Annotated in this window: 45 protein-coding genes (1 of these 45 only partly in view); 15 read left to right on the top strand and 30 right to left on the bottom strand. The window is 39.1% G+C overall.

All coding sequences use genetic code 11. The features are described 5' to 3' along the window. Positions 1–251 precede the first annotated feature (251 nt). The 3 genes from V6R21_RS23420 to V6R21_RS23410 form a co-directional block, all read right to left on the bottom strand. Positions 252–3,311: a TrlF family AAA-like ATPase gene (locus V6R21_RS23420; RefSeq protein WP_334245962.1), complete on the bottom strand. Its 3,060-nt coding sequence runs from the start codon at positions 3,309–3,311 to the stop codon at positions 252–254. Then, positions 3,308–3,448 (bottom strand): hypothetical protein, encoded by a 141-nt coding sequence (locus V6R21_RS23415; protein WP_334245961.1) that lies wholly within the window; start codon positions 3,446–3,448, stop codon positions 3,308–3,310. The genes V6R21_RS23420 and V6R21_RS23415 overlap by 4 nt, the downstream gene beginning before the upstream one ends. Before the next feature lie 211 nt (positions 3,449–3,659). Further along, positions 3,660–4,172, bottom strand: a complete 513-nt coding sequence (locus tag V6R21_RS23410) for a hypothetical protein (protein WP_334245960.1) — start codon at positions 4,170–4,172, stop codon at positions 3,660–3,662. A gap of 369 nt (positions 4,173–4,541) precedes the next feature. Between V6R21_RS23410 and V6R21_RS23405 the strand changes: the two genes are divergently transcribed. Next, positions 4,542–5,309 (top strand): helix-turn-helix domain-containing protein, encoded by a 768-nt coding sequence (locus V6R21_RS23405; protein WP_334245959.1) that lies wholly within the window; start codon positions 4,542–4,544, stop codon positions 5,307–5,309. Positions 5,310–6,192: 883 nt separating this feature from the next. On the opposite strand, the gene V6R21_RS23400 is transcribed toward V6R21_RS23405, so the two are convergent. The 4 genes from V6R21_RS23400 to V6R21_RS23385 form a co-directional block, all read right to left on the bottom strand. Further along, a complete protein-coding gene (locus V6R21_RS23400; protein ID WP_334245958.1) occupies positions 6,193–6,909 on the bottom strand; it encodes a hypothetical protein in 717 nt (238 codons plus the stop codon). Between the two features lie 262 nt (positions 6,910–7,171). After that, positions 7,172–7,768: a hypothetical protein gene (locus tag V6R21_RS23395; RefSeq protein WP_334245957.1), complete on the bottom strand. Its 597-nt coding sequence runs from the start codon at positions 7,766–7,768 to the stop codon at positions 7,172–7,174. 4 nt (positions 7,769–7,772) lie between these two features. After that, the gene (locus tag V6R21_RS23390; protein WP_334245956.1) at positions 7,773–8,450 is read right to left on the bottom strand and encodes a GNAT family N-acetyltransferase; all 678 of its coding nucleotides are present in this window, start codon (positions 8,448–8,450) and stop codon (positions 7,773–7,775) included. Positions 8,451–8,644: 194 nt separating this feature from the next. Beyond that, positions 8,645–9,955 (bottom strand): hypothetical protein, encoded by a 1,311-nt coding sequence (locus tag V6R21_RS23385; RefSeq protein WP_334245955.1) that lies wholly within the window; start codon positions 9,953–9,955, stop codon positions 8,645–8,647. Between the two features lie 316 nt (positions 9,956–10,271). On the opposite strand from V6R21_RS23385, the gene V6R21_RS23380 reads away from it, so the two are divergent. Next, positions 10,272–10,991: a sterol desaturase family protein gene (locus V6R21_RS23380; RefSeq protein WP_334245954.1), complete on the top strand. Its 720-nt coding sequence runs from the start codon at positions 10,272–10,274 to the stop codon at positions 10,989–10,991. A 199-nt stretch (positions 10,992–11,190) separates the two neighbouring features. Here V6R21_RS23380 and V6R21_RS23375 read toward each other — a convergent pair whose 3' ends face one another. Next, the gene (locus tag V6R21_RS23375; RefSeq protein ID WP_334245953.1) at positions 11,191–11,559 is read right to left on the bottom strand and encodes a DUF2200 domain-containing protein; all 369 of its coding nucleotides are present in this window, start codon (positions 11,557–11,559) and stop codon (positions 11,191–11,193) included. Positions 11,560–11,845: 286 nt separating this feature from the next. On the opposite strand from V6R21_RS23375, the gene V6R21_RS23370 reads away from it, so the two are divergent. Further along, a complete protein-coding gene (locus V6R21_RS23370; RefSeq protein ID WP_334245952.1) occupies positions 11,846–12,943 on the top strand; it encodes a DUF695 domain-containing protein in 1,098 nt (365 codons plus the stop codon). A 356-nt stretch (positions 12,944–13,299) separates the two neighbouring features. Here V6R21_RS23370 and V6R21_RS23365 read toward each other — a convergent pair whose 3' ends face one another. The 9 genes from V6R21_RS23365 to V6R21_RS23325 all read right to left on the bottom strand — a co-directional run bounded on the left by V6R21_RS23365 (position 13,300) and on the right by V6R21_RS23325 (position 26,362). Further along, positions 13,300–14,406, bottom strand: coding sequence for an IS4 family transposase (locus V6R21_RS23365; protein ID WP_334240753.1), 1,107 nt, complete (start codon positions 14,404–14,406; stop codon positions 13,300–13,302). An 896-nt stretch (positions 14,407–15,302) separates the two neighbouring features. Then, positions 15,303–16,409, bottom strand: coding sequence for an IS4 family transposase (locus tag V6R21_RS23360; RefSeq protein ID WP_334245951.1), 1,107 nt, complete (start codon positions 16,407–16,409; stop codon positions 15,303–15,305). A gap of 399 nt (positions 16,410–16,808) precedes the next feature. Next, the gene (locus V6R21_RS23355) at positions 16,809–18,758 is read right to left on the bottom strand and encodes a hypothetical protein (protein ID WP_334245950.1); all 1,950 of its coding nucleotides are present in this window, start codon (positions 18,756–18,758) and stop codon (positions 16,809–16,811) included. After that, positions 18,745–20,571, bottom strand: a complete 1,827-nt coding sequence (locus tag V6R21_RS23350) for a transglutaminase-like domain-containing protein (protein WP_334245949.1) — start codon at positions 20,569–20,571, stop codon at positions 18,745–18,747. The genes V6R21_RS23355 and V6R21_RS23350 overlap by 14 nt, the downstream gene beginning before the upstream one ends. 442 nt (positions 20,572–21,013) lie before the next feature. After that, a complete protein-coding gene (gene acs, locus V6R21_RS23345) occupies positions 21,014–22,939 on the bottom strand; it encodes an acetate--CoA ligase (RefSeq protein WP_334247599.1) in 1,926 nt (641 codons plus the stop codon). Between the two features lie 111 nt (positions 22,940–23,050). Beyond that, positions 23,051–23,413: a response regulator transcription factor gene (locus V6R21_RS23340; protein WP_334245948.1), complete on the bottom strand. Its 363-nt coding sequence runs from the start codon at positions 23,411–23,413 to the stop codon at positions 23,051–23,053. Between the two features lie 136 nt (positions 23,414–23,549). After that, complete coding sequence (locus V6R21_RS23335) at positions 23,550–25,241, bottom strand: sodium:solute symporter family protein (RefSeq protein ID WP_334245947.1); 1,692 nt, start codon at positions 25,239–25,241, stop codon at positions 23,550–23,552. A 146-nt stretch (positions 25,242–25,387) separates the two neighbouring features. Further along, entirely contained in the window at positions 25,388–25,687 is a 300-nt protein-coding gene (locus tag V6R21_RS23330; RefSeq protein WP_334245946.1) for a DUF4212 domain-containing protein, read from the bottom strand. 249 nt (positions 25,688–25,936) lie between these two features. Next, entirely contained in the window at positions 25,937–26,362 is a 426-nt protein-coding gene (locus tag V6R21_RS23325) for an IS1/IS1595 family N-terminal zinc-binding domain-containing protein (RefSeq protein ID WP_334245945.1), read from the bottom strand. 358 nt (positions 26,363–26,720) lie between these two features. Here V6R21_RS23325 and V6R21_RS23320 point away from each other — a divergent pair, with 358 nt between their 5' ends. Continuing rightward, positions 26,721–28,349: an acyl-CoA carboxylase subunit beta gene (locus V6R21_RS23320; protein WP_334247598.1), complete on the top strand. Its 1,629-nt coding sequence runs from the start codon at positions 26,721–26,723 to the stop codon at positions 28,347–28,349. A 76-nt stretch (positions 28,350–28,425) separates the two neighbouring features. On the opposite strand, the gene V6R21_RS23315 is transcribed toward V6R21_RS23320, so the two are convergent. From V6R21_RS23315 to V6R21_RS23300, 4 genes are all read right to left on the bottom strand, one after another. Beyond that, positions 28,426–29,352, bottom strand: coding sequence for a ketopantoate reductase family protein (locus V6R21_RS23315; protein WP_334245944.1), 927 nt, complete (start codon positions 29,350–29,352; stop codon positions 28,426–28,428). 75 nt (positions 29,353–29,427) lie between these two features. After that, complete coding sequence (locus tag V6R21_RS23310; protein ID WP_334245943.1) at positions 29,428–30,009, bottom strand: Crp/Fnr family transcriptional regulator; 582 nt, start codon at positions 30,007–30,009, stop codon at positions 29,428–29,430. A gap of 96 nt (positions 30,010–30,105) precedes the next feature. Beyond that, positions 30,106–30,966, bottom strand: coding sequence for an alpha/beta hydrolase (locus V6R21_RS23305; protein ID WP_334245942.1), 861 nt, complete (start codon positions 30,964–30,966; stop codon positions 30,106–30,108). 63 nt (positions 30,967–31,029) lie between these two features. Continuing rightward, on the bottom strand, positions 31,030–31,626 hold the full coding sequence (locus tag V6R21_RS23300; protein ID WP_334245941.1) for a TetR/AcrR family transcriptional regulator: 597 nt from the start codon (positions 31,624–31,626) through the stop codon (positions 31,030–31,032). Positions 31,627–31,937: 311 nt separating this feature from the next. Between V6R21_RS23300 and V6R21_RS23295 the strand changes: the two genes are divergently transcribed. The 4 genes from V6R21_RS23295 to V6R21_RS23280 all read left to right on the top strand — a co-directional run bounded on the left by V6R21_RS23295 (position 31,938) and on the right by V6R21_RS23280 (position 37,269). Next, positions 31,938–32,618: a response regulator transcription factor gene (locus V6R21_RS23295; RefSeq protein WP_334245940.1), complete on the top strand. Its 681-nt coding sequence runs from the start codon at positions 31,938–31,940 to the stop codon at positions 32,616–32,618. A gap of 32 nt (positions 32,619–32,650) precedes the next feature. Beyond that, positions 32,651–33,922: a sensor histidine kinase gene (locus V6R21_RS23290; RefSeq protein ID WP_334245939.1), complete on the top strand. Its 1,272-nt coding sequence runs from the start codon at positions 32,651–32,653 to the stop codon at positions 33,920–33,922. Between the two features lie 189 nt (positions 33,923–34,111). Continuing rightward, positions 34,112–36,550, top strand: coding sequence for an outer membrane beta-barrel protein (locus V6R21_RS23285; protein ID WP_334245938.1), 2,439 nt, complete (start codon positions 34,112–34,114; stop codon positions 36,548–36,550). A gap of 263 nt (positions 36,551–36,813) precedes the next feature. Next, complete coding sequence (locus tag V6R21_RS23280; RefSeq protein ID WP_334245937.1) at positions 36,814–37,269, top strand: CBS domain-containing protein; 456 nt, start codon at positions 36,814–36,816, stop codon at positions 37,267–37,269. A gap of 93 nt (positions 37,270–37,362) precedes the next feature. Here V6R21_RS23280 and V6R21_RS23275 read toward each other — a convergent pair whose 3' ends face one another. The 4 genes from V6R21_RS23275 to V6R21_RS23260 all read right to left on the bottom strand — a co-directional run bounded on the left by V6R21_RS23275 (position 37,363) and on the right by V6R21_RS23260 (position 40,030). Next, positions 37,363–38,283, bottom strand: coding sequence for an aspartate carbamoyltransferase catalytic subunit (locus V6R21_RS23275; protein ID WP_334245936.1), 921 nt, complete (start codon positions 38,281–38,283; stop codon positions 37,363–37,365). A 59-nt stretch (positions 38,284–38,342) separates the two neighbouring features. Further along, complete coding sequence (gene pyrR / locus V6R21_RS23270) at positions 38,343–38,882, bottom strand: bifunctional pyr operon transcriptional regulator/uracil phosphoribosyltransferase PyrR (RefSeq protein ID WP_334245935.1); 540 nt, start codon at positions 38,880–38,882, stop codon at positions 38,343–38,345. 97 nt (positions 38,883–38,979) lie between these two features. Then, on the bottom strand, positions 38,980–39,474 hold the full coding sequence (locus tag V6R21_RS23265) for an NUDIX hydrolase (RefSeq protein ID WP_334245934.1): 495 nt from the start codon (positions 39,472–39,474) through the stop codon (positions 38,980–38,982). 1 nt (position 39,475) lies between these two features. After that, positions 39,476–40,030: a pyridoxamine 5'-phosphate oxidase family protein gene (locus V6R21_RS23260; RefSeq protein WP_334245933.1), complete on the bottom strand. Its 555-nt coding sequence runs from the start codon at positions 40,028–40,030 to the stop codon at positions 39,476–39,478. Positions 40,031–40,106: 76 nt separating this feature from the next. On the opposite strand from V6R21_RS23260, the gene V6R21_RS23255 reads away from it, so the two are divergent. After that, on the top strand, positions 40,107–40,559 hold the full coding sequence (locus tag V6R21_RS23255; protein WP_334245932.1) for a DinB family protein: 453 nt from the start codon (positions 40,107–40,109) through the stop codon (positions 40,557–40,559). 44 nt (positions 40,560–40,603) lie between these two features. Here the strand turns inward: V6R21_RS23255 and V6R21_RS23250 are convergent, their stop codons facing one another. Both V6R21_RS23250 and V6R21_RS23245 read right to left on the bottom strand, forming a co-directional pair. Next, entirely contained in the window at positions 40,604–40,900 is a 297-nt protein-coding gene (locus V6R21_RS23250; protein WP_334245931.1) for a NifU family protein, read from the bottom strand. 103 nt (positions 40,901–41,003) lie between these two features. Beyond that, positions 41,004–42,107: an Mrp/NBP35 family ATP-binding protein gene (locus V6R21_RS23245; RefSeq protein ID WP_334245930.1), complete on the bottom strand. Its 1,104-nt coding sequence runs from the start codon at positions 42,105–42,107 to the stop codon at positions 41,004–41,006. 417 nt (positions 42,108–42,524) lie between these two features. Here V6R21_RS23245 and V6R21_RS23240 point away from each other — a divergent pair, with 417 nt between their 5' ends. Then, the gene (locus tag V6R21_RS23240; RefSeq protein WP_334245929.1) at positions 42,525–43,127 is read left to right on the top strand and encodes a hypothetical protein; all 603 of its coding nucleotides are present in this window, start codon (positions 42,525–42,527) and stop codon (positions 43,125–43,127) included. Between the two features lie 864 nt (positions 43,128–43,991). After that, the gene (locus V6R21_RS23235) at positions 43,992–44,900 is read left to right on the top strand and encodes a zinc-dependent peptidase (RefSeq protein WP_334245928.1); all 909 of its coding nucleotides are present in this window, start codon (positions 43,992–43,994) and stop codon (positions 44,898–44,900) included. Positions 44,901–44,952: 52 nt separating this feature from the next. On the opposite strand, the gene V6R21_RS23230 is transcribed toward V6R21_RS23235, so the two are convergent. Further along, positions 44,953–50,976 carry a carboxypeptidase-like regulatory domain-containing protein gene (locus V6R21_RS23230; protein WP_334245927.1) on the bottom strand — a complete coding sequence of 2,008 codons (6,024 nt, stop codon included), beginning with the start codon at positions 50,974–50,976 and terminating at the stop codon, positions 44,953–44,955. A 106-nt stretch (positions 50,977–51,082) separates the two neighbouring features. Then, the gene (locus V6R21_RS23225; protein ID WP_334245926.1) at positions 51,083–52,216 is read right to left on the bottom strand and encodes an oxygenase MpaB family protein; all 1,134 of its coding nucleotides are present in this window, start codon (positions 52,214–52,216) and stop codon (positions 51,083–51,085) included. Positions 52,217–52,628: 412 nt separating this feature from the next. Between V6R21_RS23225 and V6R21_RS23220 the strand changes: the two genes are divergently transcribed. Beyond that, the gene (locus tag V6R21_RS23220; RefSeq protein ID WP_334245925.1) at positions 52,629–53,159 is read left to right on the top strand and encodes a hypothetical protein; all 531 of its coding nucleotides are present in this window, start codon (positions 52,629–52,631) and stop codon (positions 53,157–53,159) included. A 74-nt stretch (positions 53,160–53,233) separates the two neighbouring features. Here the strand turns inward: V6R21_RS23220 and V6R21_RS23215 are convergent, their stop codons facing one another. Further along, positions 53,234–55,630: a S9 family peptidase gene (locus V6R21_RS23215; protein ID WP_334245924.1), complete on the bottom strand. Its 2,397-nt coding sequence runs from the start codon at positions 55,628–55,630 to the stop codon at positions 53,234–53,236. Positions 55,631–55,914: 284 nt separating this feature from the next. Between V6R21_RS23215 and V6R21_RS23210 the strand changes: the two genes are divergently transcribed. From V6R21_RS23210 to V6R21_RS23200, 3 genes are all read left to right on the top strand, one after another. After that, positions 55,915–56,397 carry a hypothetical protein gene (locus tag V6R21_RS23210; protein ID WP_334245923.1) on the top strand — a complete coding sequence of 161 codons (483 nt, stop codon included), beginning with the start codon at positions 55,915–55,917 and terminating at the stop codon, positions 56,395–56,397. Positions 56,398–56,536: 139 nt separating this feature from the next. Then, the gene (locus V6R21_RS23205) at positions 56,537–57,022 is read left to right on the top strand and encodes a hypothetical protein (RefSeq protein WP_334245922.1); all 486 of its coding nucleotides are present in this window, start codon (positions 56,537–56,539) and stop codon (positions 57,020–57,022) included. A gap of 298 nt (positions 57,023–57,320) precedes the next feature. Next, a protein-coding gene (locus V6R21_RS23200) for a class I SAM-dependent methyltransferase (RefSeq protein WP_334245921.1) crosses the window boundary here: on the top strand, positions 57,321–57,671 show its 5' portion. 543 nt of this gene lie beyond the right edge of the window; the window shows 351 of its 894 coding nt (coding positions 1–351); the start codon lies at positions 57,321–57,323; its stop codon lies off the right edge, out of view.

Raw genomic sequence — 57,671 nt, 5'->3', positions numbered from 1 at the left:
AACGCAGGACTTTCCGAATGGCCTATAACGGGATTCAGCTATACGCAGGCAGGGATTTTAACTACTGAACTTCCTACGAAGCACGAAACCCCTGCTTGCGTATAGGTGATGTTAGGCAATCGTGCTTCTATTTCGTCTGCTCTTGCCTTAACATAGTATCTATGTTTTATTTTTTTTAACCCACAAATGCTCTGGTATATCTTCAATCCAGTCGACACTCGTTTCTTTATATGATACGTACTTTTTCAAAATCAAATTCCCATTTCTTGAGTGGTTCTTTCTATCACTTTGTAAGTATTTGTTCTTGTATTCAAAGCAGGATATGTACCCTCAAGAATGTTTATTACCGCACTATTAATTGTTGGATTTTCTAAAGAACCGCTAATAAAGCTAACTAAGTTCTCTTTTTCCTTGGTCATGTTTACATGAACAATCTGTTCCGCATTACAAGCAACTGCCAAATTTGGGTTATGCGTTACAATAATTATTTGCCGCTTTTCTTTGGCTTTTTTAATAAATTGAACAAGAATTTTGAAAACACTTTGATTATCTAGGTTCTCTTCGGGTTGGTCAATAACCAAAGGGATATCATTTTGGTCTAAGGTCAAATAGAATATTAGCAGCAAAGCACCTCTTTCTCCAGGTGAGAGTTCGGCTAAATTTTTATCTCCTAATTTCAGTTTATATTCAGGCTCTAAATAGTCTAAATTAAAAAGGTAGGTGTATAAGTCTAACACCGAGTAGCTTTTCTTCAACTGAGTTTCGATTTCTCTTTTTGCTTCCTTCTGATCTTCTCTTTGGTCAGTTTGGAGATTTAGGATTATGTCATCCAAAAAGCCAAGTATTCCTTCTAAAGAGTCTAATGCATGATTTTCAATTAAATGATTTAATTTTTCGATTCCTGTAGGATTACCAATGAAACTTCCTTTGCTCCCCAAACTCACATGGTCGAAAAACTTCTCAACCAAACCAATAATCTTTAAATCAACATCTAACTCAATTTTATACTCTGAAAGGAGTGTTCCGTAATTCTGAATAAAGGCAGTTATTGGGTCAAATAATTTTTTATACAATAAAATTATTTCTTCCTTTTTCTTGAATAACTCAATAGTTAAAGATTTTCGACTTTCTTTTGCTTTGTCCAAATCAATAATCAACTGATTTTCAATGTATGATATTTGACTTTGTAATGCTGTAATTGACCCTTCTTTATCATCACTACCTATGATAGTTTGTCGCCTCTCTTCCCAAGCTTTCTTGGTATCTAAAAATTTTTGGAATGCTCTTGATTGTTCATCAAGCTTTTCCTGAAGCTGTTGTAGCTCTATATTGAAGGCTTCCTTTTTATCTAAGAATCCTGTTTTTCCTTCATTTGTAATGGCTTGATTTAATGCAATAGATTGATCTTGCCTTTTTTTGAGCAAACTCTCAAGAGGTTCTTTATTTATGGTCAGCGAAATACTGTCCTTAAGAATTAATGAATGTTTATCAAATGTTGGTTGTATTTCAGACTTAAGATTGTCAAATTGTCTTTCAAATGAACCTATTGTTTGAATTACCTTTTCAATTTCTGCTATATCTATTTTTGCAGTCGCAAGAGATTTTTGAGTTTTATCAATTTCATCATTTAATGTAGGTAGTTGTTCTCTTATGGCAGAGATGCGATTTGTTTCTTCTTTATTTTTTTCAATCGCATTTTCATCTGTTGGTGCTTCAATAGGTGTCGGCTTTGAGGCATCATGTGCCTTTAGCTCATTGTCTTTCTCCTTTATTCTCTCCTCAATGGCTTTTCGATAACTTTCAGAGTTCTTTTTCTCCAGTTCAATTATTATTTTATTAACATTTTGAAGCTTCCCTTTGATTTCTTCAATATCATCATTAATAATTTCGGACTGGAACCCAATTAGTTCATCAAGATTATTTTTACCTAATTTATCTGAATCTGAAAGGTGAGAAAAAATCACATTTCTGAGTTCTCCTTCAAAATCCTTTAAATCTTCATTGCAAAGCTTTTCTATAAAACTTTGCGGTAAATATTTTACTTTTTCAACACTAGTCCCTTCAGGATTATTACTTAATAGGTTAGAATCAACAGAGCCGTCAACCCATTTTAAATTACCTTTAAAGCTTTCTGCCCTATTTGGTCTTGGTTTCCTGAATTTTTTCCTTTCCAAGAAAGAGAAATCTTCATAATTAGGCGTGTTGCCTAAAAGTCCTATTATATCAGCAATAGCACTCTTGCCTTGCCCTTTATTTCCAATTATTGCTACCATTGATGGGTTTAGCTCCAATTGAAAATTCTCGAACCATTTTTCAGTTAATCCGGAATTTTCCATTTTTTCAATGGAAAGTGAATCAATAAATTTTGTTGGACTTTTCTTTCTCCTATCCAATAATGTAGGAGTATCACCAATAAATATTCTGCTTTTATCATTGGCAACTTGCTTTAATCCTTCAAAGGTTAAGTCTGCTTTTAGCCACGTAAATGAATTACCAATTCGGTCTTTCTCTTTAGATTTTTCTGAAAAAGAATGTGCATCACTACAATCGAGCAAGTAATTTCTAACTTTTACTTCCTCTAGTTTGTCACAATGCTTCTGGTAGTGTTCAGGTTTTTCTAATGAAACAAATGAAAATGTTGCTTTGTTGATTGTGCTTTTCTTTTCTGCTGCTGAACCATCCCAACGCATTACATCCCATTCTGTCTTTCCTACGGCTGTTAAGCATTTCCCTTTAAAATATCCATTGACTTTATCTAAAACATCCTTGTAGTCAAAGTTGATATTCCAGAACCCAACTTTTAAATCTGAATGATTAATCGGCACATTTGCACTATCTTTTATTTTCCTTCCCAACTCTTCAAGGTATTCCTTTGTAGCTACTCCTTGAAATTCTATCCCTTCAATGTCAGGTGATATTTTTATAGAGTGCTGTATCGCATTTAAAAATTGAGCTTCAATTATATCAGGCGAAAGTTCATTTGAAAAAATAATATGAAGGTTGACTTTTTTCCAAGCCTCATCACCAAGAGAAGCAAACTTATTCACCCGTAACTCAATAATAGGCAAAATGAGGTTTATTTTTGGTAATCGACCTTGTTCTTTATATTCCTTTACTTTCTTATATCCATCAAGAAAAATATAGTCGTTTATTCCTAAAACCTTAAACTCTTCAGGTAGTGATTCAAGGTCAGTTATATACTTTTCCCAAGCATCATCAGTATCACCTCCATAATGCTGAATTATCGATTTTGGCGTATGGACGTGTAAGTCCCATTTATTCCATTCGGATCCTCTTTTAAAATTACTCATGAGTCCAATACCGTTTTTTCCGTTTCCAAAGTCTTTTCTTCCAAGGTCAATATATCGGCTTTGATGCTTGCCAAGTCGCCCCTTAGTAGGTCTACCACTCTCCAAATCAGGCCTGCTTTCTCTTTAAAATTCTTCATTTATTGTCTTTATCTTTTTGTCAATGTTGATAATTTGTTTCTGTCGAGCGTTGGCAAAATTCAAGCTCTTTTGGATTTTTGTTTGGGCTTTGCGTGTTGTCAAAAACCAAATGTGCTTGAATGTGCGGCTGGATTTTAGCATGTTGCCTAACGGTTAATATAAAAGGCATTTCAATGCATTTTTACATAGTGTTAGCATTTGTTTTTTTATTTAGTCAAGCCAAGGATAATCAACTATAAATCCATATTTCTCTAATTGTTGAAAATCATCTTCGGTCAAATCGTTTTCAAAATTAACTATTCCTCCATTTATCAGGTCAGTCAAAGTTTGTTTGGATTCAAGCATTCCTTTACCTGTAACTTTTTTCAACAATGAGGTCAAAGTGAGCGAGTCGAATTTTACATTCTTAATTAATGATAAAATAACTCTAGAAGTATCTTTTTCTAGATAAGGGTCTCCATATTTTTCAAATGATTCAATTGAATCTTCAACAAATCGCCCTGAACCTGTATGATATAATTTACCATCATTTTTGGAAACTATTGTGGGTCCGTGTACAATTGTTATATCCTCAAATTTTTTAGATTTAATGTATTTGTCCGATTGATAAGAAACAGCAAAACAAGACTTTGATTCTATAGTATATTGTGAGACTATAGAATAACCTTTAATATTTGCATTTAAATATGCTTGCACTAATTTTTCAGCTTCTTTTTTTGTCATTACTTATAAATGCTAACAATTGTATAAAAAGCATTGCGTTTATCCACCCAATTCAAGGGAGAAAAATGCCATGGCGTTTATTTCTTATGTGTCAATAACTCCATTAATCTACAGCATATATCAATATTGCACAAAACTTCTTTGCAGACATATTACCTTTATATAGGGGGATAGACTGGTAACACGATGCGTTCTTTTATATCTCTAAAGGCTAATACTTTCTTTTATCCATTTGATAAGATAATCAAAGCTGCTTGCCTAACCGTGGATTAAACGTTTAATAAACGAATAGTCTACGATTAACTCCTTCTTCTTATTCTCCTTATTTTTTTGTAAACTCATCTAAACGTCTCAATCCTCAACGAATAAATGCGTCTCCACAACGAACACCGCAGACAGATCAGTCTTATGCTGGAAGCTGGCAAGTCATTGGCAGCCATTGCCCGTGCGCTTGGGGTTCACCGTTCTACGGTAAGTCGTGAGGTGGCGCGCAATAGTGAGGCAGATGGTCGCTATCTTGCTTTTCAAGCGAACCGTAAAGCCCATTTGCGCAGGATGGAAGCAGGTATAAAGTCTTACAGAAACAGACAGCCACAGCCTATGCCCAAGGGTGGTATCAGTACTTATAAGCGTTCCTACCATTTGAGTTTACGGTTTGTAGGCGTTGCTGAGTGGACTTGGAGGGATCGGTTGGAGGTACGAAAGCCCCGCAAACGTGTTTGGTGGTGGCATGACATGCGTAGCTACCGTAGCCGCTATGACTACAACTATAAGGTAAGGAAAGCTTGGCTCAATTTGCATCGCAAACGTGACTGGTGGGATATGTACTGTGAGAACTCTGAGCGTTACCGGTTTGGGCGGCACAATTACTTTTCTTTTCCTACAGGAACGGGCAAGTCTATCAGGCAGAAGCCCTATCGTGAGCGCCCTTATATCAGAATGCCCAAATACTGGTGGTGGCTATATAAGAAAAAACCGCAGGAGTGTGCTATTGAGGTCCAGATAGCTATACCTAAAGCGCAAGCGCAAGACGAGGGCATCTTGCTGTATAGGGAAATACAGCAGCCTGAGCCAATAGCGGTTGATACTGCTGCTGTGGAGGTAAAGTGCCGCAGTGGTCCAGGTTGGGCTGCGTGATGCTTTAGCAAACTCAGTATCTATGTGCTTCGGCTCGGTTCAGCAGCCATATGTGTGGTCATTGAGCGTAGCCGAAATGCTCAGTAACTGTACATGTGGATATTGAGCACAGCCGAAATGCTCAGCTGTAATTTTTTGAACTGCCTTTTCCCCTTCCTTGAATGAAATCCCACAACCGTTTGGTAATTATATAATTTTTAGGTTGACCATATGGGGTCATCCCTACAGAAGTGTTGCGTTTACTTCTGAATGGGCGGGGTTCTCCGTAGTAAAATTTTTGCGGCAGAGCTTCTGCTTGATTTATTGGTGTTTAATGTGTGTGAGGGATTTATGCCTAGGACAGAAACCTTCATTTGACAGCATGCAGGACACTTGGTTTAGTAGCTCATTTTTATACCGCCCTTTCAGGGCTAATGGATCTTTTTATGACAACGGGTTAAAACCCGTCGCTAATATATTTTGTCCCTTCGGGACTTATGCTCTGAAAAGTAGGGGCGGAATATGTCGTGAAACTAATTCATAGTTTACGTTAAGTTACTATAACCTGACTCCCTGAGGTGCCGCACCTACGGTGCTTGCTTTACAAGAACAGAAGTACTACAAAGGTCTCGCTCCGATGGAGCTGTTCACTTTATTAGCTCCGTAGGTGCTAAACCTTTGTAGCCATCGGTTATCTTTTTAAAGCTCCGTTAGGAGCGACATCTTGAAGTATCCAACCAAAGCTTGGGGCTATCGGAAACAGTGTTTTGAGCAAGAGAAGATAATTCTAACTCCGAAGGAATTGAACCTATCGATTTATTCAATTAACAAGACTGATTTAAAACACAAAAGCTCAAATGCCTATAGAAAACCGTTATAGCCTATATAGGGTGGAGTAACCATTTTATTCTACTAAACTGTATTCTCCCTCTTTCAATGCTGGTAATCCAATTTCTGCTCTTGCTTTATTTGTTTCTTCAATATTAGCAATAGTTGGATTTCCCAATTGCATGGTTGTATGATTGAATTCCTGTCCAGTACCATAGAATTGAGGTTCTTTGAGTATTTTATGCTTGATGTTGTCATAAAACGTTGCATATAGTTGTCCACTCATTCGTTTTTCAACAACTTCAGTTTTTAATAATGTTGTCATTTCCTCAAGATACTCTTTAGGGGTAATCTCAATAGGAGGGTGCGTTAAAATTGGAAATAGATCTAGGTCTTTTCCTAACCTCTCTTTTGAAGGATATCCGTATTTTTTGATTATATCTTTTAGTGCTAAATAATTCTCATAATCCATTTGATGTTGTAATCTCGATAATGAATCATCTTGTTGTTGTGTGAGGTCTTTTGTGACTGATGAGAGAAAAATTATATAATCCTCTGATGTTGCAGTCTTACTTAAAGAATCATTTAATGCTGTAATAGAATCATTCAAGGTGCCAAGGAATGTGATCTTGCGGTACCTTTGGTCTTTTTCAAGCATTTCATTGATTTCTGCTGTTAGGAGGTTGATCTCACTTTTGTTAAGACTATTTGCTGCTTTTTCGTTAGTTTTTTTACTGTTGCAAGCGATCATCGTAACCATGATGATAGATAAAGTAAGTTTGATGAATTTCATTTGTATAGGGTTTGTGAATGTTTTTTTATTAGTGTTTTATTGTTTTATATCTCGAATTAACTGCAATTTTTTGAATGGGTTGTGTTTTTTAATTTATATTTTGTTTTTTATTTATTTGAAAACATTGGTGGTGATTTTTTATATAAAGTGCAATCATTAGGGAATGATTGTATGCTATGTCCCATTGTTATCTGCTGTTTTAATTCTATAACCTCCTATTCCAATTGAGGAAGATTTTTCCTTTTGTTGTGTGTGGTTATAATTAATTTTGTTCTGTCTTTTTATTTGTAAAGTTTGAATATACTAAAATAGAGATCCAAAGAAAGGTAGGGAATGAGCTCCAGTTAATACCTAGATTGAATTTTCCATTAAAAAACCAGTTGATCAAAATTCCTAAGCCAATAAGAAGTATAATATTCTTATTTCCTTTAAACCGTAGATAGTTGTAAGTACTGTAAAACCCAAGTGTGATTAGCATATACAGTGGTGTCAAGTTTGAAGTCTCGTTAATTGTGTCTAATTGATTATCCAAGATTTCAGAGATTGGAATGATGATTGAAAAAATTCCTATTGCATTCAGTAATTCAATCAGTCCGTATTGTGAAAGGTGAATTTTATTGTTCGATTTTTTAATTCCGAATGTTAATTCTCCCAGACTTATAAATTTCACTTGATTAGACATTGATTGATATACAGCAGAGATAGCCACTGATAAAAAAGTTAGTAAAAGCCCATATTTTATATCCAATCTTATACTCGTAAATTTTACTGCAGTTATAGTTAAGGTGAGGATGGATACTGAAATGAAATAAAAATCTAATATTCCACTCGCGATTTTTCGTCTTGTTATTGTAGACATTATTTTAACTTGTTGTAAAGTTCCAAAAACTGATTTGCCTTCTATATGTAAACCCTAACTTTTCATAAAGTTTAATAGCTCCAATATTGAATGCTGCAACATGTAAGTAGGGTGTTTTATTTCCGTTAAATATTTGATTGGTAGTCTGTTTGATTAATTGCTTTGCATAGCCTTTTCCAGTGTGTTCTGGGTGTGTAACAACAGCGCTTACTTCAGTAAAGCAATTCATTTTCATTCTTTCTCCAGTTGCTGCAACGAGCTGCTCATTTTTGTATATGCCAAAGTACCTGCCTAAGTCAACTGTCTTACGATTGAAATAACCGGGCTGCACTAAGTTGACTAAATCGAACAATTCTATTTTTTGTTTATCTGTCTTTAGTTCAACTATTTGCTCATTTAGCTCGATGTTGATGGGTTGTTTTAATATCATCTGATTGCAAACTAGATTCTTAACCAAAGTTAGTTTGCTACTGAATTGAGGGTTTTCTCCCACAATGTAGAAGTTGTCCGTAAAGGTCAATTGTTCTTCTAAGTCACTTATAGGATGTTCCAGTTTTGTAAACCCGCCAAATGGACAGTATTCTGGTTTGTAAAATTTAAAACCATTCAATTCTAGAGAGAAATTCTTATGTGTTTCGTTTAGAGAGTTCCAAACAGGATTGTCTAATTTTTCCTCTTCCATTTGTATGTTGTTCAGATAGGAATTTGAGATATAACGTACGATGTATTTACGTCTTTCAATCTACTGCATTCTAAAAATAGAGCAAAGGCTTTTGGTTATTTATAGGTCGTGTGAGGTGTGTTTATGAAAGGGTGGGTGACTTTATAAAAAAACAAGTCCAAGAGTTGATAAGCTACTCTTGGACTTGTTAGGGGTTATTCTACTAATGTTTTAGCCTGATTCCAGATGTCTTCCCCTTTTTCTTGGATGTCTTTCCCTGTTTCCTTGAGGTTTTCCATACTGGCGTACTTATTCAAGTTTTCAGTAAAGTTTTTGAAAAATGTAATGGTCCTAAATATCTCTTCTGTATGTGGAACATTTTGTTCTCTCATCACCTTTTCCCAATCAACTTTGGATAAAACAGAGAGCATATATTTTGTGACGATTTTACTTAAGAAATACTTGTCGTAAACGCCATTTAGTACTTTTCCCGATTCTCTGTTATTTAAGTACTCAATAGATTCATCTATTCGTTCGATTTCAGTGGAGGTAAGTAAACTACTGGTCTTTAGTTTTGCTAGCGAAGCAACAGCTTTTTCCGGTTCCTCTTTTTGCAGATACAGGTAGGTTTCAATTGCCCAAATAACTTCATTGTCCAAGCCAATTTCCTGGGCATCTTTCAGGAAAAATTCAAAGTCTTCCAACGCACGTTCTTTATCAATATCCCTTTCCATCATCAGTCTGTCAAAACCCCTGAAAAGGTGGTTAAGTGAGTGGAATCCAATATGCGTTTGTTGGTTGTTAAGACCTCCCCATTGAAACATAGCGCGCGTCAGTGGCAAGTCTTTATCTTGGTTTTCATTTAGCCAGTTGATATTGCTTGTAATCTCCTCTTCTGACATGTAGTACAATCCCTTTTCAAAAAATAGGAAGCCTCTGAAATACTGTAACAATGTTTTTACTTCAGAATCAGGAAGCAATTCAGGATTTGTTTTTGAACATTCATAAAGAGAAACTTCTTTTCCTAAGTCTCTACTTAATACAACAATTGCACTTAAAACGGAGTGTTCAATATTTTGAATATAAGCTTTCTCTTCTCCGGTGTAATGTACTTTTCTTTTATTGTTAGGACTTCCATAAGTTTTACTAAAAGCCTCAATTAATGTAGGGAAAGTATCTTCATCTGTATGCATGGTGAAGTCTTCCATTTTTTTGTAGTCCTGGTATAAGGAGACATAGTCCATTAGTGATAGACTCTCAGCATCTTTGGCATTATTAAACTGCACGATTTTACTGTAAATTCTATCAATGTCAGACTTGACTGATAGAAACTCTGCTGAGGTTGTATCTTCTGAAGCAGAAGCCCTTACCACAATCTTACCAAACTTATAAGTAGTAACTTTGTAGGAGTCTAAGCTTTCACGTAATTCCTGTTTGTCTTCTTCTAATAATTCTTCATAGGTCTTTTCACCAGAACAGCCCAAGATAAGTATAAGTGAAAAAGTCGCCAGTATTATGTTTTTCATTACCGTTTAGTTTTAAAAAATGGATGACAATTAAATAAAAATGTATAGTGGCTGGTGCCTCCGTGTTATTGCAGTAAAAAAAGTGCTTACCCTAGATATAGCCTGAGTTAATTGCTTTGCAAGTTACTATATCCTAAAAATTGTACAAAATGTCATTTTTGTAAAATGGGAGGGGAGTTACTTGATGTAGAATGTTAAGTGATTAGCAATGTGGTTTTTGTAGGTGTTGGATGAGTGGCTGGTAGTTTAAACCGTTGAAAATTTTTGAACGTATATAACAAAAGTTGTCAAATTATTTTAACTAAAAACTAAAGAAATGCTACCCATTATTTTTGCTGTTTTTGGCTTTTGCTTTGTGTTAGAGAGAGCCATTCCCGGTTGGAAATTACCAAATGTTCCAACATGGACCATACGTGTGCTAGCCGTAAATTTTGTTCAATTATGTATTGTGACTTTGGCAGGAATAACATGGGAAAAGTGGTTAAACCAAGCTTCTTTATTCCATTTGTCAGCCTTTGTAAACCCTTATTTAGGAGGGTTTATTGCATACTTTATAGCAACGTTTATTTTTTATTGGTGGCACAGGTGGCGTCATGAGCTAGATTTTTTGTGGACAGACTTTCATCAGATCCATCATAGTCCTCAGCGTATTGAAGTGATTACCTCATTTTATAAACACCCACTTGAGATGACTGTCAATTCTATAATAGGGAGTTTACTGGTGTATTCTTTATTGGGATTAAGTTTGGAAGCAGGAGCCATTTACACACTTTTTACAGCATTGGGAGAGTTTTTCTACCATACCAATGTGAAGACACCCCAATGGGTCGGGTATATTTTTCAAAGACCAGAAATGCATAGGGTACACCATGAATATAATAAGCACACAAATAATTATGGAGATATAGTCTGGTGGGATATGCTTTTTGGCACTTATGAAAATCCAAAGGAGTTTCAAACCTCTTGTGGCTTTGATAATGAAAAAGAGCAAAAGCTTTTTGATATGTTGAAATTCAATGATGTTCATAAGGAATGAAGCAGTTGAGCTTGCTTAAATACCGTGAATGATGAATTGTAATGCCATAAATCTTATTGATTGGTCTTAATAACCTGTTCTTAAACACTAAGCGCTCACATAGGAGTGTTCCTACGTGAGCGCTTGGCGGTGGTTATAAAACCATACATAGCCAATGAGACATCTCAAATTAAGTCTTATTATTTAGGTTTTAGCCAAATTACGCAACCCGTAAAATTTTCTCCATCTTACGCCCTTTGGCTAATTCATCCACCAGTTTGTCCAGATACCGAACCTGCTGTGTCAATGGGGTTTCAATTTCTTCTATACGGTAGCCGCAGATGACTCCTTTAATCAGGTGAGCATTTGCATTGAGGGAGGCATGCTGAAAAAAAGTTTCAAAGGTAACTTCTTCCTCAATCAGTTCTTGTAGCTTATTTTCATTGTACCCTGTCAGCCATTCTATTACCTGATGTAACTCTGCTATTGTTCTACCTTTTTTCTCAACCTTAGTAACATAGTGTGGATAGACCGATGCAAATTTCATCTTTGCTATACGTTCATCATGATTGCTTGTAGTGTTGCCCATCGTTTAAATTGTTTTTGCTTTAACCTGTTAATACCATTCTCAATCTAGCAGATTCTTTGTTTAGTGCAAAATACTGTTGAGTGAGTGATGGCTTCACTTGCTTCATGATGTTTGTGGCACATTGTACATAATTTTAAAAATATTGCTTACTTATAAAAAATAGGAATCGTTTTGATATTATATACTGATATGAAAAGTCTATTGATCTATTTTTTGACTTTATATAGGGCTACTGAAAAGGAGGATGATTTACTTTTTATTTAGATAAATTTTTTACTGTAATAATATGGGATTTTTTGACAGGATATTGAAGAGAAAACAGAAAGTACAGGTCAGTACATACGCTGAATTTTGGGAGTGGTTTACCGAAAATGAGGCAAGCTTTTTTGAGGTGGTAAAAAGTAGGAATGATATAGAGAAAAACTTTCTTGACCATATTTTTCCTTTACTGGGACAATTGAATGAAGGCTTCTATCTTCAGACAGGTATGTGTAATGATGATACTGCTGAGCTGGTGATTACGTCTGATGGTAACTTCAAAGTAATGCCTTATGTGGAAGAGCTAGTGGCTTGTGCACCCAAGCTTCCAAACTGGAGAATTACGGCTCATAAACCTATTGGGGGGCATACCATGTCCATCAATATGGCAGATCACAACTTCAATGACAAAACCTTTAGCTTTTGTATTAATGAACATGCGGCTTATCCTGATAAGATAGATATCTCACTGGTTTATCAACATTTCAATAAGGAGGAAGCACCGCTAATTTCCAATGGTGCTTATATCTATCTTGATAGCTATCTAGGAGAACTGAATTCCTTGACCATGATAGATGCCATTAATGTGATTGGACCGGATGATACCCAAAAGGAGTTGATTGATATCAAAAAACTGTCAGATTACCTGAATTGGAGAGAAAAGGAATTTGTGGAGAAGTACGACAGCATGCGCCATGATACAGAAAATGATCAATATGTGGCTTTGGAGCTGAAAACACCGAAAGGACTGCCTATTATAGCCGTAATGAATCAGACATTGTTGCAGTGGGATGCTAAAGCTTCTCACCCTTGGATGGCCGTTTTGGATATCAGGTATGATGGTTCCTCTCAAAATGGCATGCCTGATGAAGTTACTTATCAGGCAATGGATGAGTTTGAGGATATCTTGGTGGAAGAGCTAAAGGATCTGGATGGATACCTGTGTTTGGGTAGGGAAACTGGCGACAACCAAAGGACTATTTTCTTTGCTTGTAAAGACTTCCGTAAACCTGTAAAGGTAATTGACCAGTTAAAACTTCGATATGCTAATATGGAGATGGAAGTCGATGTGTTTAAGGATAAGTATTGGGAGTTTTTGAATAGGTATATCAATGTGTTTAATTGAGTTGAATCTCAAGAGTATATAGGAAATAGAAGCCCCAAAGAAATTTCTTTGGGGCTTCTATTTTTACTCAATTATCTATTGATTTCTTGTTACTACAATGGCATTCTGTATAAGAACATGGTTTGTGGGAAAAAGTATTGAATTTATGTTGGAGTAATTTGATCCTTTACCTATAAGTAGAACTTTCTGTGCAAGTTCTTACTCTGGTGATTTTAGGTTTCGAAGAAAAAATATAAGTCCAATAATGGAAATTAAAATTCCTAAGTAGGCTAGTTGTTTCCCATAAGAAATGTGATTCATTCTCATAAATGCAGCGCAGGTACCTATTCCACCCCCTCACTCTACGGTACACTTTTTTATAACCAACTAAAAACCAGTTTTTCAGATGGTGTTTTGGGACTAATTCCCCTCCAAAACTTCTTCCAAAGTCCTTTGATCTCATTACCTACTTGGCGGGATCTCGTACAGAAATGTTCCTGCAACAGATCTTTTCCCTTTCTGAAATAGCTGTTCTCCCTGTAACCGTGGTTCTTTACTTTTATGTTTTGTACTTTTTCATGGAAAGCCACGCCAAATAAGTGACAAACAGCAAAGGCCATACACACCACAGCAAAAAGTCTTTCAAGCCGATCCAATTTGGTCAGGTGAGTGGCTTCCAGGTTGAATCCCCGCCCTTTGAGCGACTGGAAGAACACCTCGATGCTCCACCGTTTTCTATAGCTTGACAGCAAGCCTCTTTTCATCAGGTTTGAGACTACGATCAGGTAGTCCTTTCGCCCGTTTTTATCCTTGGTCATCTGCATGGAAAGAGTCAGGTCCATTCCATAGATCGTCGCTCTTCGGTCAGTACAGCGAAAGCCTTCTTTGCTCCATACCTCTCCTGTTTTCTCCACACCATCGATGCTGATTTTGTGGTGTGATGGAATCCGAACGCAGAAGACAATCCCTTGCATGGTCATAAACCGAAGCCACTTTTTGCCGATAAACTCCCGGTCTGCAATCACTTTCCCGATCCGCTCGGGAGGTACAATCTGAAGCACTTCCTTCAGCAAATCAATACGCTCCTGCTGGTGGCTGTTTCCTTTTTTGTCCAGTAGCCGAAAAGCCAGTGGGAAACCCACGCCATGACTGTAGGCTGTCACGGCCAGAATATTCACTGCCTGCTTTCTGGACTGCCAGTTGGTTCGGTCAATGCAGAGGGTGATCTTTCCGGATGGCAGGCAGGAAAACAACCATGCCATCAGGGCCTGATAATTGAACACAGCTCCTGACATAAAGCGTTTGACTTGCTTGGTCCGAGAAGCTTTTTGCGCCTTGGATGGCAAGTTTTTGGCTATCTGATGAAATTGCACATTTTCATCTTCCACCAAGGCCGTAATTAGCTTGGCTAGTACCTGTTTGCTTGGTTTGCCTTTGACGATTTGGAAACCGCAGAGGATTTCAAGTATATTTGCAGTCAACATAAAGGTAAAGGTCTGGCTTGTGGTTTTGGCGAACGGCAAAGTTAGACCTTTGCTTTTTCTTGCCCCAATCAGCCCTTAAATAACCTGCAAATATCCTGTAATCCAGCATTACACCCTTAATTCACTTTGTTATTAAAACTGTACCGTAGAGTGCCAATAACCTATGATATCAGTAATGCACAAGGGGAATTTTCTTTAAAAATACCTTCTGCTTTACAAGCAATAACCATTAATGTCACCTCCATTGGTTTTGAAGAAAAAATAATCTCATTGCAACTAAATGGGCAATCAGTGGAAATTACTTTAGAAGAAAGTATCATAGAACTTAAAGAAGTGGTAGTTGAGGTTCGAGAAGTAACGGATACACTAGACTTGGATACCGAACATATGAATTTAAGTAAAGAAAGTACTTTACGTGAAATGCTTGATAAAACTGAAGGCGTAATAATCGGTGAAGAAGGCACTATTTCATATCAAGGGAAACAAATAAATAAAGTTTTAATAAACGGAAAAGAAGTTTTTATAAACCAAAATAAAGTGGCATTGGACAATTTGAATTATGAGATAATGAAAAATGTCCAGATTATCGATAATTATAAAGATAAGTTCACTTTAGACTTCAAGCGTATTCAGGACCCTGTGATCAACATAGAGACAAAAGAAGAGTTTAAGGGAGTTATTAAAACACAGGTAGATGCGGGGGTTGGGTATAATGAAAAATTTGCTGTAAAAGGGAAAGGTTTCTTTTTTTCTGAAACGCTAAATGCTTTTGCAACCACAAATACTAATAATGTGGGAGAAAAGGCATTAGGACAAAAAGATGTGTCTTCATCAGTTTTAAAATATGCTACAGGAGCATTGAAAAACACATTACGCCCACTCTACGGTACACTTTTTTATAACCAACTAAAAACCAGTTTTTCAGATGGTGTTTTGGAACTAATTCCCCTCCAAAACTTCTTCCAAAGTCCTTTGATCTCATTACCTACTTGGCGGGGTCTCGTACAGAAATGCTCCTGCAACAGATCTTTTCCCTTTCTGAAATAGCTGTTCTCCCTGTAACCGTGGTTCTTTACTTTTATGTTTTGTACTTTTTCATGGAAAGCCACGCCAAATAAGTGACAAACAGCAAAGGCCATACACACCACAGCAAAAAGTCTTTCAAGCCGATCCAATTTGGTCAGGTGAGTGGCTTCCAGGTTGAATCCCCGCCCTTTGAGCGACTGGAAGAACACCTCGATGCTCCACCGTTTTCTATAGCTTGACAGCAAGCCGCTTTTCATCAGGTTTGAGACTACGATCAGGTAGTCCTTTCGCCCGTTTTTATCCTTGGTCATCTGCATGGAAAGGGTCAGGTCCATTCCATAGATCGTCGCTCTTCGGTCAGTACAGCGAAAGCCTTCTTTGCTCCATACCTCTCCTGTTTTCTCCACACCATCGATGCTGATTTTGTGGTGTGATGGAATCCGAACGCAGAAGACAATCCCTTGCATGGTCATAAACCGAAGCCACTTTTTGCCGATAAACTCCCGGTCTGCAATCACTTTCCCGATCCGCTCGGGAGGTACAATCTGAAGCACTTCCTTCAGCAAATCAATACGCTCCTGCTGGTGGCTGTTTCCTTTTTTGTCCAGTAGCCGAAAAGCCAGTGGGAAACCCACGCCATGACTGTAGGCTGTCACGGCCAGAATATTCACTGCCTGCTTTCTGGACTGCCAGTTGGTTCGGTCAATGCAGAGGGTGATCTTTCCGGATGGCAGGCAGGAAAACAACCATGCCATCAGGGCCTGATAATTGAACACAGCTCCTGACATAAAGCGTTTGACTTGCTTGGTCCGAGAAGCTTTTTGCGCCTTGGATGGCAAGTTTTTGGCTATCTGATGAAATTGCACATTTTCATCTTCCACCAAGGCCGTAATTAGCTTGGCTAGTACCTGTTTGCTTGGTTTGCCTTTGACGATTTGGAAACCGCAGAGGATTTCAAGTATATTTGCAGTCAACATAAAGGTAAAGGTCTGGCTTGTGGTTTTGGCGAACGGCAAAGTTAGACCTTTGCTTTTTCTTGCCCCAATCAGCCCTTAAATAACCTGCAAATATCCTGTAATCCAGTATTACACCCTTAACTCACTTTGTTATTAAAACTGTACCGTAGAGTGCCACCCCCTAATAACATTAACTTTCCATGTTTAAATAAGTAGCTTTTCATTTTAATAAATCCCCATATTAACGAAGCGAAGGTTTAGGGTGTAAGTATAAAGTTGTTATAATGTTCTGTGGTATTAGTAAATGAAAGGCTTATATCACATTCCTAATTATAGAGTTTATTAGGTGATATAGTATATGAATATCACCAATAAGGCAGCCTTCTGAAATAGAGACTGCCTTTTGGTAAGTTGTTGGTTTTATTGTTCTAATGGTTGTAGGACAAGTGTAACCTTATTGAAATCAGCCGCAGAGTTGATTACTTTCCTGTAATCTTCATAATAGGCTTTGTCTAGTTCAAGTACTTCATAGTTTTCATGAATCAGAATGGCTAGAACACTATTTTCAAGTGTATACGATGCTTCAAATTTCATCACTTCTTTTTCATCAACAACCACTTTATTATTGATATTGAGTTGATCCAATCCTTTGATAGTATAACCTTCAGGAATATGTACCCTAATTTTATGGGTATACCTTTTGGTTTGATTAAGTACGACATCAGTTACTCTGTGTTTTTCATCATATAATTCCATTTGTCGTCCTATAATTTTCCCCACAGAAAGGAGTACATCTTCTCCAGCATTTTCAACCATAGATTGAGAGGTGTACTCGGAGTGAAAAATGAGGTATTTACTATTGTCATACGAATCTTCAAGCTCTCCATTCTCAACTTCGAAGGATTGGTATTGGATATCCTCAATAGCAGAAGCTAAGACTTGCATCTTGAAATCTTGCTTTTGCTCTTCGTCTGCAGTTGCAAAAATGAACCGGAATATATAGGCTAAATAGCCTTGACTCATATGCTTCTGCTTGATCGAAACTTCATCCATTTGCTTATTGAAATGAATGTCAGCATGTACTCCCTGATTATTTTCCTCAGCAGGCAAAAATGGAATTTCACCTACATAGGCGCTGATTAGTTTGATCTGATTGTCTAAATAATAACAATTAAAGAACAGTCCGTTGTTGCCAGCAATCGATTCAGGAGCTGCGCCAAATCTCATTCCTCTATTTAAAGGACAGATAAACTTTTGGTGTCTTGGGAAGTAAAAGATGATATCGTTAAGGTCCATGGGGTGAGCAAAGCTTTCATCTATTTGACCGAGTGCCCTGCCACTGGACAACACGACTGTAAATGGAAGGTCTAATGCCCTAAAACATTTGATATATGTTCTATAAATACCCATTTCAGTACCTGTGTGATTTTTCAGGACATAGGCAGGATCACTATATTCCTCAGAACTGCCCTTCTTCAGCGTAAAGGTCTCCTTGATTTCTTTTTCAATAGCTTTTAATTGTTCATCAGCTCGTTTGTCCATGATGTCCAGTGATTTGACGAATTTTTTGGCTGCAGACTCTCCTTTACCAAGCACAATATTTTTGAAGATGTTTTCAGCAAGGTGATCCCAAGTGATCAAATTCTTATTGACCGCATTGCTATTGATTTTATAGTCTACCCGCATCAACTTTGATTTGTAGGAAGAGTATCCCTCCTTGGGTAGGGCTGGGATATTCATTGCTGAAATGTGATGTGCTCCATTACTTACATAGCTCGAAGGAAAACCATTGTAGGATTTAGTCACAAACCCAAATCCAGTAGGAGGTACCAACTCAAACTTTGCATTGACTACAGGAATATCACTTTGGTATACTTCTCTGTTGTATGCAGAAAAGTTGCGTTTTAGTGTATAGATATATTCCAGTTCCCCACCTTTTTGCAATCCTTCAAGAGCAAAAATCTTAAAATCACCATACCCGTCAGCATTATCTAGTTTCTTGAGGTTAGAACGGTTAAAGTTCTGCGTTTGAGAAAGTGAATCGATGGTTCTTACCTGAAGGTCCAGTAATCTGCCTCCTTTGTGAATGGGAATGTAAACTTTGTTGAAGCGTTCGATACCCGCATCATCATTAACCCTGATGATTTTGTGAATGGTATAAAACTCGACAGCTTTTCCAGCTATTAGTTTTATTTCTGTAATACGTTTATCTAGGATAATAACTGCAGACTCATCCTGAAAGCTTTCATGTTGGATAGTATGTAGCTTTGGATTCTCTTTCCATTTTATTTTTTTGATGTCATTTGGGACTTGTGCAAAAACTAGCAGATGGCAAAGGACAAAAAATAAGGTCAACTTAAATGTCTTCATTCTTGAGTTTTGTTAGTGTGATTTTCTGTTTTTTAACTTTAAGTATTTCATTGAAAAATTTTTGGTAATCCTTGAACTGTACAGGATTCATTACGAGGTAATCAGATAAAATCTTTTTGGTGTAAATGATTTGTTTCTCTTTTTGCAGATAAGAGGTCTGGATACCAAACAGGTTGTTTTCAAAAGTAACTGCATCCGGTAAATAGGTTACCTGATATCCTTCAGGAATTGTGAATATACATTGAAGGGTATAGTCATGTTTGTAATCCTGTTGAATGGGATGAACCCTGTCATTGATATCGTCAATCTTGAATTCTTCCACTGAGGGGTCAATGTTGAGATTGACATAAAGTTTCTCGTCAAGATCGATTACTTCGTGTGAAAATTGTGCATCAAATGCAATCACAGTGGAGGTGTCTTTAGATGCTTGTTGGATAGTGGAATAGGCAGCACTTGCTTGTCCAAGTTGTACATAATCTCGGATAAAATTGGTTTCACGGTCCATTTTAGCATGAAGTCTATCAGCTAAGAAATCTTCATGTCTGTAGCCGTTTAGTACAACAACTGCTTTTCCTATCAATTCTTTATCATTGATGTTAAGAAGTAAAAGGTCAGTACGTTTGTTCTCTTCAGCTGCTGTAATAGGTACCGTTTCAATAGTATAAGTACTGTCACTCAACCGGATCAAGGTTTGCTTATCCTGTATCAGACGAGGAATACGATCAGGACTAAGGTCTGAGTTGGTGGGGTCAAGGTAGGTGAACCCATTGTCTGACTTGATGGAACAGATCATATGGTTATCAGAAATGGTACAAGGTAGTTCTGTATATTTGTAGGGTTTGCTGTTAGTGCCTACCCAAGTGATATACGCCTCTATACCAGCATGCTTAAGCATAGTAGTAAGCAGATTAGCCATGTCTTTACAGTCTCCATATTTTTTGTTAAACACATCTCCTGCTGCATGGGGGATAAAGCCTTGCATCCCATTTTCAAAAGCAATGTATTTGATATTGGACTGAACCCATTTGTACAACACCTTCACTTTTTCTTTCTCACTTTGACAATCCTTGGTTAATTCCATGACCTTGTCTTCCATTGCCTGTGAGTCTTTAAATGCAGGGATTTGTCGGATTAGACTATTGTACCATGTAAAAAGGTCATCTGTAGAACCAGATATGTTATATTGAATGCCGTTGCTGTTATAGGAGGCTATTCGGATAACAAGGTGTGGTTCGTAATAAGCTCTGGAAGGAGCTTTCTCATTATATATAAAACGTTTTAGGTTTTTTGCTTCCCAAGTATAGGTTGTGATACCATTCTTTTCTGAAGAATTGAATTGGACTTCAGCTTGATCAGTGTTGAATAGATTGTATTGGATCTTAACATCTGAAGGGAATGTAACTGTAAATCGGGCTTCTTTTACATCGTACAGGTCAGAAAAGTAAAAGGGGGGAATCATATGAGGGTCTACCAACTGTTTAGTATAGGTTAACTCCCCAAGACTTCCTTCAGTGATAGAAGGGTAGATAAATTCTTTCGTTTTTTGTCCTCCATAAAAAATACCTGGCCTTACGATATCTTTCGTTTCAAAAATCTTGACAGGTTTTGATTTTAACTTTCCCTTGCTGTTAGGAATATGGCTGACTGCGCTATAGGAAACCAATGGTTCAAGTGTAGAGAAATGAATAGACTCCCTAGTGACTCGAGGAAGGTTTTTGTAGAATTTATTAAGATTATGATTGGTTTCTGAAATTATCAGTTTTTCATTAATTAACTCAATTTTCAAGTTGCGTTCCATTTTTAGAACTTCCATGTCTTGACTCCAAGCTAAAAAATGGATTAAGGTTAATAGTAAACAAAAAGTATATCTCATTAGTGTGTTTGTTTTTGCTATGGATAAAAAGTGGTATATTTTAATATTAAAAAGTGATAACCCCAAATTGGTTACAGTTATTTGAAATAATATCCTATTGTGAGATACGTGTAAGGTGAATAGAATGTTTTTAATTAATAGGTGTGTTGAGTTGATGCAGGAATGTGTTTTGTTTTTTTTAGATGATGTAGGTGGCTTTTTTTAATTGGTTTTTAGGTTGTTAAATAAATGAGGGGATTTCTGTAGGAGTGAATTGTTATAATTTAATGACGGTATGTCTTTTTTAGAAAAGAATTATTTGAAATTTGATGAAAAACAAAACCCCGCAAGCATTACACTTACGGGGTTCTCTAATCTATTATCTTATATCTCAAGTCTAGCTTTACGCTTTTTCAGTCTCGTCCTTTACCACACCAATCTTGATAGAATCTACAATGCTTGGATCAAGCAGGGTAGAAGTATCGCCAAAGTTGCTGGTTTCGCCAGAAGCGATCTTGCGAAGGATACGGCGCATGATCTTGCCTGAACGGGTTTTTGGCAAGCCACGGACAATCTGAACCTTATCAGGACGGGCAATTTTACCAATCTTGTCAATTACGACATCCATTATTTCATCCTTGATCTCAGGAACGGTTGTAATCTCCAGCTTGTCAGCATCACAAACTACATAGGCATAGATACCTTGACCTTTGATATCATGTGGATAACCTACTACTGCAGACTCAATTACCGCTTCGTGCATATTAATGGCATTTTCCACTTCGGCAGTACCTAGTCTGTGTCCTGATACATTGATTACATCATCTACACGACCTAGGATACGGTAATAGCCATCTTCATCACGGCGGCAACCGTCACCTGTAAAGTAGTATCCCTTAAAGGTTGAGAAGTATGTGTTCTTACATCTTTCGTGGTCACCCCAAGTGGTACGAAGCATGGATGGCCAAGGGAATTTGATGCAAAGGTTTCCTTCAACTCCATTACCATGCAATTCATTGCCGTCATTGTCAAGCAGTACTGGCTGAATGCCCGGAAGTGGTAATGTTGCGTATGTTGGCTTGGTCGGTAGCACCCCTGCTATTGGAGAGATCATAATACCTCCTGTTTCAGTCTGCCACCATGTATCCACGATCGGGCAATGACCTTTTCCGATATGGTGATGGTACCATTCCCAAGCTTCACGGTTGATCGGTTCACCTACGGTACCCAATACTTTAAGGCTATCCAGTTTGTAAAGCTCTACATATTCTTGTCCTTGTGCCATCAGTGCACGGATGGCGGTAGGGGCAGTGTAGAAAATATTGACACGCAGTCTGTCTACAACTCTCCAGAAACGACCTGCATCAGGGTAAGTCGGCACTCCTTCGAACATTACAGAAGTAGCACCTTCTAGCAATGGCCCATAAACGATATAGGAGTGACCAGTAATCCATCCAATATCGGCAGTACACCAGTATACGTCATCTTCCTTGTACTGGAATACATTTCGGAATGTATAAGCCGTGTATACCATATAGCCACCTGTAGTGTGGACTACCCCTTTTGGCTTACCCGTAGACCCTGAGGTGTAAAGAATAAATAGCGGGTCTTCTGAATCCATAATTTCAGGAGCACACTCATTATCTACTCTCTCGAGTTCATCATGCCACCATAGGTCACGGTCTTCTACCATATTTACTTCATCTCCTGTTCTTTGCAAGACGATAGCTTTTCTGATAGAAGGCGTATTTTCCATTGCTTCATCCGCTACTTCTTTCAATGCAATTTTCTTGCTTCCTCTTGGACCGAAGTCAGCTGTAAGCAAGATTCTAGCATCAGCATCATTGATTCTGTCGGCTAGGGCATTAGCAGAGAAACCGCCAAATACAACAGAGTGAATTGCACCGATACGAGCACATGCCAGTACAGCAATGGCTAGTTCTGGTACCATTGGCATATACAAACATACACGTTCGCCTTTTTGTACCCCGTTACGCTTAAGTACATTGGCAAAGCGGCAAACTTCTTCATGCAGTTCCCTGTAAGTAAAAGTTCTGTCCGGCTCCTTAGGGTCATTAGGAACCCAGTGGATGGCAATCTTATCACTGCGGTTTAATAGGTGGCGGTCAAGGCAGTTTTCAGTAATGTTTAGCTTGCCATTCTTGAACCACTCCACGTTATAATCATGGAAATCGTGTTCCAGTACTTTATCCCATTTTTTTCTCCAGACAAAACGTTCTGCTTGTTCTGCCCAGAATTTTTCAGGTTCGGTTACGCTTTTTCGATAGTCAACAGCGTAGTCTTCAAGGTTGTTAATTCGGCTCATTATTGTGTGTTTAAAAATTCAGTAATTATAAGAAATCAGCTAGTGGTAACCTTTTGGTAGTAACCGGCACTCAGTCAGTATTGTAAAGCTGCTTTTGCCGGTGACCACCATCGGTCATCCATTATAAATTCTTTCCACTTCCTTGATCAGGAAGCGGGTAGAAAAAGGCTTGCTGATATAGGCTTTTGCACCCATTTCCAGCCCTTTCTGTATATCTGTTTCATTCGGGTTGCTACTCAAGAAGATAACATTCGTTTCTGCTAAAGCAGTTGACTTTTGGATATGATCGCAGATCATTTGTCCATCGATGCCCTGCATGGTCAGGTCCAGAATGACTATTTCCGGTCGCTCGTGGTCTAAAGCTTCTAAGGCTTCAGCCAAATCCCTTGCGATGAATACCTCATGTCCAGCCTTTCTCATCGAAAAGTCCAATGACATTAAGATATTGGGTTCATCGTCCATAATCAAAATTTTCATAATCATTCATGGGTAATAGTAGATTCAAAATACTGCAAAGCCCTTCTTGTAAGACTGTTTTGTATTGGTGAATCTTTATGGTAGTATATTTATTAGTACACACAATTGGTAGAAACACGAATCTTCGTATCTGTATTTAATGCATTTGGGCTGCTCCAGCTCCTCTTGGATAGCGGATGTCTTCCACCATATCCTGTACCTCGGATGGAGGAGCAGGGGTCATATGGCAAACCAGAATGGATGCCACTACATTGACCATCATGGCTACTGTTCCGAATCCTTCTGGCGAAATACCTAGCCACCAATCAGCAGCAGTAGTTTCTCCAAACAGGTTGAATTTAAATTTCAGCATATAGAAAAGCATGGTCAGTAGTCCAGCTACCATTCCTGCTATAGCCCCTTCACGGTTCATTCTTTTATAAAAAATACCCATAATGATCGCAGGAAAGAAAGATGCCGCAGCCAGTCCGAAAGCGAGAGCCACTACAGCTGCCACAAAGCCTGGAGGATTGATGCCGAAGTAACCAGCTACTGCCACTGCAAAAGCAGCAGAAATGCGGGCAGCAAACAGTTCTCCCTTTTCTGAGATATTAGGCATCAGTTGTTTCTTGAGCAGGTCATGTGAAACGGATGCTGAGATCACCAAAAGCAAACCTGCTGCGGTAGATAAAGCAGCAGCCAAACCACCGGCTGCAACCAAGGCAATTACCCAGTTGGGTAAGTTGGCTATCTCGGGGTTGGCAAGCACCATAATATCACGGTCTATGCTAAGCTCATTGAGGGAAGCTTCAGCCACATATTGGATCTTGCCATCCTGGTTTTTGTCCTCGAAGCCAATCAGTCCTGTTGTTTCCCATTTGGAAAACCACTCCGGCATGCTATCATAAGGCTTGTTGCTGACCGTTTCAATCAGGTTGGTACGGGCAAAAGCTGAAATTGCAGGTGCCGTTGTATAAAGGATGGCGATAAAGAGCAACGCATAACCTGCCGAAAGTCTGGCATCTTTTACTTTGGGTACGGTAAAGAATCGGACGATTACGTGTGGCAGTCCTGCTGTTCCGACCATCAATGCGGCAGTGATCGCAAATACATCAATCATGGACTTGGTGCCTGAAGTATACTCAGCAAAGCCTAGTTCGGTAGAGAGTCCATCCAGTTTGTCAAGCAGGTAAGTTTCAGAGCCTGTTATTGTACTACCAAAGCCCAACTGTGGAATTGCATTTCCTGTCAGTTGAATCGAGATAAAAATAGCAGGAACCATAAAGGCAAAGATCAGGATACAGTACTGTGCTACCTGTGTATAGGTAATGCCTTTCATACCTCCCAATACGGCATAGAAAAATACCAGTCCCATACCGATCATCACACCGGTATTAATGTTCACTTCAAGGAAGCGTGAGAATACCACACCCACCCCTCGCATTTGACCTGCTACATAGGTAAAAGATACTACCAATGCGCAGATGACAGCGACTGTCCGTGCAGCTTGAGAATAATAGCGATCCCCAATGAAATCCGGAACAGTAAACTTGCCGAATTTCCTTAGGTAAGGTGCCAGTAGCAGGGCAAGCAGTACGTAGCCACCTGTCCAGCCCATCAGGTAAACGGCGCCATCATATCCCATAAAGGAGATCAGTCCCGCCATGGATATAAAGGATGCGGCAGACATCCAGTCGGCAGCTGTAGCCATGCCGTTGGCAAGTGGAGAGACACCGCCACCTGCTACATAAAATTCTTTGGTGGAACCTGCTCTAGCCCAGAGAGCAATGCCCATATAAATCATAAAAGTGATTCCTACTATCAGGTAAGTCCAAGATTGTACGTCCATTTCAGTGTTGTATTGTTTGGGTTTGTGATGGACTGGAGATATAAGGTATTAGCAGTTGTAAGATGTCAGGCATTCAACATTGCTGTCGCTAAGGCCAGTAACATATCTTTCTCTTCAGTCTTAAATCTCAAGTCTTATGTTTAGTTTTACTTTTCATCTACATCATGTTCCTTATCCAGCCTGTTCATCCTCCAGACATAGGCAAAAATGAGGACCACGAATACATAGATTGACCCTTGCTGTGCAAACCAGAAACCTAGCTTGAAACCGCCTAGCTTAATGCTGTTCAAAGGCTCAACCAGTAAAATCCCAAAGCCATAAGACACTGTAAACCATATCAGCAATAGGAAGGCTAATATCTTCAGGTTGGTGCTCCAATATTTTTTCAAAGAACTTTTCTCCTCCTTTTGGTCGGAGTTTTTCACTTTTTGGGTGCTAGTATCCATATGTTTGTATTGGGTTTTTAGAAGAAAGTATCGATTTAAGTTAGTTTAATAGGTGATATAATGTTTTGAAGTTGTTATATCATTAATCGTTTATTCGAGTTAATCATTTAAATATTTAAAATTTAATTTGGTATAGATCTCTGTTAAATAGGTGTAGATTTCTTCTGATTTGGTGGAGATATAGGAATCTTTGGGAAAAGGACGTCTTAACGGAAAATGGGGAGGACTTTAAAAGAGAAAAGGTTCCACTTATTTGCGGAACCTTTCCCAACGGATCATCATGTATTTATCCCCGACTTCAGTGACGATCATGCCGGCACCTTTCAGGTTTGCAGGGTCTTTGTAGAAGGCGAGTAGCTCTTTATAGCTGAAAAGCTGATAGGTAGGACGGTATTCGGTATTTTCAGCCCTTTTGATATTGTATTGCTTGACCCAGTTCATGACAGAGACATGGCTCACACCTAATATTCTTTCAATCTCCCTATAACTAACCCCCTCAATATAGAGTTGAAGCGCCTTGGTTACATAGTAGTGGTCGATCTGCTTTCCCAGTTTTTCAACCGTAAAATGATAGCCGCATTCTTTACACTTGTAGCGTTGTCTATCCTTGACAATACCACTTTTGACAGCGTGTTCTGAAAAGCATTTAGGACATGTTTTCTGTTGTTTTGCCATTTAAGTGAGTAGTTGTTTTTGTAATGTGTGTTGTTTAATGAGTATCTCGTCAAAAAATGATGGTATGACGCTGAAAGCCAACTAGTGTATATCTAATTAGCAAAGAGATAGTAATTTAGCAGTTTTTGGTGTTGAAAATACCTTTATTTTGGAAAATACCTGAAAACAGTGAGACAGAATGTATTTGTAATTGAGAAGCACAAGATTGTATATTAAGGTGTTAGACATAAGGTGCTATACCTGAGATTTTAGATCAGCGTGATAAACCCAATCTTATTATCCAGTCTCGAATCTTCTATTTTATGTCTTGCTACTAATATCACAACTAACCAACACATATATGAACACTGACATGAGTATTGACTTGGAGTACAACAAAAATGAGGATGCTTTCAAGCAACTTTGCGCGAAACTCAAAACCCAATTGGAGAAAGTAAAGCTTGGAGGAGGGGAAAAGAAAATTGAGGCTACCCACAAGAAAGGTAAGATGACAGCCCGAGAGCGTATCGATTACCTGATTGATGATGGCTCGGACTTTTTGGAAGTAGGTGCCTTTGCCGGTGAAGGCATGTATAAGGAGTATGGTGGATGTCCATCAGGAGGTGTAGTCGTCGGAATTGGTTTTGTAAGCGGAAGGCAATGCGTAATTGTAGCCAATGATGCTACTGTAAAAGCAGGAGCTTGGTTCCCGATTACAGCCAAGAAGAACTTGAGAGCACAGGAAATTGCGATCGAAAACAAGCTGCCGATTATCTACTTGGTGGATAGTGCAGGTGTTTTCTTGCCGATGCAGGATGAGATATTCCCTGATAAGGAGCACTTTGGGAGAATATTCCGTAACAATGCAGTGATGTCTTCGGAAGGAATTATTCAGGTTTCTGCTATTATGGGAAGCTGTGTGGCTGGTGGCGCTTATTTACCGATTATGTCCGATGAAGCCATGATTGTGGAAGGTACAGGTTCTGTGTTTTTGGCAGGTTCTTACCTTGTCAAATCCGCCATTGGAGAAACTGTGGACAATGAGACATTGGGAGGTGCTACTACCCATTGTGAGATATCAGGAGTGACAGATTATAAGTTCAAGGATGATAAGGAGTGTTTGGACCATATCCGGAATATCTTTGATAAGATTGGGCATAACGAAAAGGCGGGCTTTGATCGTGCAACTCCTCAGGCTCCTGCTTTAAATCCTGAAGAAATTTACGGTCTGCTTCCTGAAGACAGAGTGAAACCGTATGATATGCTGGAGTTGATCAAGCGAATGGTGGATAATTCTGAAATAGAGTTGTACAAGGGAAATTACGGGCAGACAATTATTTGTGGTTATGCCCGTATTGATGGTTGGGCAGTGGGAATTGTAGCCAATCAGCGTACTGTGACGAAGTCAAAGAGAGGCGAAATGCAAATGGGTGGGGTGATTTACTCTGACTCTGCGGATAAGGCTGCCCGTTTTATTATGAACTGTAACCAGAAGAAAATTCCATTGGTATTTCTACAAGATGTATCCGGTTTCATGGTCGGCAGTAGAGCAGAGCATGGAGGTATTATCAAGGACGGCGCTAAGATGGTAAATGCCATGGCCAATTCGGTAGTGCCAAAGTTTACCGTGATTGTTGGGAATTCTTATGGTGCTGGAAACTATGCCATGTGTGGAAAAGCTTATGACCCAAGGTTGATATATGCTTGGCCTACTGCACGGATGGCGGTAATGAGTGGTAATTCAGCTGCAAAAACATTACTTCAGATCAAGGTAGCCTCTATGAAAGCCAAAGGAGAAGAGTTGACACCTGAACAAGAGCAGGAGCAACTGACTAGGATCAAGTCTCGTTATGATGAGCAGCTGTCCCCTTACTATGCTTCGGCTAGACTTTGGGTGGATGGTATCATTGATCCGCTAGAAACTAGAAAAATGATCTCAATGGGTATAGAAGCCGCCAACCATGCTCCAATACAGAAACGGTATAATGTAGGTGTGATTCAGGTTTAAGTTGTTGATGCTAAATTATTATTTCTGATAGATAAAAAAGGTCTCTGTAGAAGAGACCTTTTCATTTTTATAAAACCTACAATCCTGCTTTTATTTCTTTATAGATTTTTTGGGTAGCAGGAGTCGGTACATCTACTTCAGTACCGTATTTTATTATTGCACCGGCAAATAGCTCCAGTTCGTTAGCCCCTTTATTGGTATTGACATCTAACTGTAAGGATGTAGGCGTCTGTGGAGGAAAAGTAGCAGCCTTTTCAAACGTATTGACTACAATGTCAGCATTAAGTTCAATGTTTTTCCTGTCCGCAATTTGTTTGATTTCTTCCATGATGGCTGCAGCTTCCTTGTGTTGTTGAGGATCGTTGCAAACCTGTCCGATGGAGGAGTTGTATTTAGCGGTGACCATACCGAAGCTGGCTATAAAGATAAACTTGGTCCAGATTTCAGAGAGTGAATTGTCTTTGAAACTGAAATGGATACCACTGTCACTGATTATTGCTTTAACCCAATCAATATCTCTGGAGTAGTGCTGAGGGTCACGACCGAAGATCAGTTTTCCTGCTTTGCCCTTATGCTCTACAATTCCCTTTTCTTTTATATGGGAAGCGACATAAACACAAGAAGGTAAAATGGTATTGAGAGGTAGTACTTTTCTGATTCGGTCGTAGATATCTGCGCCATTCATCATTGGTAAGATAATGGTGTCATCAGTGATTACCGTAGCTAGTTGCTGACACACATTTTCCAGATCATATTCCTTTACGCAAACCAGTACCAAATCAGGTGTCTTGATTTCAGAGATGTTTTCGAGTACAGCATTTGGTTTTGTCACCTTTTCAGGGTGTTCAGGAGATAACAGGGTTAAGCCATGCTCACTAACTTTCTTAAACGTTTCACCTCTTGCGATAAAAGAAACTTGATGTTTGTTGCTGTTGGCTTGATTAATCTTGAAACCAAAATAACCGCCTACACCGCCAAGTCCTATTACTACGATATGTTTCATGTTTATTTGTCTTGTTTTAGTTTCTACAAATATCAAGTACGCAGTTTTAAGAAGGACTTGTCAAATGACAAGAAATCAGAATTGAGTCAATTCTCTCCTGATCCGGCTCAAGGAGGTGTCCGTGATTCCTAGATAAGAGGCGATAATCTTAAGTGGAACGTGCTGAAAGATCTGTGGCTTTTGCTTCAAAAGGTTTAAGTACCTTGTTTCTGCTTTCTGGCTGCTTATCTCAATCAGCCGATCATTCAGGTTGTAATAATTGATCACGAAAAGTAGCCTGCTGAATTCCCTGAACTCAGGGATATTATGGAAGTTGGCTTGTACATTCTCAAGTCCAGTAGCCCAGAAGGTACAATCAGTAATGGTTCGGTAAACTTCCTTTGTTGGCTGTTTTTTGAAGAATGACAGAAAGTCGTTTACAAAGCAGGGTGCCATGTAAATATTGGTGGTTACTTCCTCATTGTCTTCATTCAGGATATAGGAGCGCACAAACCCTTTTTCCAGAAAAAAGGTTTGTGTGCTTATGGTGTTCTCACCCAGCAAGACCGCATTCTTTTCTAATTCAAATGGCTCAAATGTTTTTGTGATTTGTGCGACCACTTCTTTTTCTATTGGAAACAGAGAGTGGAAATAATCATTCAACGCTGATTTATCCATTTTTTGCAGTTAGTCATTAGATCATATCACAAATAGTTTCGTATGTGAAAAGGACTGGGGAAATTCACAATACAAAATTATTTGTGACCAACATGGTTATGCTGTTACTTTTTCTGAACTGAAATGTTGGAAAGTATGTGAAATCACATGCTCATCCTTCAAGATTTTATTATGTCCCAATCCTGTCGTTGTTACGAGTTTAGCTTCAGGATAAACCTGTAACATAGCATTCGGGTTCTTGATGGACACCTGTTCATCATCATGATCATGGATCAGTAACAGTTCTGTATCTTTTAGTTTTTTTACCAGTCTGATGGCTTCAAGGTCATAAAAATCTTCTCCCAGATTGGTTCTGGCAAATTTAAGTAAATGTTCCTGACTTTTCTCTGAAGCATTCAGTCCTGCCCTGAATTCGGAAAGAATATAGGACGCGATGGTAGGGCTGCTGATCATCACCATTTTGTCAACTTTTACTCCTTTTGTAACTGCATGTAACGTAGCGACACCACCCAAAGAATGACCAATGATCATGCGGAAGCCATTATATTTTTTATTCATTTCCTGTACGAGATCAGAAAACTCCAGCAGATGACTGCTTTTGCCTTCAGAATAGCCGTGTGCAGGTGCGTCGAAAGAGACACATTTGTATCCTTGCTTGTTATAGTACTCAGTAAAGCGTCTGAACTGGCCCGCACGTCCCATCCATCCATGTACAAAAAGGATAGGCTCTCCTTCACCCCATTCATAAAGTTTGATTTTTCTTCCTTTGTACATCATTGAGCTGCTTTTGGCAGATTGAAGGAAGTTATTTTCCCTTTCGTAGATCGGGAACTTGAAGGCAGTGAAAAACAGTTTGGTAAACCATCTTTTTGCCAGAAATGGTGCTACTAATTCCAGTTTTGGAAATAGCCATCTGATTACTCTAAATGCAGCAGGAACTTTTTTCTTTTGTGTCATTGTCGTAAGGATTATTTTTGATTCAATCTTGATACCGATCGGTATCGATATGGTGAAAAAATTTTAGACCATCATTTCTGTCTTGATCATTTGGTCAATCTGGTCCATCATATTTTCTGTATAGGTACTGTCCTCATTGAGGAATGCCAGAAACACACTTCCCTGAATCATGGAAAAGATTTTCTGGGCATAGATGCGAGCGTCAATTGCTGGGTTTATTTCACCATTCGCAATACCATCTGAGATAAACTGCTCAAGGCTGTTCTCAATATTGTTGGTGACTTTTTTGGCCTTTTGGAAAAGCTCAGGGTTGGTGTAATGTGCATCCACGCTGATATTCAACAATGGACACCCACCCAATTCGAGTGCCTTATGGAAATACTTTCGGTAGTAATCTGTAAGGGTAAACAGCTTCTCAGGGATGGACGATTGCGCCTCCATAGCCGCTGAAAGTGGTGCGATAACCCTTCTGATATTCTGTTTGAAAGCTTGCACAGCCAAGTCTTCCTTGCTCTTGAAGTTCCGGTAGATAGCCCCTTTGGTTAGTCCAGTCGCCTTTTCCAGATCGGAAAGGCTCGTGGCTACATAACCTTTCTTGTTGAACAGTGGAGCCACTATTCGAAGGATATACTCACCGGTTGTCTCTTGCTGTGTCTTCATCTTTAATGTTTTGATAGACTAAATGTAATGATGATACCGATCGGTATCAAGTATTTTAACATTAAAATTGTTAATGAAGGGGCTTATTTGGATATACCAAATTTTTGGGTTTCAAAAAGGTATCTGTTCATGTTCTTACTTCTATCAGTTATAGAAGTAAATCAGTATGAATTTGTTTTACCCTTCACAATGATAAGATATTGTATTAATTTTTCAAGAAATGGAAATTAGAAGCCAAGTTGATGATGAGTAGTACTGGTATAACAATTCCATCGTAAAACCCTTATTTTTGTAAGCAAACAAACTAACTGATGAAAATACTGCTGGTAGAAGATAACCTGACCCTTGCGGAGGATTTGCTGGTTTTTGTAAAAGAAAATGGCTTTATGGCTGAGCACGTCGAATCATTGACGGATGCCAAGGAGCGTACAGCACTTTATACTTATGATCTGGTGATTGTAGATATTGGCTTGCCTGATGGAAGTGGTTTGGACTTGGTTACAATACTGAAGCAGAAAGACCCAAATACAGGTATCCTGATTGTATCAGCGAAGGATTCAATAGAGGACAAGGTAAATGGTCTGGAGATTGGCGCTGATGATTATATCACTAAACCATTCCATACAGCCGAGCTGAATGCTCGTATTCGTTCCATATTGAGACGTAAGAAATTTGAAGGCAGCAATATTATAGCGATCAATGAACTAAGAATAGATGTGATGGCTTCTCAGGTTTGGGTAGGAGACAAGACTCTTGACCTCACTAAGAAGGAATATGACCTGTTGTTGTATTTTGTCTATAACCGCGACCGTATGCTGACCAAGGAAAGCATTGCCGAACACCTTTGGGGAGATCATATCGATCAGGCAGATAACTTTGATTTTATCTACAACCATATCAAGAACCTGCGCAAGAAAATCGTTAAGGCAGGAGGGCAGGACTATATCCGCTCTGTATATGGGGTAGGCTATAAGTTCTCCTCCAAATCCTAAATCGCAAGTCTAACAACTCAAGTCTCTATATCATGAAAGAACGCTCATTTTCCCTTCTGACCAAGACCACTTCCATTTATCTGGTCTTTACGTTTTTGGCATTTTATTGTAGTGCGCTTTTTCTGACGCATGAGGCAGATGAGTACATCAATTATGAGATGGAAAGACGCTTTGGATGGACAGAGCAAAAGGTATTGGAAGGGTTACGTACAGACAAGGATTATATAAAGCGGGATTTCAATACCATTTGGATTTCGAAGGCAGGGAAAGAGGAGTCTCTAGAAGGGTACCCAACTTATGAAACACGGGAGGAATACCATACTGATGTGGGACGTATGGTTTTACATAGAGTCAAGACAGTGGTGTTGGAGGTAGATGGTCAGCACTATTTCTTGGTAATGAGTAAGGAAGTGGAGCATTTTCTTCGCTTCAAGGAAGATATCTTCGATTCGATGCTTCCTGCCTTTATGATTTTGGCTGCTATTGTTGTGCTATTCAATTATATCCTATCGGGGTACTTTTTCTATCCATTCCGACTGATTTTGGACTCGATGAAAAGCTATCAGCTGGGAAAGAAATATCCGAATAAGAAAATCCAGACCTCGACCAAAGAATTTCAGAAAATGCAGCAATTGTATTTTCAAATGGTAGACCGTATCGAGAAGGACTTCCATAACCTACAGGAGTACACTGAAAATATGGCACATGAGATTCAGACCCCTCTGGCAATCATCCGTAACAAAACAGAGTACCTGATGATGGAGGAAGAGGTAATGTCTAAACATCCTGCATCTGTAAAAGCAATTTATGATGAAGCCAATCACCTTTCTAAATTAGGTAGTACCCTGAACCTGTTGACCAAGATTGAGAACAGGGAGTTTTCCAACACAGTAAAGTTGCAGACAGCTCCAGTTATTTTAAAGCACATTGAGGCTGTAAGGGAATTGGCAGGGCTGAAGTCTATGGAGATAGAGGCAGACCTTTTTGAACAGCACTATTTGGAAATAGATCCTTACCTATTTGAGATTATCCTGAAGAATTTTTTCCGAAATGCGATCCGTTATGGTACATCAGAAGGACCTATTCGAGTAGCAACAACAGCAAATGAAATGGTTATCAGTAATTATGGTGAGCCATTGGATGTTGAACCAGAAAAGGTTTTTGAACGCTTTTTTAGAAAGGGGACAAGTCAGCAGTCAGTAGGATTGGGATTGGCTTTGGTGAAAAAAATCTGTACTGTTAATGGGCTGAAAGTAGCGTATGAATATACTGATCATCAGCACCATTTTACAATTGTTAAGTAATTAAAAATGCATTTTATTCGAGTAGACCAAATTGCTACAGATTTCCGATAGATTTGGACTTTAAATTTGTCTCTGTGACAGTAGCCTGAAAAAATCCTTATACAAGATTAACCTTAAAAAGGCTATCTGAATAACCGTGTGTCAATTAATTCAACCATAACAGAACCGTTGAAACAGAGATAATCGAAGATGAAAAGAAATCTATTTTTTGTGTTGGTCACCACTTTTATGCTACTGCATACAGCCGTTTCAATGGCTGTACCAAACGACCCCCCATTGAAAGGAACCATCAAAGGTGTTGTACAAGAAAATGGCAGTAATGTCCCTGTAGAGTATGCTACTATAGCGCTTTTCAGTACTACTGACAAGTCTTTGGCAGGCGGTACAGTCACTGACCCTGATGGTAAATTTACAATCAAGAATGTAAAGGAAGGAACCTATTATCTGGAAATTACCTTTATCGGCTATGAAAAAAAGACTGTCAACAACATTGAGGTTGGAAGTAGTAAAGGTGTTGATCTTGGTGTAGTTAAACTAGGACAGGATGCGGAAGTATTGGAGGGGGTAGAAGTAACTGCTTCAAGACCTGCAATGCGTTATGAAATCGATAAGAAAGTACTGGATGTAAGTAAGCAGCTGACAGCAGCATCCGGTACAGCAGTAGACATTCTTCAGAATGTACCTTCTATTCAGGTAGACGTAGACGGTACTGTAAAGCTAAGAGGAAGTTCAGGTTTTACTGTATTGATTGATGGCAGACCGACTGTGTTGGAGCCAAGTGATGTACTTCAGCAAATGCCTTCAAGTGCCATTGAAAATATTGAAATCATCACAAACCCATCAGTTAAGTATGATCCGGATGGTACAGGTGGTATTATCAATATCATCACCAAAAAGAATAAGCTGGAAGGTGTGTCAGGTATCTTCAACTTGAATGGTGGTATGTTTGGTAGATACGGTGGCGACTTCCTGTTGAATTTCCGAAAAAGCAAATTCAACTACTTTGTGGGAGGTGACTACAACAACCGTAACAACCCAAGTGAAAACTATAATGAGCGTATTACTACCAATACGGATGGTGTAACCAAGCTGATCTCCGAAGGGGACGGTGAGTTCGGTAGAACAAATGGTGGTTTACGTGCAGGTATTGAGTATAACCTCAGTGACAATGACTTCCTGTCATTGGATGCTCGTGTTGGTGTTTGGAAGATGCGTCGTTCATCTGACCTTACTTATGTATCTGAAGGGCCATCTGAAACTCTGAACTACTATAGTAGTGATGAAACCAAGTGGGATGGAAATTACTACGCTGCCAACTTGGGATATACACATAAGTTTGCCAAGAAAGGACACGAGATCGTTTCTCAACTGAACATCAGTGGACGCGACATGAATGAGACAGGTGGCAATGTGCAGACTTTTGTAGATACAGATTCTTCTTACAGACAAAGAAGCCTAGAGGGAGGTCCTTCTACAAGGTTCAGATTCAAGTTGGATTATACATTGCCAATTAATAAAGACAGCAAGTTTGAAGCAGGGTGGCAGAGTCGTTACAGTGATAATGATGAGGTGAATGAGGTTTACTTTAACGAGGAGTTTCAGGACAACCTTAGCTACACAACCAACTATGTGAGAAACATTCAGTCACTGTATTCACTTTATGCTTCCAAGTTCGGCAAGCTAGGTGTACAGGCTGGCTTGAGAGCAGAGTATACAGGTAGAGAAATCAGCTTGGTAGGTACTGATACTGCTTCTAAGGTAGATAGATGGGACTTTTTCCCAACACTACATTTCTCTTACCAGATGTCTCAGGAAACACAAGCGATGGTAAGTTACTCACGTCGTATTGATAGACCTAGAGGATGGTATTTGGAGCCATTCCTGACTTATACAGACGTGAACAACGTAAGACGTGGTAATCCGGGAATCCTTCCTGAGTTTATTGATGCTTATGAGTTGGGTATTTTGAAGAATATTGGAGATCATTCTATCTCATTGGAAGGTTACTACAGAATTACCCACAATAAAGTTGAAAGTATCTCAACGCCATTCGAAGAGGCAGAAAGCGGTCAGAACGTATTCCTTCATACATTTGAGAATATCGGAAAAGACTACTCTTTGGGAGGTGAACTGATGATCGGTTTGCAGGCAACTGAATGGTGGAGAGCTGACCTGATGGGTAATGTTTATAACTACCGTGTAGAAGGTAGTTACAGTTACAGCGAAGATGGGGAAAGCAAGGAGACTATCTTTGATCGAGAAAGCTTGAACTGGAGTGTTCGTTTGAATAACCAACTGAAGTTTGGTAAAACAACTTCCGTACAGCTGAATGCTAGCTACAATGGTCCTTCTGTAACGGCACAGGGACGCAATGAAGGCTTCTTTATGACATCGGCTGCGCTTAGACAGGATTTCATGAACAAGAAGTTTACAGCAACCTTGCAGGTAGAGGATGTCTTTGCAACCGGAAGACGTAAGAGAAGTTCGGAAGGCCCTAACTTCACAACATATTCTGAAGACTTCCGCAATGCTCCAAACGTGTCCGTTACACTTAGCTACCGTCTGAATAACTTCAAGCAGAAGAGAGGCGACCGAGGAGGTGACGCAGGAGGAGGAGATGACTTTTAATTGAAATGAATATATTAGTAATAGATACAAACAGAAAACCTCCGGTATGGTTACCGGAGGCTTTTTTATTTTTAACCTACATATAACAAAACCATGAATACTGTTTCAGTTATTCAATAGAAATGAAAAAATGGTGATGTGTGGAACAACCTTACTATGAATCATTAAGGAAAAAGCTTAACTTATAAAAGACCAATCACCCGTACATGGCCCTTATGGATTAATGTACTTGCATATCTTTAACCAAAACCACACACTGTACTATGAACTTTACACCCAAATTTGAGGAGCCGGCAGATACCCGCTTCGAGTACCCGCCAATTACAGATTATATGACAAAAGAAGTCATCACCTTCCATCCACATCAAAGTATCAAGGAAGCGATGGAAAGCATGCTTGACAATCAGATATCTGGTGCGCCAGTCGTAGATGATTCTGCTAATATTGTCGGGATGCTTTCAGAGACTGACTGTTTGCATATCCTGCTGGAAAATGCTTACAATAATCTGCCACAGAGAGGACAGCTAGTTGAAGACTATATGAGTCAAAGTGTTACAACCATTAGTGCTGATAAGAATGTGGTAGATGTGGCTTATATGTTCTTAAACTCTAAGTTCCGTCGTTATCCGGTGGTAGACAAAGGGCGACTTATTGGACAAGTCAGCAGGAAGGATATCATGAAAGCCGCACTGAATTTCAAGTCAGAACGCTGGCGCTAACAGGCGCATAAGGTTTTCAGTTCAAAAAGTTAAGGCTCCCGAAAAGGAGCCCTAATTGTTTTATCTTAATCATATGTCGAATATCGTCTTGGATTAACCGTTTTTCCCAGCAAGCAAGTATAGTACTGCCATTCTTATCGCAACACCATTCTCTACCTGATCCAGGATAATGGCATTATCAGCATCCGCTACATCTGAGGTTAATTCTACCCCCCTGTTGATGGGACCTGGGTGCATGATAGTGATCTCCTTGTCGATACTGTCTAGCAATTCCTTGTTTACACCATAGTACATCGAATACTCTCTAAGAGAAGGGAAGTTCTTAGTCTGCTGACGTTCCATCTGAATACGTAGTACGTTGGCAACATCACACCATTGGAGTGCTTTTCTGATATCCAACTCTACCTTGACGCCCAAGTCTCTGATATAACGAGGAATCAACGTATTCGGTCCACACACCATTACCTCAGCTCCCAACTTCTGTAGTGCAAAGATGTTGGAAAGAGCCACACGTGAGTGCAGAATGTCACCAACGATCACGACTTTCTTTCCAGCAACATCTCCTAGCCTTTCACGGATAGAGTATGAGTCCAATAATGCTTGTGTAGGGTGCTCGTGCGTTCCGTCACCAGCATTGACAATATTGGCATTGATATGCTTGGAAAGGAAATGTGGAGCACCAGGGCTGGAATGTCTCATTACAATCATATCCACTTTCATGGATAGGATATTGTTGACCGTATCCAATAGTGTTTCCCCTTTCTTAACGGAGCTTGAGGCAGAAGAGAAGTTGATTACATCCGCAGAAAGACGCTTTTCAGCCAGCTCAAAAGAGAGTCTAGTTCTGGTGGAGTTTTCGAAAAATACATTGGCGATGGTAATGTCTCTCAAGGACGGGACCTTTTTGATTGGTCTGTTGATTACCTCCTTAAAATTGTCTGCAGTTTCGAAGATGAGGTGCAAATCTTCTTCTGTCAGATCTTTTATACCCAGTAAATGTCTTGTGCTCAGCATATTGTTTAGTATTCGATATTGGGCATCAGCACAGAAAGGCTTTAGCCCATTACCTTATATCATTGATTTACCAACCAAATATTATCTTCTGCAAACCCTTGTTCATTCCATTCCACAATTACCCTTTGCGATTGGATAGAGTTCACCGTTTTGCCCACATACTTCGCTTCGATTGGAAGGTGACGACTGTATTTTCTGTCTACCAATGTCAAAAATTCTACTTTTGATGGGCGACCGAAAGCCATCATGGCATCCATAGCAGAGCGAATGGAACGACCTGTGTAAAGGACGTCGTCTACCAGAATTACATTTTTGCCTTCTATGATGAAAGGGATTTCTGTTTTGTTGGGAGCAAGGGGAGAGTCTCTTCTTCTGAAATCATCCCTGTGAAAGGTGATGTCCAGTTTTCCGAGTGGAATGTCAAGGTCTGCCAGTTCTTTAATGCGTTGTTTGATTCTTTCGGCAAGTAAAACACCGCTTTTCTGGATTCCGACAATGACAGAATCCTTAAAATCACCATGGTTTTCGATCAGCTGCTGGCTCAGCCTGCTGATGGTGATGTCCAGTCTTTTGCTATTTAGAATGTTAATTTTAGCCATTGGCGACAAAGATAATAATTTTCATTTGGATGGACTATACAGAATCACCCTTACTGTGGAGAAAAGATTGCCTTAAAGGTGATCAGACAGTCAAAAACTAATTGACAAAATGGTACAACCCATTCATTTGCAGTAATTCATCTTTGGTTTGACAGAATGAAAAAAGATTGTGAACACAGTCCGCTTTTTCTGAATTAATTTCTGTCATGTCCATAAAGCGGACATCCTCGATGATTTGAACGCTTTCTTGCATTTCAGGGTCATGTCCTCGTAGCAACTCACCACCTACTATTTCCACTTCAAAAAACAGCTCAATACCATGTAGGGGAGGTTGCAGGAACTCATGTACAAACATAAACCGCTTCACATTTATATCCAATCCAGTTTCTTCTTTAAACTCTCTTTTGAGCGCATTTTCCATGGTTTCTCCATAATCAAGCCCTCCACCGGGAGGAGCCCAAAGGTACCCTTCTTTTCCTACAGAGCGATGCCTGATCATTAGCACCTTCTCTTGCTCTATACATATGCCACAAACACGTGTTCGTAGTCGATTACCGAATATTTTGGATATTTTTTCCTGCTCTTCTGTCATTTTAACTTTGCTGATTGTTAAGTATTCCGGTATCAAAACCATCTATACTTTTTGTATTTCGGTCTTTCCAATAGTTTCTGATTTTTTCATCTCCCTGTTTTTCAGCCCAGTTTTTTAATTGAGTTCTTTCTTCTTTAAAATCCATAAATGGAACGGCAAAACCACAGGAGGTTTGAACCAAATCAACTTCCATTACTATGATTTGGCGTGCGCCTGCAAGTTTAGGGAATAAACCGATATGCTGATGGAATGTATCGTCTCTATCATGAAAAATTTCAGCATTTCCATAGAGTCTTAGAATGAGGGGTTTGCCTTCAAATGCACAGAACATAATGGTCATCCTGTTATTTTTTTGCAGATGGGCAGCTGTTTCGTTGCCACTGCCGGTGAGGTTGAGCCAAACGACTTTATTTTTGTCTATAACCCGAAAAGTATCCATGCCTTTTGGTGAAACACTGACTCTTCCTTCTGCCGCAGCTGTGCCGACAAAGAAAAGTTTCTGCTGGCTGATAAATGCTTGTTGGTCAGGACTGATTTCCGAAAATTGCTTTCCCATTCTGTGTTGGTTTTTAGGTGTTCAATTTGAGTTTTTACTAAATTATGAAAACCTGATCAACTAAAAACACAACAACATGAATACCTTGCTGAAAGACTTATTCAACTATAATGATGAAGCCAATAAGCGTTTTATCAAAAGTATTGAAGAAGAGGAGGTGATACACCCTGATATCGTGAGACTGATGTCACATATTTTCAATGCACATGAAGTGTGGGTTGCTCGAATTGAAGGACATAGTCCCACATTCGGTGTATGGCAATTACACAGCATTCATGACTTTGCTCGAATCAATGAACATAACTATACCAATACGCAAAGAATTTTAAGTCAGGAAGGAGTACTGGAACAAGTAATCAGGTATGAGAACAGTAAAGGGGAGGTGTTCGAAAACTTGGCAAGGGATATTCTGATGCACGTCATTAACCACTCGACCTACCATAGGGCACAGGTAGCAAGTATGCTTAAAAAAGAGGGAATAATGCCGCCTAATTCAGATTATATTTTCTATAAAAGGGAGCAAGAATAGGCAATCAAGTGGGTATTCTGAAAATACCCACAGATGCTTATTTTCTAAAACATTGGAAGTTGAGCATTAGGATCATCCATTGCTGTGATATTGATTGCTTCCACTTTCTTGATTTGTGGAACAGCATTGATCACAGCCTGCTCAATTCCTGCTTTTAATGTCATTGTTGACATTGGGCAAGAACCGCATGCACCCAAGAACTCAATGCGGGCAGTACCATCTTCGGTTACTTCCAGCACTTTGGCATTTCCTCCATCAGCTTCCAGATACGGTCTGATTGTGTTCAGTGCCTCTTCTACTAACTTGAGCAGTTCGCTATTTGTAATTGTATTTTCTGTCATTCGTCTATATTTTCAATCTTGAAGGGCAATTTCGTCATTTCCTTCGAGAAAGACCAAAATTTAGAAAGGGAGCTTTTTCATTACTCCCTTTCCAAAGGGTAATTTATTCCCAAGTCTTGATTTCTACTCTTTCAGTGCTGGCAACTTGTGCGTTACGCATGGCAACATTTCTAGCCAACTCTTTGGCAATTTCTCTAAATGCATCACCAGCAGGATTTCCATCTTCCATTACAACTGGTACACCGCAGTCACCGCCTTCACGAATACTCTGAACGATTGGAATTTCACCAATGAACGGTACCTCATAGCGTCTTGCCATGTTTTTACCTCCATCTTGTCCAAAGATATAATACTTGTTTTCCGGAAGTTCAGCAGGTGTGAAGTACGCCATATTTTCAACAAGTCCCAGTATCGGTACATTAACAGATTTTGAAGTAAACATGTTCATTCCCTTCATAGCATCTGATAGCGCAACTTTTTGCGGTGTTGTAACAACAACAGCACCTGTAACAGAAGCTGTTTGTACCAAAGACAGGTGGATATCACCCGTTCCTGGAGGCAAGTCGATCAGCAGGTAATCCAGCTCTCCCCAGTCAGTGTCAGTGATGAACTGACGCAGTGCGGAGCTAGCCATAGGACCTCTCCAAACTACCGCATCCTGTGGAGGTGCTAAGAATCCAATGGAAAGTAATTTAATACCATACTGTTCAATCGGGATGATTGTGTTTTTACCATTTACTGACGTTACACCTGGTTGTGCATTTTCACAGTTGAACATGGTTGGAACTGAAGGACCGTAAATGTCAGCATCCAGTACACCTACTTTTGCACCAGCTTCAGAAAGGGCAAGTGCTAGGTTGGCAGTAACAGTAGATTTACCAACTCCTCCTTTACCAGATGAAATGGCAATCACGTTCTTTACACCTGAAAGCACTGGACCTTTAGGTTGGATTGAAGTAACGTCTGCTGTCATATGTACATCAAGCTCCAAGTCTGGTGAAACCAGTTTATGGACAGCCTCTATACAATTGTTTTTGATCAGTTCTTTGAGTGGGCAGGCAGGAGTTGTCAATACTACCGTAAATGCCACTCGGTTACCATCAATCTCAATATCCTTCACCATGTTGAGTGAGATCAGGTCTTTCTTCAAGTCCGGATCTTCTACTGTGGACAATGCCTTAATAATGTCTTTTTCCGTAATCGCCATAATTCAATGTCAAGTCGGTAATGTCTAAGCCCGACTATAAGTTATATGCTTTGCTTCTGATTTTATTTTCCTCTAGTGTACGTCACAATACAACTTACTTAGGGAAAAGTTGTTTGAACTTGCTCCTTCTTCTCTAAAAAGAGAGGATGTACAAGCCAATTGATTAAACCATCTACAATGAATCTTGTTTGGTATTAAAAAACGGATACAAAGGTAGTACAAATTCCTGAACACTGCTAAAGCTCAGCGATTTTACTTAAATCCCTCTAAACTAAGGAGGTGTGTTCAGAATATCTCATTGTTGCAAGGCTGTTCATTGTTTATATGATAACAGTATTACTTACCTTGCGGTTTAAAATCATTATAGGCACTAGCGGCTTGATTAGGAATGTAGAACAATTGAATAAAATTATAGCCATGTCATTTTTTGATAAAATTATAAAGAAGCTGTTTCCTGACGGAGAAAACCAGTCAACACCTAGTAAGTTGCCGGTTGTGACAGAACAGTTGAAAAGGTCAGTCAAGGAGCAACAGCACTATAAGGCATGGCTGTACAGTGAGCAGCATATAGGAATGACGGAAAAGTTCTCTAATGCCTATTGGAAAAAAGTCAATGAAATTGATTCAGATATCAAGGCTGTCGTACTGGACACTCCTTATTCAAGAGGGTTTGCATTTTTTCCTCATCAGTCTATCAGTGACAGTGATTTCAGGAACTTCTTTGACTTTCTTCGTGACAGAATGTTGGAAATAGGGTATCGGAATAATATTTCAGACAGGAGAATTTTTGATAGAGGGAGCTATGTGGAGGCTGTGGAAAAACATTATCTCAAACCTACAGTTTCGTATAATGAACTGAAGCAGGCTGACCAGCGATATGGAAATGTCCTGATAGAGCTTAAAAGCCGTGATGACAAAGTGACATTACTGACTTTACAATCCAATATTTATGCAGGCAGACAATATAAGGAGCCATTGTCATTTGCAGATTTGGCAGGTAGGCTTTTAACTGTTGAATGAATATAAGAGAAGAAAGTATTCACTTTAAGTATTAAAAAAACAAAAAAAAATCATGGATTTGGTATAGTTTCACTTCAAATGGAATAGAGTTTGTTATCTGAATACACAAGTACTTTTTGTGGAAGGAAAGTATTTTTGTTGCGGAAATGATAATTTAATTCATTAAATTAAAGTAAGCAGTTCTTTGAATAATAAGGGGAAATCAAGCAATGTCAGTTCTGACAGACAATTCTAATTTGAGTTGTAACAGGAAGTACAATTTGATTTTCAACTGACAGAAACGGGTAACAGGTGGCTTCAAATTTTGCAATTAAATCTAATTTGGAGCGAGTACAGACTGTTATATTGAAGAATATGTAAAAGTGTTAGATATTATTAATATTTTCGTATTCGGATAATACAAAAAGATCTGCGATATTTCCATAAGAGTAAAAATTGGATAGCCAATAAAAGCTGTTTGAGAATGCTTTAAATTGGATTTGTTGATTGTATCAACTGAAGATTTTTATTCACTTTGACAACTAACAACAAAGTTTCTTACATATAGTTAATAGTTCATAATATCAGATTCTTGGATGAACGAACGATGTAAGATTTTGGTTGTAGTAATACAGAAGCAAGAATGTGTCCATGCCATTTTGCATGGATCTAAAAATATAAAAGGTTATTCTCATTTTTTAATTGGTTTTAGTTTTTAGCTAAATTGTTAAAGGCCCGGAACTTTGTTCTTGGCCTTTTTCTTTTTTCAGACCTTTTGTTTCTCAATTCTCACTTGATGTTGCAACCTGTAGCATAATATATTCCTGCCTATTGTTATTTTTGTCTTCACACTATTATCAGTGATGAGGAAGAAATATCACGCTCATGGAAAAAAATTTATTAATGGCGGCTTTTCTAGTGGCAGTACTGTCTTTGGCAGCAGTGGCTTTTTGGTGGTTTACACGTAAGCGCAGTAAAACTGAAATACAGGAAAATATTGCGGAAAAAGATTTTAAAGAGACATGGAGGAAGTTACTTACGCAGCATGTGAGTTTTTATAATGAATTGTCTGCACCATTAAAAACGCAATTCGAGAAGAGAATCCAGTACTTTTTAGCACATGTCCGAATCGAAGGGGTTGAGACAGAAGTAGAAGATCTGGATAGGGTTTTGGTAGCTGCAAGTGGCGTAATTCCAATCTTTGGTTATCCTGAGTGGTGGTATCCTAACCTGAAGAGTGTTTTGTTGTATGATAAGACTTTGAACCATCTTGGACTGGCTGATGTGGAAGGAGGTTATGTAATGGGAATGGTTGGCAACAAAGCTTTAAAAGATAAGGTGTTGTTTTCAAAAGGAGCATTGAGGGAAGGCTTCCGGAATGATGCAGACAAGAAGAATGTAGGTATCCATGAGTTTGTCCACTTGATTGACATGGCTGATGGAAAAGCGGATGGAATTCCCGAAGTACTGCTTCAAAAGAGTTATACCCTGCCTTGGATGCATTTGATGCATGAGAAAATCAACGATATTCATCAGGGTGCGTCTGATATCAATCCCTATGGTGGAAGTAGTGAAGTGGAGTTTTTGACAGTCGCTTCTGAATATTTCTTTGAACGTCCGATGTTACTAAAGAAAAAGCATCCTAAGCTGTATGCAAAGCTGGAAAAGATTTTTGCCCAGCAGTTGGATATGCAGAAGAAGAGTAGTAGAAAAAGTAAAAGGGAAGCGATCGGTAGAAATGATCCTTGTCCGTGCGGAAGCGGGAAGAAATACAAACACTGTTGTGGTAGATAGTAAATAAAGAAGGCTTTGGAGTATGTACCCCAAAGCCTTTTTTGATGTAGTATCAGGTTTTGAAATTTCCTTCAACCCTTACTTTTTTGAGGGCTTCTCTACCATAAAATATAGGGAAGTACATTAGCGATACTTTGGCAGGATTGAGTGTAAACTTTCCTGTATGACGCACTTGCAATGGTACTGTAAAAGTATGTTTACCGGCTGGAAGTGTTTGACAGAAGATAGCCACTTTATCCTTGAAGTTGCTTCTGTGTACTTCATTCAGTGATTTTTTGATACTATACTTATCATATACACAGCCTGCCGGAATTGGTACCTCAATCATGGTATAATAAGCATCTTTGGGCACTTCGACCGTTACTTTTAAGTTTACTGCTGTACCACTTTCTAAAGAGGTGGTTATTTCGTTACCTGATTCGAAATGACTGCTTACGCTAAAGTCTTTTTCTGCCTTTTCAGGAGCTTCATTCCAATGCTTCTCATAAGCTGTGATAAAAGCCGGTATATTTCCTTTCTTGATAATATCCAGTGTTTCATCAGGTCTAAGCGTAAGTGAATATGGATAGTGATCAGGCGTGATCGTATTATCTTCTTTTATAATCTTGAAGTTGGCATCCTGCTTGCCTTTTTTCATTAGGTCAGCCAATATAGTTTCCGAAATGAGCATAGCTTCGTAGGTATTGCTGTAACCATTGACAGGTCTCTGCTCAAAGAAATACTGCTGAATTTTTGGGAGCAGTTCCTGATACTGTCCACTATTACGAATCAGCTCATAGACCAGGCAAGTCATCTCAATGTCAGAATCTGTAAAGTAGCTGAAACTTTCTGGGGCTTCCCAAAAGACTCCACCAAGCATCGTCTCCTTTTTAGAGGCAACCAAATCTTCTACAGGCTGATAGGATAAACCAGCTATTTGTTGGAGCCTTCTGATACGCAACTGATCTATAGCTGTAAGTTCCTCCATTTTTTCAATTGATTGGACAAGGGAATCATAAGGCAATGAAGTACCATGTTGTGCTAAAAGCGTGATGGTAGGCAATAGTTGTCTCAGTTTCCTTTTGTTAGCTTTCAATACTTGATCTTTTAGGAAACTGATGCCTTTTTCCATCTTTTTTTCATTGATATCAATACCTGTCAAATGAGCTTTCAATATTGCTTTTACAGCAAAATTGCTCATGGTAACAGAGGCTTCTTTTTCTTCCCACCAGCCCCAGCTACCAATGTCAGACATTCTTTTCTGCAATTTGGTGATGTATGCCTTCAGCTCTTTCTTATAAGGGAACTCCTGCCCTTGTGCTTCCATAATAGTTCGGTAAGCAATCAGTGCTTCCACTTTGGAAGAAAGCTGTTCTGTGCAGAGATATTGATAGCGGTGTATACCTTGAAGCTCTTCAGAAATCAGTTCGATTGGGTTGGCCAAGATAGTAACAGTTGTCTCATCTGCTTCCGGAATGCTACGGATGGTGAGTGTTGAGTCACCTTGTAGGATATGGAAACTGCCACTTTCTTCCATCACGCCTACTGGAAAGACAGGTATATCCCGTTTCTCTCCATCCTCATAGCCATTTTGTTGTTTCAATTGGTAGGTAACACTAATGGAATCTAGACTTGAAACAACTAATGTATGGTAGTCAAGTTGCGTATCTTTGACTTCATGCTCTGGAATATCAGTGACCTGACTACTTACTGTAAACTGTGTACTGACCTCTTGGGCATCAGGCATATAGTTCAATACTTTTCCGATTGCTTGAACGGTATCACCTTCCAACAGGAAACGGGGCAGATAGAGGTTGGCTTGCAAAGGTTTGAATGCCTTGACATAGTCTTTGAGCTGACCTGTTTGCTTTTTGCCGTTCATGGCAAGGATGTGGGTTTCCCATGTAGTGATATCATCAGGATATTGTACTTCGAAAGTAGCTTCGCCATTTCTGTCAGTCTCTAAAGTAGGCTTCCACCAAGCATAGTCACGGAAGTTTTGTCGAAGGCTGTTTTGTTGTAAAGCCTGTGCGTACAAGTTATCGATTGCCGAAGGTGAAGTAATGCCTTGTTGTGGAGTAGTAGGCGATTTTGGTATTAATAAGTCAAGGTTGGAGGGGCTTCTATTACCATATAATGAGGATAGACCTCTAATCCGCACTCCTGCCACACTACCCACACTACCATTTAAGGATGTTACTGAAACTGTTGCTACACTTCCAGTGAGAGAGTATTGCATTTCTCCATATCCCATTACAACGACTTCCTGTAGTTGCTGAACGTCTTCTTCCATTTCTATATCATAACTGATAGCGGTGGAGCTGCCTACCTGTATTTCATTGCTTTTGAAACCGATAAATCGGAATTCCAATGTGGCACCCGATGGAACATCCAGCCTGTAATGTCCATCCAGATCAGAAATAGTACCATGTGTCGTTCCTTTCACCATGACTGTTACACCAGGTAAAGGATCGCCAGAGGTATCTGTTATTTGCCCTGAGACATATCCATTAAAGTCATCTGTTCTGATTAATGGTGTGATGATTCTGGAGAAGCTGTTCTGTCTGTGAATTCCCATGCGTCTTTCTTGCGATGGTCGTTTGTAGGCTTCCGTTAAAGTGATATTTTCCGTTTTAGGCTGAATGCTTGGGATCATGATATGAACAGTATCCGCATTTTCAATCGCCATTTTTCTGATTTGTTCCTTGAACTGAACAAAAAGGGAATCACGTATTGGTAGCTTATAGCTGCCATCCAGATCAGTTAGTGTCTGCTCTTTTCCGTTGCTGACGATTGCTCCAATCACTGGCAGATTTTGTGAAGTCATGACTGTCCCTTTTACATAGCCATCTGTACTGTTGCCGATACGCTGAATATAAGGTTGTTGTAAGATTGGCGCATTCAGGTACTGATAAGTATCGACTGTAAAGATGCCTTCTTTATCCAATTGGATAAGGTTGGTGCCATTGGCTTTTAGCGCTACATCTTTTAGCCAGATATAATCTGCATTGGTCAGCCAAAGTAGTAAGTCATAGTTCCCCACTGGAACGTCAAGCTGTTCATTGTGCTGTTTGGCAAAGACCTGATGACGGTTTTTGTCAAAAAAGTAGATTTGCCCCAAAAAGGTGTAGTCTTGGTTTGCTCGTAATATCATAAGAGAGGCATCACCTTGATGATTGAGCGTATCCGCATTGATATAGTAATCCAATATATGTGGACTGACAATTTCAATGGTAGGTGGAGCGTCCCATATTTTATCTGTCAGTAACTTGTCCTCTAAAGAAGAGAACTTACTTTTATCATTTAGTTTATACCTGCCTTTCAGCACAGGTTGTTCTTCTAGAAGAAGACTATCACTGTAAATAGGTTGATGGATGCCGTACTTATCAAAAGATTTACTAGCGTCAAATCCTTTTACACTTTTATTGAAAGAATCAATAAAAAGGGGGGAATGTCGATTGTGTTTGAGTTGTTCAATTCTATTGGATTGCCATATATATTGATTTGGGAATTCACGCCATGTGCTATTGCTAAGGTTAATTTTTGTAAGGTGCTGATTAAGCCAACTTTTTTCTTTTTTGCTTAGCTTATTATTTTTCTTTTGTATAGAAACTCTGGGGTTAGCCTGACTGATATCAATACCCATAATATTCCTTACCTCTTTCCTGAATTCAACATCCTCTACGGTGATTTCATGATGACTTGTGCGGAACTTGAGTTGATGTTTACCAGGTGTAGCCCTAAACACAAACTGAGGAAAAGTATTTGTTTTGCTGAAATAGATAAGACTATCATCCATTGAGAAATAGTGGACAGTAAGTGGTCTGCCATTCTCGGATATTACAGGTACAAACTTGGTGATGGAATCCGCATCGGTGACCGATAGTTCTGCCAGTCCATTGGTAGGGTAGATAGCTTGATAGAATAGGAGTGAATCCAAACCAGTTGACTGTTGGTAATACTGGTAAGCCAACGGGTAGTCCAATGTTGGCATTGCGCTATGTTTGGTTTTGTTGATCAGTCTGGGACTGTATTTTGGATTTTCCCACAGTGGGAGGTCAGGCGTGTTCTTTCCTTCGAATTTATCTGTTAAGGCAAAGGCAGTCAGGTCAACATCAGGAACGGGATTCCCTTTATAATCGGTGACTTTGACAGTTACTTCAGTTTTCTGCCCCGGAATTACTGTATTAGGCTGCTTCATTGCAATGTGCAGCATATTGGGGTAATTGGTAAAATGGAATTTCTCTTTTGAGCTTTCTCCTCCCCAAAGCTGGTGAACAAAAAGTGTGTAATGCTCAGGTTTATTTGAGGCAATAGCTTTGCTTACTTCTCCTTTACCAGAATTAACAAGTCCACTTTTCTTATATAGCTCATACCATACCTTGATGCTGTCTGGGTTTTGAATGGAAAAGAAAATAGAGTCTGGCGTCGCTGATGTCTGAACGGCAAGACGGTTGCCCTGTCTGCTCATAATCAACTCTTTCCTCAGGTTATCTTTGGATAATAGGAACTTGAAGGGTATTCCGTTGTAATCAAACTCAGCAGGAAGCCATATACTATCAGACTTATTCTCAAAAGACTTATCACGGTATTCAGTAGTGAGTAATGCTTTCCTTTTGACAGACTCGTTATTAAGCAGGTAATGGGCTTTTACTTTATTGTCTTCATACACCAGTTTCAACCTTTCTTTTCTACCATCCAGTGTAATTGTCTTTTGACTTGATCTTCGCTCATTATTGCCATTGACCAATACCATCCTCACAATGACCTCCATTTTGCCATCAATAAAAAGATGCTGAGGCAGGGTGATTTTTGTTTTACCCACTTCATCAAGTCTTACTTCCTGAATATGCAATGTATCAGGGATAAAAAGCCTGTCCGTATAGACTTCATCGATTCTGTGGGTCATGACATCCATAGATAGTTTACCGTCCAGCAGGTTTAGCCCATTAGGTCCTGTAGCCTGAACAAAGAAGTCAAGTGGCATTCCACGAAAGTAGGTATCATGGTTGGAGTTAAGTGTAAGCTCGGTTTCATCCAGCAGGTAGTCGCTGTAGTCAAAGTGATTATTTACTATATTTCTTCCCTGTTTATCGTCAAAGCTGATGACATAACGCTTATCAAGTGTTAATTCGAGTGAGTCATGTAGCACAAACTCGTATCGGTAAGCACCTTTTTTGTAAGGGGAAACGGTTGCCAAGATTCTTTTTGAGGAATGGTAACTGTACCGCTCCGAGAGTACGAGTTTAACTTCCTGATGGAGTGGGGTTCCGTACTGTTCTGTCATAAAAGCCTTGACCATCACGGTGTCCCCTGGCTTGTACATGGGTTTGTTGGTAGCCAAATAACCTTGATAATTTTTGTAAGGAATTTCGTCAGGATCGAATAAGTTGACTATTCTTCTCAAAAAATAAGGTACTTCTCCGTATTGGATAAGTCTCTCGATGGTGCTGATATGTCGGTTGATGTTGGCGTATTGCATCGCCCATGGAATGCCTCTTAGTGGTGTGTTATATACTAAATCCTGCTGGGCTCTTTTGTACCAAGGATTATCTCGGTTTCGGGTAACGGGGTAGAAAGACTTTTTCCCTTGATGTTCTATAATAATACAACCCTTCTCATTACTCTTCTCCAAAACATACAATGCTTTTTCACTATTCCATTGCAAACTTTTTCCATTGATGGAAACCTCTGCATCCTGAATCGTATCTCCTTGTCTGTTGTGAATACTTACTTGTAAGTCACGATCATTCTGATGGATAACACAGTGAGCCGGGTTATTGGAGACTACAGTAACTTCCATTCGTTCCTTTCGGATGTCAACAAGAAGGTAATGACCGACAGTAAGATTGGAAGCATTCCAATTATAATTGGCAGGGATGCTATCATAAAGCGTATGAAAATACTGAGTACTTAGTGTGTTAGGCTTTTCAAGGTAGAGCTGTTGGGCTTCTTCGTCAGTTATTTTATAATAATAGCTGTAATCACTGTGGTCCTGATAGGTATCTCTTTTGTAATCAAAATGCTGTTGCTGACCGATTACCTGATTGGCGATCATCAGTAGAAGACATAGTAAAAGCGAATAGCAGTAGTTCATGCTAATAAGGTTCAGTAAAAAATCAGTTTTGATTGGGTTTTATAAAAATAGTGAAAAAAATTATGGGCAAATAAAAAAGGAGTTGCAAGCTTTAATCAATCATGCCTTATTTCTTCCAACTCTCTTTCAAAGATGGTGGAATATTTAGTTCTCTTTCCATATTGGGGTATACCGTATCAAAAAGGCTATTCCAGTACAGTCGGTTATCAATGTTGATGATCTGTCTAAAAAGGAAAAACTCATTCTTAAGTATATGCTTGAAACCTGAAAACAAACGTACAGAGGCAGGAGTGAAAAGCTCAATAATACTATTGTCTGGTTTGGCAATCTGTAAAATACCCGAAATGCCTGGTCCCAAGAAAAAGCGAAAAAGGGTAGGGATACGTGCTGTAGGACCTATTGACCGGTCTGTTGATACCATAAAGTCGATGCAGGAACGGGTGAGGACTTTTCCCGCTTCAGTAGGTTTGGCTTGATGTTTCAAGATGCTTTCAGCTAATGTTTTTGCTTTTTCATGTGTTTCCGGTAGTAGCACTTCTTTTACACCCATTATATGACCGATTACATTCCATGTGTGCAGGAAATTCTGTTTCTCCTCTTTTTTTAGAGGTATTTCCATCTGTTCCAGCCCTTCGAGTATGTAGTGACTGAATGAGAGAAGTGTAAAGGTCATATCTTCCTGATTGATGGGGTAACCGTACAGCTTAGCATTCCATTTATTCTTCAAAGCATATTGGCGGATAGCTGCATGTATCAGTCGGACTTTTTGTGCACTTCTGATAGCCTTACCTTCTGGTCTGAACGATCCAATATCCATTACATCAATGACAAACTGCATCGTTTCCAACAGACGGCGAGCCATCACTTTATGCCCTTGGTCTTCTCGATTGAGCCTGCCAGTTCGGTAAAGTAACTCAGCACCATTACCACAGGCGTAACAGGTCGGTAGAGATTTAACAATAAGCAGCAGTAGGATTTCACGGGCATAGGTAAGGAAAAAGTGTTGTCCTTGCCTGATACGTTGTAAGTCAGCCCATTCAGGTAAGATCGAAGTTTGATGGAAATACTGATGGATATAATCTGGGAGTCTTTCAGGTAAGGCGTCATTATTGGCAACAAAGTGCTTCAGTGATTTATTGAGTTCAGGTAATAAACCATCTTGTAAAAGTCGTTCAACTGTCTGATCAGCTATTGGATCCGAAATTTTTCTTTGAGCTGACAAAAATTTAATATCCATCATATTGTCCAAAGGCAAGTTTCAATTGTAAGATATATAGAAGGGTTTGATATCAGTTTTGTCCGATTTTAAGTATGTAACCAATTGGAATCCATTGTGTTTTGTTAGATAAATAACGTTGAACCCCATTATGGAATTCAAAATTTTTTGTGGTAATTCGCAGTCGTTTTGAGCAGCCTTTTACCAATAAAATAAAAGGAAGATTAAAAAAGCTTAAAATTCACCTAGACAGTATCATCAGTCGCTGAAAAGTAAACATTGGAATGATTAGTGCAATGTTACCGATGTTTAGTTGAAGTACTGATGATCTAGACTTAATTGTCGACTATTTAAATCAAGGAGCTTATTTGTGTGCTACAAAGGTTTTCAAGCCGCTCCCTTTCCACTTTCGCAACTGACAAACTAATCAACAAACATGAACTCACTGATGAACCGACTGAAGTCTTTCCTTGGGAAAGGCGAAGCTGCCAACCAACAGGTAATGATGCTTGATGGTCCTACAGATTTTTCTAATGTGGATGAACGTTTTGAGCTTTTTCAGCAAGCCTATGAGTTTGAACACAATGGTTTTGAGTCAAATGATTCAGCTGTAGGCATACAAGTGGCTGTCAATATGCTTGAGATTGTAGGTAATTACGCAGTGAAAGGACATAATCCAGGCAAAGCGCATGAGCCTTATCATGGGCATTTAAGTCTTTGGCATATTGGAGGAAAGATTAAAGCCAAGTGGGAGATTGGTTTTAGCCAACAATTGCTGTTAGGAGAAGGGTTTGTGTATGGGAATAAGCTGGTACTTCATTTTTATTATCACGAGGATGATGCAGAGTATGCAGGGATGGTCATCTATGAGATTCAGGAAGATGGATCCTTGAAAGGATATTGGATAGAGGAAGGAATATTTGCTCCTGGCTTTGAGAGTTGTGAGCTTAAAAATAGAATTGTATAAGCATAATTTGCTTATGGGGGAAATGCAAACGGGTACTGACCGAAAGGACAGTACCCGTTTTGTTTATCTAGATTTTATTGCTCATTTGGCGCATTCAATGTGCGTTCAAACAGCTTGTAGATTCTTTTGTATTCATCAGCCCAACTGGTTGCTTCCTTGAAACCGTGAGGTTCCATTGGGAATACAGCCATCTCCCAGTTTTCTTTTCTCAATTCAATCAACCTTTGAGACAGTCTGACTACATCCTGGAACTGAACGTTGTCATCCATCATACCATGCAGAATGACCAAATCACCTTTTAAGCCATTCGCAAAGTAAATAGGAGAGCTTTTCTTATAGGCAATTGGATCCTCAACAGGAGTGTTGAGGATATTGGAGGTGTATTCGTGGTTGTAATGTGCCCAGTCAGTTACTGAGCGAAGTGCTGCACCTGACTTGAAAACATCAGGTTCTGTGAACATTGCCATCAGTGTAATGAACCCACCATAAGATCCACCATAGATGCCAATTCTGTCAGCACTTATTCCATGTTTTTCTATCAAATATTTTGCGCCATCTACTTGGTCAGTCAGGTCCTTTCCTCCCATATGTCTGTAGATACCGGTTCTCCATTCACTTCCATAGCCAGCACTGCCACGATAGTCGATATCCAGTACAGTATAGCCTTGGTCTGTTAGGAAGTTATGGAACATATATTCTCTGAAGTAACTGCTCCACCATTTGTGCACATTTTGCAAGTACCCTGCGCCATGAACGAAGATAACAGCTTTACCACCTTCTTTGGCATTTTCAGGCTTGTAAAGCCTTGCGTGAACGGCTGCCCCATCTCTAGCTTCAAAGGTAATGACCTCTGGCGCTTTCCATTGGTATTGGTCAAATGACTCGGTAGTTGATTTTGTGACTTTTACTGCTTTAGCTCCAGCTTTGTTGGGTTGCAAATATAGCTCCCAGGGTTGGTTGCTGTATGAGTGCCTAATTGCCAGATAGTTGTTGTCAGGAGACATGGTAACTTCATTGCCACCTTCCAGTGTCGTGATTTTCTCCATATTGCCACCTTTTACTGGTAGCTTGTAGAAATGGTGCTCAGAAGAGCTTTCTTTGTTTGAAGTCAGGTAGAATGCTTTTTCATCATTGGAAACCTCAACTGAAAGGACTTCAAACTTTCCATCTGTAAGTTGTTTGCGCTGACCACTTTTTGCATCAAATGTGTACAAGTGAGAAAAGCCTGTCGCTTCAGATTGGTACCATAACTTATTGCCGACCCATCCAATATCACCAACCCAAAGGTTCCAACTTGAAATATTCGGTCCACCAATCCATGCGTCATCGTGCTGGCGATCCACTTGTATCATTTTGCCTGTAGACAGATCAAGTAACATGATCCAACGGTCTTTGTTATCCATCGCACGGATATCCACAGCTGCATATTGCCCATCAGATGAGTATACTGGTTGGTGTACAACTACTTCCCTTGGCGTTTCATACTGAGCTTGAAATTCTTCTCCTTCATTTAGGTAGTCTTTCAGGTAAGCAGGTTTGTCATAAATACCTTCCAACTGTGTAATATCCAGTGTGAAGGATGAGTCTTTTTCGATATCATAAATTCCCATTTGGAATGTATCGAGTGGACTACCCACTTTAGGTCGTGCTTTTTGGTCTGCCGTAAAGCCAGATTGAGTGACGAAGTCATGTACTTCTGTGCTTTTGGCATGCAACCTGTTACGCAAGTTGTAGGTTGCAAATTTTCCGTCAGGGCTTAGTTGGATATTGTACATATCCTGACCGTTCATATAGATTGCACTTGGGTGCTTGATGTCCAGCTTATCCCAATGCGCTTTACGAGCCTCACTGTTTTCCTTTCTTTGTTGCAGAATGTCAAAGTGGGCAAGTTGGTCTTCCTCAAGCCATTGTTCGTATATAGGAGATGGGATATCGCGAGGAGCTCTACCAGGTTTGAAATTGGTTACCTGTGTCGTACTGCCATCTTTACGGTTCCATACAAAAAGGTTGAAGCCTTGTTGGTAAGCGACTTTATCTTCATCCAGCAAAAACGCTGGGTTGCGTTCAGTATCTAGTGTATTCGTGATTTGGACAGATGTGCCTGATTTAAAATCATAAACAAAAAGATCTCCGCCTTTGCTGTAAACTTTTCTGGATTCATCCTGAGTGAGGTCTCCTCTTTTGGATGGTAGGTTTTGTTGCTCCTCCAGACTTACTTTAACAGGCTTGTTATTACCAACTGTCACCTTATACAGTTCATCATAGGCTTTATTTTCTGGGTTCCAGTAAAAGTATACTGTTTTACTGTCTGTCAGCCATTGGAAGTCATGTGGTAGGTTACCCACAAAGCTATTGCCTTCCATAATCTGATCTATAGTTAGCGAAGGTTTTTGAGATTGTTGGGCCAATACGCCTGAAGCGGTTATCAGAAGCCACCCCATGGTTAGTCCATTGCGGAAAATTTTATTCATCTGTTAGTATTGTGTTAATGATGTTTAGATTTTTCACTCAGAAATAGTATATAAACAAGAGTGACATATAAAGATATGGAGAATTTAAATCTAAAGATAATTATTCACTTTGCTGAGGATTGTTATGAGAAAAAAAGCTGAGATTTTAATGTGGTATGATTAAAGTGCTAGGCATCGGAATGTAAGAAAAGAGTTGAATTGAGTATAAATATTTCAAGAATAACTTATCTTTTGGGGTTAAAACCAATCCTTAGTTTAAAAGCTTGAAATAATATCTTATACAGATGATTAAACATTTTTTTATTGTCATATTTTTATTCTTGACACTTTCAACAACCAGTTACAGCCAAAATTTTTATTTGGAAAAATTATATCGAGAGGCAGGACAGGATATTTATCTTCCGTATGATCACATTCCCAATGTTACCTTGTATATCGATGGTCGTTTAGTTAGTAAAAATGGCTTTCCCCGAAAGTTGTCGACTGGGGTTCATGAGTTTTCAGTTCGAATGAAAGGTAGTAACTGGACATGGTATGCAGATGGTCAAAAATACAGGGTTCATAGCTGGGAAGTCTTATCAGTAAGTGATATGAATTATTTAGGAACACCTCATTCATATCGGGTCGGAGAAAACAGGTTTGAAATGCTGGATGAGTATTCTGAAGCCTTTGTGGTAAAACTAATTTTGAAAACTATTGGCAGTACAAAGTTTAAGGTCCATTACTTATTTAGGTGTGGAACAACAAAAATGCTGGATTACCAATAAGATGATATAATTAATTTTTAAGCTGTGCCCTTAGGGTGCAGCTTTATTTGTTTTGGGGGAAATGAGAAATGGATTAGAAATATTTTACTAAATAGGGAATGCATCAACTTTTTTATTTTTCAACCCAATCTCAAAACCCATGAGTAAATATTTTTTTATACCGATCACTCTTTTAATACTGACATTTTCTCTGACCACTTACAGCCAAAATTATTATTTGGAAGACCTTTATCGCCAATCAGGACAAAATATTGTAATTCCTTATGACCACTTGCCGAATGTTGCTCTTTATATTGATGGTCGTCAGGTAGGCAATAATGGCTTTCCCCAAATGGTATCTCAAGGGATGCATGAATTTGGGCTTGAAATGAAGGATGAAGACTGGACATGGTTTGGTGATGGCAAAAAGTACAGGGTCCATAGCTGGCAGGTTTTGCCTGTTACAAATCATGCGCCGCTTGGGGATTCCCGATTGAATCGGATTGGAGACAATAGGTTTGAAAGAATTGATGATTTTGCTGAAGCCCTGGTTATAAAACTTAACTTACAGTCTCTTGAGGGGGCTCACTTCAAGGTTCATTACTTATTTAGGTGTGGAGTTAAAGATGTGTTGAGGTATCCATAATTTATAATTGCCGTAGTTTTAGCTACGGTTTTTTTATGTTTGAAGGTAGTTTAAAACAAACAGATCTATATGGTAGACTGTTCTAATGTCAGGAAGTTCCTGTTCAATAAACCTGTTGTCAGAGTGGAAATGGGAATTTGCATATAAACACTTAACTTTGTGGGCTGCATTGGTAACAGATAGGGAATACTTAGTAACGTTAAGTATCGATACTCAGCCTTCAATCCTGCCTATTACATTACCTGTAGAAAACGGGTAACCAGTCACGAATTATAGTATTGAACATAAGAACGAAAATATGAGGGGACATTCAGAAAATTACTTTAATGATTATAGAGACCATTGGTGGGATAAGGATTTTCTTGACCTAATGGCAAATAGGTTAAATCTGCACAAGTACCAAAAGATGTTAGATGTAGGATGTGGTCTTTGTCATTGGAGTAAATTGCTGGTTCCATACTTACAGGAGAATGCTGAAGTCCATGCTGTTGATAACGATTCCAAATGGGCAGAAGCCAACAAAAAAACAGCTTCATTTTTCAAAAAGAAATTCAATGCTGATTTCAACTTTTATCAGGCAGAAGCTAATAAACTACCGTTTCCTGATAATACCTTTGATTTTGTAACCTGCCAGACTGTACTGATTCAC

Origin of the sequence: Limibacter armeniacum, from assembly GCF_036880985.1 — a bacterium.
In the GTDB taxonomy this organism is placed as follows: domain Bacteria; phylum Bacteroidota; class Bacteroidia; order Cytophagales; family Flammeovirgaceae; genus Limibacter; species Limibacter armeniacum.
Note: the sequence above shows the minus strand (reverse complement) of the source record. Positions and strands in the feature narration are given on the sequence as shown.

Bases quoted from the DNA above. Each gene is read 5' to 3' on its own strand.
- V6R21_RS23405 (WP_334245959.1), top strand. From the start codon at position 4,542: ATGCGTCTCCACAACGAACACCGCAGACAGATCAGTCTTATGCTGGAA.
- V6R21_RS23240 (WP_334245929.1), top strand. From the start codon at position 42,525: ATGTCATTTTTTGATAAAATTATAAAGAAGCTGTTTCCTGACGGAGAA.
- V6R21_RS23330 (WP_334245946.1), bottom strand. From the start codon at position 25,687: ATGGATACTAGCACCCAAAAAGTGAAAAACTCCGACCAAAAGGAGGAG.
- V6R21_RS23300 (WP_334245941.1), bottom strand. From the start codon at position 31,626: ATGAAGACACAGCAAGAGACAACCGGTGAGTATATCCTTCGAATAGTG.
- V6R21_RS23265 (WP_334245934.1), bottom strand. From the start codon at position 39,474: ATGACAGAAGAGCAGGAAAAAATATCCAAAATATTCGGTAATCGACTA.
- V6R21_RS23230 (WP_334245927.1), bottom strand. From the start codon at position 50,976: ATGAACTACTGCTATTCGCTTTTACTATGTCTTCTACTGATGATCGCC.
- V6R21_RS23245 (WP_334245930.1), bottom strand. From the start codon at position 42,107: ATGGCGATTACGGAAAAAGACATTATTAAGGCATTGTCCACAGTAGAA.
- V6R21_RS23225 (WP_334245926.1), bottom strand. From the start codon at position 52,216: ATGATGGATATTAAATTTTTGTCAGCTCAAAGAAAAATTTCGGATCCA.
- V6R21_RS23370 (WP_334245952.1), top strand. From the start codon at position 11,846: ATGGGATTTTTTGACAGGATATTGAAGAGAAAACAGAAAGTACAGGTC.
- V6R21_RS23255 (WP_334245932.1), top strand. From the start codon at position 40,107: ATGAATACCTTGCTGAAAGACTTATTCAACTATAATGATGAAGCCAAT.
- V6R21_RS23340 (WP_334245948.1), bottom strand. From the start codon at position 23,413: ATGAAAATTTTGATTATGGACGATGAACCCAATATCTTAATGTCATTG.
- V6R21_RS23210 (WP_334245923.1), top strand. From the start codon at position 55,915: ATGATTAAACATTTTTTTATTGTCATATTTTTATTCTTGACACTTTCA.
- pyrR (WP_334245935.1), bottom strand. From the start codon at position 38,882: ATGGCTAAAATTAACATTCTAAATAGCAAAAGACTGGACATCACCATC.
- V6R21_RS23290 (WP_334245939.1), top strand. From the start codon at position 32,651: ATGAAAGAACGCTCATTTTCCCTTCTGACCAAGACCACTTCCATTTAT.
- V6R21_RS23410 (WP_334245960.1), bottom strand. From the start codon at position 4,172: ATGACAAAAAAAGAAGCTGAAAAATTAGTGCAAGCATATTTAAATGCA.
- V6R21_RS23310 (WP_334245943.1), bottom strand. From the start codon at position 30,009: ATGGATAAATCAGCGTTGAATGATTATTTCCACTCTCTGTTTCCAATA.
- V6R21_RS23415 (WP_334245961.1), bottom strand. From the start codon at position 3,448: ATGAAGAATTTTAAAGAGAAAGCAGGCCTGATTTGGAGAGTGGTAGAC.
- V6R21_RS23280 (WP_334245937.1), top strand. From the start codon at position 36,814: ATGAACTTTACACCCAAATTTGAGGAGCCGGCAGATACCCGCTTCGAG.
- V6R21_RS23295 (WP_334245940.1), top strand. From the start codon at position 31,938: ATGAAAATACTGCTGGTAGAAGATAACCTGACCCTTGCGGAGGATTTG.
- V6R21_RS23350 (WP_334245949.1), bottom strand. From the start codon at position 20,571: ATGGAAGTTCTAAAAATGGAACGCAACTTGAAAATTGAGTTAATTAAT.
- V6R21_RS23305 (WP_334245942.1), bottom strand. From the start codon at position 30,966: ATGACACAAAAGAAAAAAGTTCCTGCTGCATTTAGAGTAATCAGATGG.
- V6R21_RS23285 (WP_334245938.1), top strand. From the start codon at position 34,112: ATGAAAAGAAATCTATTTTTTGTGTTGGTCACCACTTTTATGCTACTG.
- V6R21_RS23400 (WP_334245958.1), bottom strand. From the start codon at position 6,909: ATGAAATTCATCAAACTTACTTTATCTATCATCATGGTTACGATGATC.
- V6R21_RS23385 (WP_334245955.1), bottom strand. From the start codon at position 9,955: ATGAAAAACATAATACTGGCGACTTTTTCACTTATACTTATCTTGGGC.
- V6R21_RS23325 (WP_334245945.1), bottom strand. From the start codon at position 26,362: ATGGCAAAACAACAGAAAACATGTCCTAAATGCTTTTCAGAACACGCT.
- V6R21_RS23235 (WP_334245928.1), top strand. From the start codon at position 43,992: ATGGAAAAAAATTTATTAATGGCGGCTTTTCTAGTGGCAGTACTGTCT.
- V6R21_RS23420 (WP_334245962.1), bottom strand. From the start codon at position 3,311: ATGAGTAATTTTAAAAGAGGATCCGAATGGAATAAATGGGACTTACAC.
- V6R21_RS23205 (WP_334245922.1), top strand. From the start codon at position 56,537: ATGAGTAAATATTTTTTTATACCGATCACTCTTTTAATACTGACATTT.
- V6R21_RS23365 (WP_334240753.1), bottom strand. From the start codon at position 14,406: ATGTTGACTGCAAATATACTTGAAATCCTCTGCGGTTTCCAAATCGTC.
- V6R21_RS23390 (WP_334245956.1), bottom strand. From the start codon at position 8,450: ATGGAAGAGGAAAAATTAGACAATCCTGTTTGGAACTCTCTAAACGAA.
- V6R21_RS23380 (WP_334245954.1), top strand. From the start codon at position 10,272: ATGCTACCCATTATTTTTGCTGTTTTTGGCTTTTGCTTTGTGTTAGAG.
- V6R21_RS23220 (WP_334245925.1), top strand. From the start codon at position 52,629: ATGAACTCACTGATGAACCGACTGAAGTCTTTCCTTGGGAAAGGCGAA.
- V6R21_RS23335 (WP_334245947.1), bottom strand. From the start codon at position 25,241: ATGGACGTACAATCTTGGACTTACCTGATAGTAGGAATCACTTTTATG.
- V6R21_RS23355 (WP_334245950.1), bottom strand. From the start codon at position 18,758: ATGAAGACATTTAAGTTGACCTTATTTTTTGTCCTTTGCCATCTGCTA.
- V6R21_RS23260 (WP_334245933.1), bottom strand. From the start codon at position 40,030: ATGGGAAAGCAATTTTCGGAAATCAGTCCTGACCAACAAGCATTTATC.
- V6R21_RS23375 (WP_334245953.1), bottom strand. From the start codon at position 11,559: ATGGGCAACACTACAAGCAATCATGATGAACGTATAGCAAAGATGAAA.
- V6R21_RS23275 (WP_334245936.1), bottom strand. From the start codon at position 38,283: ATGCTGAGCACAAGACATTTACTGGGTATAAAAGATCTGACAGAAGAA.
- V6R21_RS23395 (WP_334245957.1), bottom strand. From the start codon at position 7,768: ATGTCTACAATAACAAGACGAAAAATCGCGAGTGGAATATTAGATTTT.
- V6R21_RS23360 (WP_334245951.1), bottom strand. From the start codon at position 16,409: ATGTTGACTGCAAATATACTTGAAATCCTCTGCGGTTTCCAAATCGTC.
- V6R21_RS23315 (WP_334245944.1), bottom strand. From the start codon at position 29,352: ATGAAACATATCGTAGTAATAGGACTTGGCGGTGTAGGCGGTTATTTT.
- V6R21_RS23250 (WP_334245931.1), bottom strand. From the start codon at position 40,900: ATGACAGAAAATACAATTACAAATAGCGAACTGCTCAAGTTAGTAGAA.
- V6R21_RS23215 (WP_334245924.1), bottom strand. From the start codon at position 55,630: ATGAATAAAATTTTCCGCAATGGACTAACCATGGGGTGGCTTCTGATA.